Origin of the sequence: Streptomyces xylophagus, from assembly GCF_000716435.1 — a bacterium.
GTDB classification, from domain to species: domain Bacteria; phylum Actinomycetota; class Actinomycetes; order Streptomycetales; family Streptomycetaceae; genus Streptomyces; species Streptomyces xylophagus.
Genome location: NZ_JNWO01000022.1, coordinates 113,186 through 156,924, shown reverse-complemented (window position 1 = coordinate 156,924; position 43,739 = coordinate 113,186). Strand labels below are relative to the sequence as shown.

General features: G+C 70.0%; 39 protein-coding genes and 1 pseudogene. 21 read left to right on the top strand and 19 right to left on the bottom strand.

Annotation, left to right across the window (positions count from 1 at the left end):
• Together OO70_RS38630 and ctaC are read right to left on the bottom strand one after the other, a co-directional pair.
• The coding region (locus OO70_RS38630) for a cbb3-type cytochrome c oxidase subunit I (RefSeq protein WP_043682379.1) at nucleotides 1-399 on the bottom strand (399 nt) is incomplete at its 3' end.
• A complete protein-coding gene (gene ctaC, locus OO70_RS38625; protein ID WP_043682376.1) occupies nucleotides 396-1,355 on the bottom strand; it encodes an aa3-type cytochrome oxidase subunit II in 960 nt (319 codons plus the stop codon). The genes ctaC and OO70_RS38630, both read right to left, overlap by 4 nt.
• A 286-nt stretch (nucleotides 1,356-1,641) precedes the next feature.
• Here ctaC and OO70_RS38620 point away from each other — a divergent pair, with 286 nt between their 5' ends.
• Nucleotides 1,642-3,012: a cysteine desulfurase/sulfurtransferase TusA family protein gene (locus tag OO70_RS38620; RefSeq protein WP_078651721.1), complete on the top strand. Its 1,371-nt coding sequence runs from the start codon at nucleotides 1,642-1,644 to the stop codon at nucleotides 3,010-3,012.
• 87 nt (nucleotides 3,013-3,099) lie between these two features.
• Here OO70_RS38620 and OO70_RS38615 read toward each other — a convergent pair whose 3' ends face one another.
• A complete protein-coding gene (locus OO70_RS38615; protein ID WP_043682370.1) occupies nucleotides 3,100-4,074 on the bottom strand; it encodes a carbohydrate kinase family protein in 975 nt (324 codons plus the stop codon).
• Nucleotides 4,075-4,205: 131 nt separating this feature from the next.
• On the opposite strand from OO70_RS38615, the gene OO70_RS38610 reads away from it, so the two are divergent.
• Both OO70_RS38610 and OO70_RS38605 read left to right on the top strand, forming a co-directional pair.
• Nucleotides 4,206-4,427 carry a hypothetical protein gene (locus OO70_RS38610; protein WP_043682368.1) on the top strand — a complete coding sequence of 74 codons (222 nt, stop codon included), beginning with the start codon at nucleotides 4,206-4,208 and terminating at the stop codon, nucleotides 4,425-4,427.
• A gap of 184 nt (nucleotides 4,428-4,611) precedes the next feature.
• Nucleotides 4,612-6,471, top strand: a complete 1,860-nt coding sequence (locus OO70_RS38605) for a hypothetical protein (RefSeq protein WP_043682365.1) — start codon at nucleotides 4,612-4,614, stop codon at nucleotides 6,469-6,471.
• Nucleotides 6,472-6,561: 90 nt separating this feature from the next.
• Here the strand turns inward: OO70_RS38605 and OO70_RS38600 are convergent, their stop codons facing one another.
• Nucleotides 6,562-6,918 carry an iron-sulfur cluster assembly accessory protein gene (locus OO70_RS38600; RefSeq protein ID WP_019065032.1) on the bottom strand — a complete coding sequence of 119 codons (357 nt, stop codon included), beginning with the start codon at nucleotides 6,916-6,918 and terminating at the stop codon, nucleotides 6,562-6,564.
• Nucleotides 6,919-7,184: 266 nt separating this feature from the next.
• Between OO70_RS38600 and nadA the strand changes: the two genes are divergently transcribed.
• Complete coding sequence (nadA, locus tag OO70_RS38595; protein ID WP_043682361.1) at nucleotides 7,185-8,369, top strand: quinolinate synthase NadA; 1,185 nt, start codon at nucleotides 7,185-7,187, stop codon at nucleotides 8,367-8,369.
• A 10-nt stretch (nucleotides 8,370-8,379) separates the two neighbouring features.
• Here the strand turns inward: nadA and OO70_RS38590 are convergent, their stop codons facing one another.
• From OO70_RS38590 to OO70_RS38575, 4 genes are all read right to left on the bottom strand, one after another.
• Nucleotides 8,380-9,066: a response regulator gene (locus OO70_RS38590; RefSeq protein WP_043682358.1), complete on the bottom strand. Its 687-nt coding sequence runs from the start codon at nucleotides 9,064-9,066 to the stop codon at nucleotides 8,380-8,382.
• Nucleotides 9,063-10,283, bottom strand: coding sequence for a sensor histidine kinase (locus tag OO70_RS38585; protein WP_043682354.1), 1,221 nt, complete (start codon nucleotides 10,281-10,283; stop codon nucleotides 9,063-9,065). The genes OO70_RS38590 and OO70_RS38585 overlap by 4 nt, the downstream gene beginning before the upstream one ends.
• 171 nt (nucleotides 10,284-10,454) lie before the next feature.
• Nucleotides 10,455-10,733 (bottom strand): PspA-associated protein PspAA, encoded by a 279-nt coding sequence (gene pspAA, locus OO70_RS38580; RefSeq protein WP_043682351.1) that lies wholly within the window; start codon nucleotides 10,731-10,733, stop codon nucleotides 10,455-10,457.
• A 34-nt stretch (nucleotides 10,734-10,767) separates the two neighbouring features.
• Entirely contained in the window at nucleotides 10,768-11,577 is an 810-nt protein-coding gene (locus OO70_RS38575) for a PspA/IM30 family protein (RefSeq protein ID WP_043682349.1), read from the bottom strand.
• 322 nt (nucleotides 11,578-11,899) lie between these two features.
• Here OO70_RS38575 and OO70_RS38570 point away from each other — a divergent pair, with 322 nt between their 5' ends.
• The 3 genes from OO70_RS38570 (at nucleotide 11,900) to OO70_RS38560 (ending at nucleotide 14,452) form a co-directional block, all read left to right on the top strand.
• A complete protein-coding gene (locus OO70_RS38570; RefSeq protein ID WP_043682346.1) occupies nucleotides 11,900-12,499 on the top strand; it encodes a DUF3043 domain-containing protein in 600 nt (199 codons plus the stop codon).
• Between the two features lie 83 nt (nucleotides 12,500-12,582).
• The gene (locus OO70_RS38565; protein WP_043682342.1) at nucleotides 12,583-13,284 is read left to right on the top strand and encodes a class I SAM-dependent methyltransferase; all 702 of its coding nucleotides are present in this window, start codon (nucleotides 12,583-12,585) and stop codon (nucleotides 13,282-13,284) included.
• Nucleotides 13,285-13,360: 76 nt separating this feature from the next.
• On the top strand, nucleotides 13,361-14,452 hold the full coding sequence (locus OO70_RS38560) for a S1C family serine protease (RefSeq protein ID WP_043682339.1): 1,092 nt from the start codon (nucleotides 13,361-13,363) through the stop codon (nucleotides 14,450-14,452).
• Nucleotides 14,453-14,524: 72 nt separating this feature from the next.
• Here the strand turns inward: OO70_RS38560 and OO70_RS38555 are convergent, their stop codons facing one another.
• A complete protein-coding gene (locus tag OO70_RS38555) occupies nucleotides 14,525-14,737 on the bottom strand; it encodes a hypothetical protein (protein ID WP_043682336.1) in 213 nt (70 codons plus the stop codon).
• Between the two features lie 182 nt (nucleotides 14,738-14,919).
• Here OO70_RS38555 and OO70_RS38550 point away from each other — a divergent pair, with 182 nt between their 5' ends.
• Nucleotides 14,920-16,122, top strand: coding sequence for a bifunctional adenosylcobinamide kinase/adenosylcobinamide-phosphate guanylyltransferase (locus OO70_RS38550; protein ID WP_043682333.1), 1,203 nt, complete (start codon nucleotides 14,920-14,922; stop codon nucleotides 16,120-16,122).
• Here the strand turns inward: OO70_RS38550 and OO70_RS38545 are convergent.
• The gene (locus tag OO70_RS38545) at nucleotides 16,119-16,658 is read right to left on the bottom strand and encodes a class I SAM-dependent methyltransferase (RefSeq protein WP_043682331.1); all 540 of its coding nucleotides are present in this window, start codon (nucleotides 16,656-16,658) and stop codon (nucleotides 16,119-16,121) included. The genes OO70_RS38550 and OO70_RS38545 overlap by 4 nt on opposite strands.
• Nucleotides 16,659-16,796: 138 nt before the next feature.
• Between OO70_RS38545 and cobT the strand changes: the two are divergent.
• From cobT to OO70_RS54855, 3 genes and pseudogenes are all read left to right on the top strand, one after another.
• Nucleotides 16,797-17,936: pseudogene (cobT, locus tag OO70_RS38540) on the top strand (nicotinate-nucleotide--dimethylbenzimidazole phosphoribosyltransferase); the annotation flags it as partial.
• A gap of 804 nt (nucleotides 17,937-18,740) precedes the next feature.
• Nucleotides 18,741-20,507 carry a phosphatidylglycerol lysyltransferase domain-containing protein gene (locus tag OO70_RS38530; RefSeq protein WP_043682329.1) on the top strand — a complete coding sequence of 589 codons (1,767 nt, stop codon included), beginning with the start codon at nucleotides 18,741-18,743 and terminating at the stop codon, nucleotides 20,505-20,507.
• On the top strand, nucleotides 20,504-21,166 hold the full coding sequence (locus OO70_RS54855; protein WP_043682327.1) for a hypothetical protein: 663 nt from the start codon (nucleotides 20,504-20,506) through the stop codon (nucleotides 21,164-21,166). The genes OO70_RS38530 and OO70_RS54855 overlap by 4 nt, the downstream gene beginning before the upstream one ends.
• Before the next feature lie 68 nt (nucleotides 21,167-21,234).
• On the opposite strand, the gene OO70_RS38520 is transcribed toward OO70_RS54855, so the two are convergent.
• Nucleotides 21,235-22,002 (bottom strand): hypothetical protein, encoded by a 768-nt coding sequence (locus OO70_RS38520; protein ID WP_043682324.1) that lies wholly within the window; start codon nucleotides 22,000-22,002, stop codon nucleotides 21,235-21,237.
• Nucleotides 22,003-22,062: 60 nt separating this feature from the next.
• On the opposite strand from OO70_RS38520, the gene OO70_RS38515 reads away from it, so the two are divergent.
• Nucleotides 22,063-22,848 carry an adenosylcobinamide-GDP ribazoletransferase gene (locus OO70_RS38515; RefSeq protein ID WP_043682321.1) on the top strand — a complete coding sequence of 262 codons (786 nt, stop codon included), beginning with the start codon at nucleotides 22,063-22,065 and terminating at the stop codon, nucleotides 22,846-22,848.
• 85 nt (nucleotides 22,849-22,933) lie between these two features.
• Here OO70_RS38515 and OO70_RS38510 read toward each other — a convergent pair whose 3' ends face one another.
• The 5 genes from OO70_RS38510 to OO70_RS38490 all read right to left on the bottom strand — a co-directional run bounded on the left by OO70_RS38510 (nucleotide 22,934) and on the right by OO70_RS38490 (nucleotide 29,488).
• Nucleotides 22,934-23,716, bottom strand: a complete 783-nt coding sequence (locus OO70_RS38510) for an endo alpha-1,4 polygalactosaminidase (protein WP_043682318.1) — start codon at nucleotides 23,714-23,716, stop codon at nucleotides 22,934-22,936.
• Nucleotides 23,713-24,363: a spherulation-specific family 4 protein gene (locus tag OO70_RS38505; RefSeq protein WP_043682316.1), complete on the bottom strand. Its 651-nt coding sequence runs from the start codon at nucleotides 24,361-24,363 to the stop codon at nucleotides 23,713-23,715. Before OO70_RS38505 ends, OO70_RS38510 begins: the two co-directional genes overlap by 4 nt.
• Complete coding sequence (locus tag OO70_RS38500) at nucleotides 24,360-25,826, bottom strand: hypothetical protein (protein ID WP_043682314.1); 1,467 nt, start codon at nucleotides 25,824-25,826, stop codon at nucleotides 24,360-24,362. The genes OO70_RS38505 and OO70_RS38500 overlap by 4 nt, the downstream gene beginning before the upstream one ends.
• Nucleotides 25,823-27,346: a GT4 family glycosyltransferase PelF gene (gene pelF, locus OO70_RS38495; protein WP_043682311.1), complete on the bottom strand. Its 1,524-nt coding sequence runs from the start codon at nucleotides 27,344-27,346 to the stop codon at nucleotides 25,823-25,825. Before pelF ends, OO70_RS38500 begins: the two co-directional genes overlap by 4 nt.
• Before the next feature lie 117 nt (nucleotides 27,347-27,463).
• Nucleotides 27,464-29,488 (bottom strand): hypothetical protein, encoded by a 2,025-nt coding sequence (locus OO70_RS38490; protein ID WP_043682308.1) that lies wholly within the window; start codon nucleotides 29,486-29,488, stop codon nucleotides 27,464-27,466.
• 330 nt (nucleotides 29,489-29,818) lie between these two features.
• On the opposite strand from OO70_RS38490, the gene OO70_RS38485 reads away from it, so the two are divergent.
• From OO70_RS38485 to sucB, 3 genes are all read left to right on the top strand, one after another.
• Nucleotides 29,819-31,342 carry a leucyl aminopeptidase gene (locus OO70_RS38485; RefSeq protein ID WP_043682305.1) on the top strand — a complete coding sequence of 508 codons (1,524 nt, stop codon included), beginning with the start codon at nucleotides 29,819-29,821 and terminating at the stop codon, nucleotides 31,340-31,342.
• A 394-nt stretch (nucleotides 31,343-31,736) separates the two neighbouring features.
• Nucleotides 31,737-33,125 carry a dihydrolipoyl dehydrogenase gene (gene lpdA, locus OO70_RS38480; RefSeq protein WP_043682302.1) on the top strand — a complete coding sequence of 463 codons (1,389 nt, stop codon included), beginning with the start codon at nucleotides 31,737-31,739 and terminating at the stop codon, nucleotides 33,123-33,125.
• Nucleotides 33,126-33,182: 57 nt separating this feature from the next.
• Nucleotides 33,183-34,985: a 2-oxoglutarate dehydrogenase, E2 component, dihydrolipoamide succinyltransferase gene (sucB, locus tag OO70_RS38475; protein WP_043682299.1), complete on the top strand. Its 1,803-nt coding sequence runs from the start codon at nucleotides 33,183-33,185 to the stop codon at nucleotides 34,983-34,985.
• A 65-nt stretch (nucleotides 34,986-35,050) separates the two neighbouring features.
• Here sucB and OO70_RS38470 read toward each other — a convergent pair whose 3' ends face one another.
• The gene (locus OO70_RS38470) at nucleotides 35,051-35,698 is read right to left on the bottom strand and encodes a hypothetical protein (RefSeq protein WP_043682296.1); all 648 of its coding nucleotides are present in this window, start codon (nucleotides 35,696-35,698) and stop codon (nucleotides 35,051-35,053) included.
• 254 nt (nucleotides 35,699-35,952) lie between these two features.
• Between OO70_RS38470 and OO70_RS38465 the strand changes: the two genes are divergently transcribed.
• The 6 genes from OO70_RS38465 (at nucleotide 35,953) to OO70_RS38440 (ending at nucleotide 42,637) form a co-directional block, all read left to right on the top strand.
• Entirely contained in the window at nucleotides 35,953-36,576 is a 624-nt protein-coding gene (locus OO70_RS38465; RefSeq protein ID WP_043682293.1) for a GntR family transcriptional regulator, read from the top strand.
• A 287-nt stretch (nucleotides 36,577-36,863) separates the two neighbouring features.
• Nucleotides 36,864-39,566 carry a pyruvate dehydrogenase (acetyl-transferring), homodimeric type gene (aceE, locus tag OO70_RS38460; protein ID WP_043682291.1) on the top strand — a complete coding sequence of 901 codons (2,703 nt, stop codon included), beginning with the start codon at nucleotides 36,864-36,866 and terminating at the stop codon, nucleotides 39,564-39,566.
• Nucleotides 39,567-39,833: 267 nt separating this feature from the next.
• Complete coding sequence (locus OO70_RS38455; protein WP_043682289.1) at nucleotides 39,834-40,817, top strand: helix-turn-helix transcriptional regulator; 984 nt, start codon at nucleotides 39,834-39,836, stop codon at nucleotides 40,815-40,817.
• A gap of 78 nt (nucleotides 40,818-40,895) precedes the next feature.
• Complete coding sequence (locus OO70_RS38450; RefSeq protein WP_043682287.1) at nucleotides 40,896-41,417, top strand: DUF4240 domain-containing protein; 522 nt, start codon at nucleotides 40,896-40,898, stop codon at nucleotides 41,415-41,417.
• Between the two features lie 84 nt (nucleotides 41,418-41,501).
• Nucleotides 41,502-42,044: a carboxymuconolactone decarboxylase family protein gene (locus OO70_RS38445; protein WP_043682283.1), complete on the top strand. Its 543-nt coding sequence runs from the start codon at nucleotides 41,502-41,504 to the stop codon at nucleotides 42,042-42,044.
• Between the two features lie 113 nt (nucleotides 42,045-42,157).
• Nucleotides 42,158-42,637, top strand: a complete 480-nt coding sequence (locus OO70_RS38440; protein WP_043682280.1) for a hypothetical protein — start codon at nucleotides 42,158-42,160, stop codon at nucleotides 42,635-42,637.
• Between the two features lie 48 nt (nucleotides 42,638-42,685).
• On the opposite strand, the gene OO70_RS38435 is transcribed toward OO70_RS38440, so the two are convergent.
• Both OO70_RS38435 and OO70_RS38430 read right to left on the bottom strand, forming a co-directional pair.
• Nucleotides 42,686-43,387 (bottom strand): Clp protease N-terminal domain-containing protein, encoded by a 702-nt coding sequence (locus OO70_RS38435; protein ID WP_043682278.1) that lies wholly within the window; start codon nucleotides 43,385-43,387, stop codon nucleotides 42,686-42,688.
• A 56-nt stretch (nucleotides 43,388-43,443) separates the two neighbouring features.
• Nucleotides 43,444-43,674 (bottom strand): hypothetical protein, encoded by a 231-nt coding sequence (locus OO70_RS38430; protein WP_043682276.1) that lies wholly within the window; start codon nucleotides 43,672-43,674, stop codon nucleotides 43,444-43,446.
• Between the last annotated feature and the right edge of the window lie 65 nt (nucleotides 43,675-43,739).

Sequence of the window (43,739 nt, the reverse complement as noted above, 5' to 3'; positions counted from 1 at the left end):
GTAGAGCCAGTAGGCGAACATGTTCAGCCGCGGGAACGCCACGTCGGGCGCGCCGATCTGCAGCGGCATGATCCAGTTCGTGAAGCCGGCGAACAGCGGCGTCGCGAACATCAGCAGCATGATCGTGCCGTGCATCGTGAACGCCTGGTTGAACTGCTCGCTCGACATGATCTGCAGACCGGGTCGTGCCAGCTCGGCGCGCATCAGCAGCGCCATGACGCCGCCGATCAGGAAGAACGCGAACGACGTGACCAGATACAGCGTGCCGATCGTCTTGTGGTCGGTGGTGGTGAGCCACTTGATCACGACGTTGCCGGGTTGCTTGCGCCTTACCGGCAGCTCATCCGCGTAGTGGGACTCTGCTGCCGCGGCACCCTGAGGTTCGTTGAGGATGCTCACAGGTTGTTCGTCTCCCGGTTCTTCTCGTGGCTCGTCTGCGCGATGCCAGCGGGGATGTAACCGGTCTGCCCCTTCTTGGCGAGGTCCTTGAGGTGCTGCTGGTAAAGCTCGGGGGAGACGACCTTCACGTTGAACAGCATCCGGGAGTGGTCGACGCCGCAGAGCTCGGCGCACTTGCCGAGGTAGGTGCCCTCCTTGGTGGGAGTCACCTGGAAGGCGTTGGTGTGACCCGGGACGACGTCCATCTTCATCAGGAACGGCACCACCCAGAAGTCGTGGATGACGTCACGTGAGGTGAGGACGAAGCGGACCGTCTCGCCCTTGGGGAGCCAGAGGGTCGGACCCGGGTTGCCGGTCTGCGGGTTCTTCGTGGCGGGCGTACCGACGTCGTAGACACCGCCGGCGTTCGCCGGGAATTCCTTCTTGAACCGGTCCGGAATGGCGGCCAGGTTCTTGTCGGTCGTCGCGTCACCACTGACACCGTCGACGTTCTCGATGTAGTTGAAGCCCCAGCTCCACTGGAAGCCCACGACGTTGACCGTCACGTCGGGCTTCTTGTCGAGGCTCAGGAGCTTCGTCTCGTCGCGGGCGGTGAAGTAGAACAGCACCGAGACGATGATGAGCGGAACAACCGTGTACAGCGCCTCGATGGGCATGTTGTACCGGGTCTGCGGGGGGATCTCGACCTTGGTGCGGCTGCGCCTGTGGAACACGACGCTCCACATGATCAGGGCCCACACCAGGACGCCGACGGCGAGCGCGGCAGCCCAGGATCCCTGCCACAGGGAGAGGATCCGCGGACCCTCTTCCGTGGTCGGGGTGGGGAAACCAAGGCGAGGGAAGTCCTTGGATGTGCAACCGGTCGCGGTCGCCAGGACCAGGCCCGCAGTCATTGCCTGCAGCAGCTTCCGCCGCATCGGGCGCCGCGGCGAGCGGTCGGAGCCGTTGGGACTCACGTAGCGCCTTCCCGAGAGTCTCGCCCGCGCGGATTGGCTGCGGCCTGCCTTCACGCGGGTCGGTCGCCGCCCTGCGTCGGGCAGGGGTTTGGATGTTTATGCGGACCAAACCCTAGCCGACGCCCTCCGGGGGTTCGCGGGGAGGGTGGCATACGCGCCGCCCGTTACTCCTTGCGCCTAATAGCTCGGGGGTTCAGGTGATTTGGGCGGGTGCGGGTGCGTTGTGGTTGCTCGCGCAGTTCCCCGCGCCCCTAAGGAAAGGCACCGTACGTTTTAACGTTGGCGTGTGTCCTACTTTGATGCTGCCTCTTCCGCTCCGCTCCATCCCGTCGCCCGGCAGGCGCTGTTGGCGTCTTTGGACGAGGGGTGGGCGGACCCTGCCCGGTTGTACAGGGAGGGGCGCAAGGCGCGGTTGCTGTTGGACGCCGCGCGGGAGGCGGCCGCCGAAGCCGTCGGGTGCCGGGCCGACGAGCTCGTCTTCACCTCCTCCGGAACCCGGGCCGTGCACACCGGTATCGCGGGGGCGTTGGCGGGGCGGCGGCGCGTCGGGCGTCACCTGATCGTGTCAGCGGTTGAACACTCTTCCGTGCTCCATTCGGCCGAGGCACTGGTCGCGGAGGGCGGTTCGTCGAGCGAGGTTCCCGTGGACCGTACGGGGGCGGTGAGCGTCGCGGCGTACGCGGATGCCCTCCGGTCGGACACCGCGCTGGCCTGTCTCCAGTCGGCCAACCACGAGGTGGGCACGGTGCAGCCGGTCGCCGAGGTGGCCGAGGCGTGCCGGGCTGTCGGGGTGCCGCTGCTGGTCGACACGGCCCAGTCGCTGGGGTGGGGGCCGGTCGAGGGCGCCTGGTCGCTGCTCACGGCCAGCGCGCACAAGTGGGGCGGACCGGCGGGGGTCGGGCTGCTCGCCGTGCGGAAGGGCGTGCGGTTCGCGGCCCAAGGGCCCGTCGACGAACGGGAGTCGGGACGCTCCCCCGGCTTCGAGAACATCCCGGCCGTCGTGGCCGCGGCGGCTTCACTGCGTGCGGTACGCGCGGAGGCGGCCCAGGAGGCGCTACGGCTACGGGAACTGACGGAGCGGATCCGGGCGCGGGTGCCGCAGTCGGTGCCGGGCGTGTCCGTGGTCGGCGATCCGGTGCGGCGACTGCCCGGGATCGTCACCTTCTCCTGTCTCTATGTCGACGGAGAGACACTCCTCCACGAACTCGACCGCGCCGGCTTCTCCGTCTCCTCCGGCTCCTCCTGCACGAGCAGCACGCTGACGCCCAGCCATGTGCTGAAGGCGATGGGGGTGCTGAGTGAGGGGAATGTGCGGGTGTCGTTGCCACTGGGAGCGACGGAGGAGGATGTCGAGCGCTTCCTCGCCGTACTTCCCGGGGCGGTGGAGAGAGTGCGGGAGAAGCTGGGGGCGTCGGCGCCCGCGGCCGTCGTAAAAGAAGAGTCCTCGCTCATCGTGGACGCCCTCGGCAAGCGCTGCCCGATCCCGGTCATCGAGCTGGCCAAGGTCATCGGCGATGTGCCGGTAGGAGGAACGGTGCGCGTCCTGTCCGACGACGAGGCCGCACGACTGGACATTCCGGCATGGTGCGAGATGCGGGGCCAGGAGTATGTGGGTGAAGAGGAGGGCCCGGCGTACGTGATCCGCCGGACCAGTTGACGCGCCCTTCAGGGGCGCGGGGCTGTATCGATATGCGGCTACCGCCGCGTGTGCGCGACCAGCCCCCACGCACCCGCAGACAACAACTCAGCTCAGATACCCCCGAACCTCACCCGCAGCATCATGCCCGTAAGCCTTGGTGAACCGGTCCAGGAAGTGCGCCCGCCGCAGCTGATACTCCTGCGTACCGACAGTCTCGATAACCAGCGTAGCGAGCATGCACCCGACCTGCGCCGCCCGCTCCAGCGAAACCCCCCACGCCAGCCCCGAGAGGAACCCCGCCCGGAACGCGTCGCCGACACCCGTGGGGTCGGCCTTGCGCTCCTCCTCCGCGCAGCCGACCTCGATCGGGTCCGCACCGACGCGCTCGATACGAACGCCGCGCGAGCCGAGCGTGGTGACGCGGTGGCCGACCCTGGACAGGATCTCCTCGTCGCTCCAGCCGGTCTTGGACTCGATGAGGCCCTTCTCGTACTCGTTCGAGAAGAGGTACGCCGAGCCCTCCAGCAGGATCCGGATGTTGTCGCCGTCCATGCGCGCGATCTGCTGGGAGAAGTCGGCGGCGAAGGGGATGGAACGGGTCCGGCACTCCTCCGTGTGGCGGAGCATCGCCTCGGGGTCGTCGGCGCCGATCAGGACCAGGTCGAGGCCGCCCACGCGGTCGGCGACGGTCTTCAGCTCGATCTGGCGGGCCTCGCTCATGGCGCCGGTGTAGAAGGAGCCGATCTGGTTGTGGTCGGCGTCGGTGGTGCACACGAAACGGGCGGTGTGCAGCGTCTCCGAGATGCGGACCGAGTCCGTGTCGACGCCGTGCCGGTCGAGCCAGTCGCGGTACTCGGCGAAGTCGGAGCCGGCGGCACCGACCAGGATCGGCGCGGTGCCGAGCTGGCCCATGCCGAAGGCGATGTTGGCGCCGACGCCGCCCCGGCGTACGTCGAGGTTGTCGACCAGGAAGGAGAGCGACACCGTGTGCAGCTGGTCCGCGACCAGCTGGTCGGCGAAGCGGCCGGGGAAGGTCATGAGGTGGTCAGTGGCGATGGAGCCGGTGACTGCGATGCGCACGGCGAGGACTCTCCTGAGGGAGGCTGCGTTGACAGTTCACGCTACCCGGTCGGCACGGCGGCTCTGAAGCGGGCAAAACTACCCGATAGTAGATCTTTCTTCGCGAGGTCAAGCGTGCCTACGGTGCCGCTATGACGAACCTCAAGTTCTCCGGCCCCGCTCAGGTCCACCTCGACGGCGAAGGTGAGGCCGATCTGGCGGCGCTGCGCGGTGACTGCGCCCGGATGGCTCCCCACTGGACGGTTCCCGACCGGGTCGCTTCCCTTCCGGTGTCCCCGTCACTCATCCACGGCGTGTCGGTGTCGTCGAAGTCCGCCCGGCTGCTGGACGGGATGTCCGAGTACGGCAACTGAGGAGTACGGCCACTGAAACGGCGCCGGTCGACTTGATCGGCGCGTTCGGGGAACCGTGCGCTCCCCCGCTGCGTCCCATCGCCGTCCCCCGTAAAGGGGATGCGGGATACGACCTTTCCGCCCGGCCCATTGACAGGGCCGGGTCAGGGTCGAGGGACAGTTGCGCAGCTGAAGGAGCGATGCGGTGAACACCGAGCGACCCGACAACAACGACACGACCGGCACATCCGGTGACGTGCGGGGCGTGGGGGACGCCGCGAAGGGCTCCGAGAAGGTGCCCGAGGTCGACGAGACCGGGGTCGGCGGGGACGAGGCTGGTGGGGACGTGACCAGTGACGGTGCGTCCGGTGCCGGGAGCGGTCGTAGCGAAGAGGCCGGTTCTACGGTGTCCGACGCGGAAGCAGGACTGCCGGAGGAGTCGGAGGACTCTGAGGAGCCGGAGGAGATCGGCCTCGCCGCATCCGAGGCCGCATCCGAGGCCGAGGCCGCCCACCCTGAACACCAACACCCCACCCCCATCACGCCCCCCGACACCGATCTCCCCCTGTCCGACCACTCCCCCGCAGCCGACGCCAGGCGCCCCGCGCGACCCCGGTCGCCCCTCGTCATCGCCTCCGTCGCCGCCGCCGTACTCCTCGTCGGAGGCGGAGGGGCATATCTCGCGTCGTCCTCGTCGGCTTCCGGGGGTTCGGGTGAGGGCACGGGGTCCGCGGCCTCCGGTGCTGACGGGACACCGCCGGCGCTCGCGCTCGACGGATATTCGGCAGGGGGTGCGAGCGGGATCGCGTCCGGGGAGCCCAATCCCTACGGCATGACGTACAAGGCCGCCGGCAGCCTGCCCGGTGGGCCGGAGTCCGCGGCCGTCTACTCACCGCAGGGCGATGTCGGCAAGGACGACGTGGTCCGGCTCGCGAAGGCGCTCGGGGTCAGCGGGACACCGGTGGCCGAAGGGCAGTACTGGAAGGTCGGCGGGCAGGACGCGAGCGGGCCGAGTCTGCAGGTGAACAAGGCGGCGCCCGGCATGTGGACGTTCAGTCGCTACGCACCCGGCACCGACAACTGCACCGACACCCTCAAGTGCGCGCAAGATCCCGGTACTTCCGCCACCGACCCGGTGAGTGTCGCCGTCGCGAAGAAGGCCGCCGCCCCGATCCTCAAGGCCGTCGGCCAGGACGACGCGAAGGTCGACGCGAGCCAACTCATGGGCGCGCAGCGGGTGGTGAACGCCGAGCCGGTGATCGGCGGGCTGCCCACGCACGGGTGGACGACCGGGCTCACCGTCAGCGCCCAGGGTGAAGTCGTCGGCGGGAGCGGGCAGTTGGCGGTGCCGGTGAAGGGTGATGTCTATCCGGTGCTGAGCGCGCAGAAGACGCTGGATCTGATGAACGCGGCACCGAAGACCGACCACCGCATGGGCATCGGCGGCTGCGCCAGTCCCGTACCGCTGAAGGACCGGCTGGAAGCGCCCTGCGGATCGTCGACCGGCTCCCCCACGGCGCCGACGGCAACGCCCACGCAGGCTTCGGCGACCGTCGAGCACGCGGTGTTCGGGCTTGCCGTGCACTCCGTGAACGCGCGCCAAGTCCTGGTGCCGTCCTGGTTGTTCGAGGTGCGGGAGGCGAGCGGGCACGACAGCTTCACGGTGACGTATCCGGCGATCGATCCGAAGTATCTGACCTCGGCCACCACGCCCACGCCCACCCCCACTTCGACCTCGTCGGCGGCGCCGCGTGACATCAAGGTGGACGGTTACTCGGCCGACGGGAAGAGCCTCACCGTGGCCTTCACCGGCGGGGTGTGCGCGGACTACAAGGCCTCGGCGGTGGAGGGGTCGGACCAGGTGACGGTCACGGTGACCTCGACGCCCTGGCCGAACAAGATCTGCGTCATGATCGCCAAGATCTACCACCAGACCGTGCAGTTGAAGGCGCCGGTCGGCGACCGGAAGGTCGTGGGGTCGGACGGCAAGGCGATCCCCGTGGAGAAGCCCGTGGACAAGAACGCGCAGCCGACCGTGGGGGCGGGGCCCTCGCTGGCCCGGTAACCGGCTCTCACGGGCACCGGAAAAGCCCGAAGGCGGCGGCCCTGTCGGAGGGGGCCGCCGCCTTCGCCTTGCTCAACCGCCTTGTGGGGTTTAGCTGAACGAGTCGCCGCAGGCGCAGGAGCCCGTCGCGTTCGGGTTGTCGATCGTGAAGCCCTGCTTCTCGATGGTGTCGACGAAGTCGATGGAGGCGCCGCCCAGGTACGGGGCGCTCATGCGGTCGGTGACGACCTTGACACCGCCGAAGTCCTTGACGACATCGCCGTCGAGGGAGCGCTCGTCGAAGAAGAGCTGGTAGCGCAGGCCCGAGCAGCCACCGGGCTGCACGGCGACGCGCAGGGCCAGGTCCTCACGGCCTTCCTGGTCGAGCAGGGCCTTGACCTTCGCCGCGGCGGCGTCGGACAGAAGGATGCCGTCGGTGACGGTGCTGGTCTCGTCCGATACGGACATCTACATCTCTCCCGGGTTGTACGGAGACTGCTTGCCGACGATGTCAACCGCCGGGGCCGTGGATTCATTCCGGGCCGTGCCCGGTGTCTTTCCCCCGGCACCTCTCTCCATGCTCGCACACCCCCGCAAGGTCCCCCGCTGAGCGCGTACCGGGATTGATGTCACATCGACGCTATGGGCATCGTCAAACTGACGTGAAGCAGTTATGATAGATAACGTCAATTCGACGAAAAGGCATGTCTCGTAGAACAGAAAGGGTGCGTGTCGTGACCACCGCCCAGACCCAGGAGCTCGACGTACAGCCGACGCCCCTCGCCCTGCTGCTCCTCGGCCGTGAGGCCGACCCGAAGAGCGAGCGCGGCGTCGAGTGTCCCGGTGACCTGCCCTCGCCGTCCGACCCGGATCTGGTCGAGCGGGCCCGCGCCGCCAAGGAGAAGCTCGGCGACAAGGTCTTCGTGCTCGGCCATCACTACCAGCGCGACGAGGTCATCCAGTTCGCCGACGTCACGGGCGACTCCTTCAAGCTGGCCCGGGACGCGGCCGCGCGTCCCGAGGCCGAGTACATCGTGTTCTGCGGTGTGCACTTCATGGCGGAGTCCGCGGACATCCTGACCGGCGACGACCAGAAGGTCGTCCTGCCCGACCTCGCGGCCGGCTGCTCGATGGCCGACATGGCCACCGCCGAACAGGTCGCCGAGTGCTGGGACGTGCTGACCGAGGCCGGCATAGCCGAGCAGGTCGTGCCCGTCTCGTACATGAACTCGTCCGCGGACATCAAGGCGTTCACGGGCAAGCACGGCGGCACGATCTGCACCTCCTCGAACGCCGAGCGGGCCCTTGAATGGGCCTTCGAGCAGGGCGAGAAGGTCCTGTTCCTGCCCGACCAGCACCTCGGGCGCAACACGGCGGTCCGCGACCTGGGCCTGTCCCTGGAGGACTGCGTCCTCTACAACCCGCACAAGCCGAACGGCGGGCTGACCGTCGACCAGCTGCGCGCCGCCAAGATGATCCTGTGGCGCGGCCACTGCTCGGTGCACGGCCGCTTCTCGCTGGAGTCGGTGGAGGACGTGCGGGCCCGCATCCCCGGGGTCAACGTCCTCGTCCACCCCGAGTGCAAGCACGAGGTCGTGTCCGCGGCGGACTACGTCGGGTCAACGGAGTACATCATCAAGGCACTTGAGGCGGCTCCGGCCGGTTCCAAGTGGGCCATCGGTACGGAGCTGAATCTCGTACGACGGCTCGCCAACCGTTTCGCGCCCGAGGGCAAGGAGATCGTCTTCCTCGACAAGACGGTCTGCTTCTGCTCGACGATGAACCGCATCGACCTACCCCACCTGGTCTGGACCCTGGAGTCCCTCGCCGAGGGCAACCTGGTCAACCGCATCGAGGTGGACAAGGAGACGGAGGCGTTCGCCAAGCTGGCGCTGGAGCGGATGCTGGCGCTGCCGTAGGCCTGCTGGGTCATTCCACTCGCGGCCGGACCAGGCCCGACTCGTAGGCGATGACGACGAGTTGGGCCCGGTCGCGGGCGCCCAGTTTGGACATGGCGCGGTTGACGTGGGTCTTCACCGTCAGCGGGCTGACTTCGAGGCGTTCGGCGATCTCGTCGTTCGAGAGGCCGCCGGCGACCTGGACGAGGACCTCGCGCTCGCGGACGGTGAGAGCTTCGAGGCGTTCGGCGCGGGCGGGGTCGCGGTCGTCGTCCGCCGCGCCGCCCTGGGCGAGGAAGCGGGCGATCAGGCCCTTGGTCGCGACCGGGGACAGCAGTGCTTCCCCCGCCGCCGCGACCCTGATCGCGCTGAGGAGTTCCTCGGGTTCCGAGCCCTTGCCGAGGAAGCCGGAGGCGCCCGCGCGCAGTGACTGCACGACGTAGTCGTCGACCTCGAACGTCGTCAGGATGACCACCCGGACGTGGGCGAGGGACGGGTCGGCGCTGATCATGCGGGTGGCGGCGAAGCCGTCCGTGCCGGGCATCCGGATGTCCATCAGCACGACGTCGGCCCGCTCCTCCTTCGCCAGCCGTACGGCCTCCGCGCCGTCCGAGGCCTCTCCTACGACCTCCATGTCGGGCTCGGAGTCGACGAGCACGCGGAAGGCGCTGCGCAGCAGGGCCTGGTCGTCGGCGAGCAGGACACGGATCGTCGTCATACGGGGTCCCCCGAAGCGCGTGGGCGGGTCTTGACCGGCAGGATCGCATGGACGCGGAAGCCGCCCCCGTACCGGGGACCGGTGGTGAGGGTGCCGCGCAGGGCGGTGACGCGCTCGCGCATGCCGAGCAGGCCGTGGCCGCCGCCGGAGTCGGGGTCCTCGTCCTCGCCGGAGCCGTTGTCGAGGACGGTGACCTCCACGTTCGGTCCCACGCGGACGACACTCACCTCGGCCTTCGCGTCCGTACCGGCGTGCTTCTGCACGTTGGTGAGAGCTTCCTGGATGACGCGGTAGGCGGCGAGGTCGACGGCGGCGGGGAGCGTGGTGCCGTTGTCCGCGCGGGCCACCTCGACGTGCAGGCCCGCGCTGCGGAAGGTGCCGGCGAGTTCTTCGAGGCGGTCCAGGCCCGGGGCCGGTTCGGTGGGGGCCTCGGGGTCGCCGGACTGACGCAACAGGCCGACGGTGGCGCGGAGTTCGTTGAGCGCGGAGCGGCTGGCCTCGCGTACGTGGGCGAGGGCTTCCTTGGCCTGGTCGGGGCGCTTGTCCATGACGTGCGCGGCGACTCCGGCCTGGACGTTGACCAGGGCGATGTGGTGGGCGACGACGTCGTGCAGGTCGCGGGCGATGCGGAGGCGCTCCTCGGCGACGCGGCGGCGGGCCTCCTCCTCGCGGGTGCGCTCCGCCCGCTCGGCGCGCTCGCGGATGGCGTGCACGAATTCCTTGCGGCTGCGTACGGCGTCGCCGGCGGCGGCCGCCATGCCGGTCCAGGCGAAGATGCCGAGGTTCTCCTGGGCGTACCACGGGAGGGGGCCGCCGAGCATCGCGGCGCCGGTCAGCACGGTCATCGTGAGCAGACCGACGCGGAAGGTGGTGGGGCGGTCGGTGGTGACGGCGACGGTGAACAGGGCGACCACGGCACACATCGCGACCGGGGCGCGCGGGTCACTGGTGACGCTCTCGACGAGGGAGGCGGTGCCGGTGACGGCGAGCACCATCATCGGGGCGCGGCGGCGGAAGACGAGCGCGGCGGCGCCGACCGCCATCATGACCAGGCTGAGCGGGTCCGGGGTGCGGATGCCCCAGCTGACGCCGTGCCCTCCGTGCGGGTCCACGAACGACCCGGCCACCATGCACACGAGCACCGCGGCGGCGAGGGCCGCGTCCAGCGCGGAGGGGTGCGCCTTCGCTTGGCAGCGGGCTCGGTCGAGAACGCTCATTCTGGCACCGTACGGCGTCCCTCCCGGGGGCTGCGCCCCCAGACCCCCCTTCGGCCCTGAAGGGGCCTCGTCCTCAAACTCCCCCAGAGGGGGGACCCCCAACGGGCTGAATTATGCGGAGCGGCGTTGAAAAGGTGCCGCCCCGCGCTGAGAGTCACCGGCGTCGAAAGGTCACCCGGGGATCAAGCCGTCGTCGCTCAGCAGGTCCCGGACCTCCTCCAGCGTCGCGTCCTCGGCCGGGAGGATCAGTTCGGACGGCTCCAGGGAGTCGTCCGGCAACGGCTCGCCCAGTTCCCGGACCTTTGCCAGGAGGGCCTGGAGGGTCTGGCGGAAGGCGGGGCCGTCGCCGTTCTGTACTTCTGTCAGGAGTACGTCGTCCAACTTGTTCAGCTCGGTGAGGTGGCTGTCGGCCAGCCTCACCTGCCCCTCCCCCATGATCCGTACGATCATGTCGCCCTCCTCAGGCGTGGGACGTCACATCAGGTCACTGCTTGTCGAAGCGCGGAGTGTCCTGCGGCTGAGCCGACGAATTCGACTGCGACTGGGACTGGTCCTTGCCGCCTTCGATCGCCTGCTGCTGCGCCGACGAACCGCCGGCGAGTTCCGCCTTCATGCGCTGGAGTTCCAGCTCTACATCCGTACCACCCGACAGCCGTTCCAGCTCGGCCTGGATGTCGTCCTTGGCCATGCCGGTCGGGTCGTCGAGGGCGCCGGAGGCGAGCAGTTCGTCGATGGCGCCGGCGCGGGCCTGGAGCTGCTGGGTCTTGTCCTCGGCGCGCTGGATGGCGAGCCCGACGTCGCCCATCTCCTCGGAGATGCCGCTGAAGGCCTCGCCGATCCGGGTCTGTGCCTGGGCCGCGGTGTACGTGGCCTTGATGGTCTCCTTCTTCGTGCGGAAGGCGTCCACCTTGGCCTGGAGGCGCTGGGCCGCGAGGGTGAGCTTCTCCTCCTCGCCCTGGAGGGTGGTGTGCTGCGTCTCCAGGTCCGTCACCTGCTGCTGGAGCGCGGCACGGCGCGAGAGCGCCTCGCGGGCCAGGTCCTCACGGCCGAGGGCGAGCGCCTTGCGGCCCTGGTCCTCCAGCTTCGAGGACTGCGACTGCAGCTGGTTGAGCTGGAGCTCCAGACGCTTGCGGGAGGTGGCGACGTCGGCCACTCCCCGGCGCACCTTCTGAAGCAGCTCCAGCTGCTTCTGGTACGAGTAATCGAGGGTTTCGCGCGGGTCCTCGGCCCGGTCAAGGGCCTTGTTCGCCTTCGCGCGGAAGATCATCCCCATACGCTTCATGACACCGCTCATGGGCTTCGCGCGCCCCCTTCTGACGGACTCCAGCTCCAGCGACTGCAACAGAACCCACAGTACGGGCCCTGCATCCATTACCGCACTGTTCGGGGACGGATGCGGTCATCCCCAAGGACGACTGCCTACGGTCCCGCTCCGGCGTAAGGAGTAGGTGTTCCCCGGGTAACACCCCGGGTACCTCTCCGGACAACCACCCGGATCAACGCCCGGGCCGACCGTCTGCAGCGTCCCCCTTGTCCCCCTACAGACGACTGGTGTTGCCGGATCGTTCCCCAGGGGACTGGGGTCCAACCCCATCCACCCCGTAAGCTTGGCTTTTGTGTTCCGTAGCCGTTCCAAGGAAGAGAAGGCCGCGAGCGCCGACAAGGCCTCGCCGACCGACTCCAAGCAGCCCCGAGACCCTCAGGCACCGAAGGGTCGGCCCACGCCCAAGCGCAGTGAGTCGCAGACCCAGCGCCGGAGCGTCGCCAACACCACGATGACGCGCAAGGACGCCTCCAAGCGTCAGCGCGACGAGCGGCGTGCCGCGATGGAGAGGCAGCGCAGCGCGCTCACCACCGGTGACGAGCGGTATCTGCCCGCGCGTGACAAGGGCCCGGTCCGCAAGTTCGGGCGGGACTACGTCGACTCGCGCATCAACATCGCCGAGTTCTTCCTGCCGATGGCCGTGGTGATCCTCGTGCTCAGCGTGGTCCGGGTGCCGGCGCTGCAGAACATCGCGCTGCTGCTGTGGCTCGTGATCATCGTGCTGATCGTGGTCGACTCCTTCTGGAGTGTGTTCCGGCTGCGCAAGCTGCTCGCCGAGCGCTTCCCGGGCCAGAACACCAAGGGCACGGTCCGCTACGCACTCATGCGCTCCCTCCAGATGCGTCGACTCCGGCTGCCGAAGCCGCTGGTCAAGCGCGGAGAGAAGCCCTGAGCGCGGACTCCTTCTCCGGGGGCGCGGCGGACGCCTGGCTGAGCAGGCTGGGCGGGCTGCGGGATGTCGTACGACAGGAGCTGGTGGCCCGGCAGCTCGACGAGCAGATAGCCGGCCGGTATCCGGTCGGGCAGCGGCTGCGGGTGCTCGACGTCGGGATGGGCCAGGGCACGCAGGCACTGCGGCTGGCCCGGGCCGGACACCAGGTGACCGGGCTCGAACAGGAACCGAAGATGATCGCCGCGGCCCGCGAGGCGCTGTCCGGCGAGCCCGAGGGCATCCGGGAGCGGGTGCGGATCATCGAGGGCGACGGCCGGGACACGGGCGTGCACTTCCTGCCGGGCAGCTTCGACGTCGTGCTCTGTCATGGCGTACTCATGTACGTGTCCGAGCCCGACCCGCTGCTCGCGGGTCTCGCGCGGATGCTGGCGCCGGGCGGGCTGCTGTCGCTGCTCGTACGGAACGCCGACGCGCTGGCGATGCGGCCCGGACTGTCCTGGGACTGGGCGGGCGCGCTGGCCGCGTTCGACTCGACGGCGTACCGCAATCGGCTGGGCCTCGATGTGCGGGCCGATCGGCTGGGCACCCTCACCGCCACGCTGGCGGGGATCGGGGCGCCGTTGCAGTCCTGGTACGGCGTGCGGGTCTTCACCGACACCGCTCCGGAGGGCGTCGAGATCCCGGCGGACGTAGAGCCGCTGCTGGCCGCCGAGGAGCGGGCCGGGCGGACGGATCCGTATCGGGCGGTGGCCGCGCTGCTGCATCTGTGCGGGGTGCGGGGCTGAGCGCACCCCCGCGCCGAGGGGCTCGTTCGGGCCAGCAACACAAGCCGGACATTCACCCCAAAGAGACACTCGCGGTATGGACTCCTCCCGTACCCGTGCTCGTGTTCGTGCCCTGCGGCCGGTCGCCCTCCTCGCCTCTCTCGCCTGTTCGCTCGCGCTGGTCGCCGGATGTTCCGGCTCCGGGACCGGCTCGAAGAAGGACACCTCGACCGCGCAGGCCGCGCAGGCCGCCGTACCGATGTCGAGTGGCGACCTGCAGAGCGACTACCTGAAGGTGATCAAGGAGGTTCTGCCGTCGGTCGTGCAGATCCAGGCCAGCAGTGATCTGGGGTCGGGGGTCGTGTACGACGGCCAGGGGCACATCGTCACCAACGCGCACGTGGTCGGGAACGAGAAGACCTTCAAGGTGACCACCGCGAACAGCGAGGACGTGCTCACCGCAAAGCTCGTCTACTCGTATCCCGAGCAGGACCTCGCCGTCGTCAAGCTGGACAAGATGCCCGACGGGCTGAAGGCGGCGACCTTCGCGGACTCCTCCAAGGTCGAGGTGGGGCAGATCGTCCTCGCGATGGGCTCGCCGCTCGGGCTGTCGTCCAGCGTGACGCAGGGCATCGTGTCGGCGACCGGACGGACCGTCAGCGAGGGCAGCAGCGGGGGCGGTACGGGGGCGACCATCGCCAACATGGTGCAGACCTCGGCCGCGATCAACCCCGGCAACAGTGGGGGTGCGCTGGTGAATCTGGACGGGCAGGTCATCGGTATCCCGACCCTTGCCGCCATCGATCCCGACCTCGGGGGCGGGGCCGCGCCCGGTATCGGGTTCGCGATCCCCTCGTCGATGGTGAAGACGGTCGCCGACCAGATCGTCAAGGACGGCAAGGTCACCGACTCGGGGCGGGCGGCCCTCGGCATCACCGGACGTACGGTCGTCGACGACAGTTATCAGGCCGCGGGGGTCGCCGTGGTCGAGGTGAAGAGCGGCGGGGCGGCCGACAAGGCGGGCATCCGGGCCGGGGACATCATCACGCGGCTCGGTGACACGGGTATCACCACGATCACCTCGCTCTCCGAGGCGCTGGCGTCCGACAAACCGGGGCAGAAGACGACGGTGACCTACACGCGCAACGGCGCGTCCAAGAAGGTCGATGTGACGCTGGGCGAGCAGTAGCCCTCCGGGGAACGAGGTCGGGGGCGGCCGGTGTTTCTCCGGCCGCCCCCAACCTCTTTGGCCTACGCCGTGTTACGCGTTCTCGGCGTGCAGGCTCATCGGCCCGTAGATCTGCGTGCCGTCCTCGAAGAGGAACACCTGGTCCGCGCCGCCCGCGACGAGGTCCTTCCACACCTCGCCGAGCCAGGACTCCGCGTCCCCCTGTGTGGTCCACTCCTCCGGCGGGACCGCGGGTTCGACCTCGGTCCCGTCGGACTTCTCGAACCGCCACGTCCATGCCGCCATGTACGCCTCCAAGGTCTCAGCGCATGCAGAGCAGAAGCCTATGCGCTCCGCTGGGTTAGCCGTGATCAAGTTACGCAAGATTCGTTGTCTGCGGGCCGGTGGGGGCTTGTCGCGCAGTTCCCCGCGCCCCTTAGGTGGGTCCAGGTAGCGCGTGTCTACAAGTCAACGGAGAAAATCGGCCTGTGGAACTCACTCTGCTTGGTACCGGTGCTCCTGCTGGACTCCCGCGGCTCGACTGTCCCTGTGCGGCCTGTGCCGTTTCGCTCGGGGTGGATGCTCGGGCTGCTACCGCCGTGCTCGTGGACGGGACTCTGTTGCTCGATCTGACGCCGGGGGCGGCCTTTGCTGCCGCTCGGGCCGGGCATTCGCTCGGGGGTGTGCGGCAGGTGTTGTTGTCGCATCCGCATGACGGGCCGGCGGTGGAGGTGCCGGCGGGGTTGCCGCAGCCGGGGCGGGTGCCGGACGGGCGGGAGCTGGCGTTGTTGACGGGGCACCGGGTGCGGGCGGTGGCGATGGACGCGCCCGGCACCGGGTACGCCGTCACCGGGCCCGACGGGCAGCGGGTGCTGTATCTGCCGCCGGGGGGCGCGCCGGCCGGGTTGGAGGAGGGGAACGGCGGCTCGTACGACATGGTGCTCGCCGATGTCGTGGGGCGGCCGGACGCTCTTGCCAAGCTGCGGGCGGTGGGTGCGATGGGGCCGACCACCGATGTCGTCGCCGTCCATCTCGATCACGACGTGCCGCCGGGGGCCGAGTTGGCGCGGCGGCTGGCGGCCGTGGGGGCGCGGGCCGTGCCGGACGGGACGACGTTGACCGTGGGGGTGTACGAGGACGTGCCCGATGTGCCGCGGCGGACGCTGGTGCTGGGCGGGGCGCGGTCCGGGAAGTCCGTCGAGGCCGAGCGGCGGTTGGAGGCCTTCCCGGACGTGCTGTACGTCGCCACCGGCGGCTCGCGCAACGGGGACACCGAGTGGGCCTCCCGGGTCTCCGCGCACCGGGAACGGCGGCCGGGGTCGTGGCGTACGGCGGAGACGTGCGATCTGGTGCCGTTGCTGGCCGAGGACGGGTCGCCGTTGCTCGTCGACTGTCTGTCGCTGTGGCTGACGGACGCCATGGACTCCGTGGGGGCGTGGGACGACACGGAGTGGGGGGACGGCGGGGAGAAGCAACTCCGGGAGCGGGTAAAGGAGTTGACCGCCGCCGTGCGTGCCACGCGGCGGACCCTTGTCGCCGTGTCGAACGAGGTCGGTTCGGGGATCGTGCCGGCGACCGCTTCCGGGCGCCGGTACCGGGACGAGCTGGGGCGGTTGAACGCCGCGATCGCCGGTGAGTGCGAGCACGTGTTGTTGGTGGTGGCGGGGCAGGCGCTCAAGCTGCGCGGCTAGGGCGACGGCTGGTGGTTTTTGCGGGCGATGATCCGTTGCGGGGCGGGGAGCCGGTCCTGGAAGCCTCGGTGTTCGGTGACGATCTCGCAGTCGTGGGGGGCGAGTTGGGTGCGCAGGTCGTCCGGGGGGCCTTCCAGGAGGAGGAGGCCGCCGGGGCGCAGGACCGTCAGGGCCGCCTGGAGTTCGGCCTCGGGGTCGGGGGCGGGTGAGCGGTCGCGGAGGAGGCTGACGATGTCGTAGCGGGCCTGGAGGGTCGTTGTGATGTGCGGGTCGGTGAGGTGGCCGGCGTAGGCCTCCTCGATGCGTTCGGCCGCGCGGGCCCGGACGACTCGGGGGGTGGGGTCGAGGCCGTCGAAGGAGGTGTACGGGAAGAGTTCCTTCGCCGTCTCGGGGAAGTGGCCGTCGCCCGTGCCGACGTCCAGCCAGCTCTCCGGTTCGGGGAGGAGCCGCAGGATCGCACGGGCCAGTGCCCGGTGGCGGCGGTGCGCGTCGAGGGTGCTGACGCGCGTGCTGACGCGGGTGCGCAGGCTGTTCATGGGCGGCTCCCGGAGGCGTACGACAAAACGGTGCAAAGTGATACGTACGGGATCCGGATCTTGAGGGCAAGGACGTCCGGGGCGCGTGGTGGCCATGTGGCGCTGTCGCGTTCGATCGCTGCCGGTACTGTTCGGCGAATGAGCTCGCTTAATCTCGACGACTTCACCGATCTGATCGAGCGCCCCGACGGCGGTGTGCGCCGTGACGCGGAGGCCCGCCGCGAACGTCAGATCGTGCCGCCCGGGTCACTGGGCCGACTCGACGACCTGGGTGAGTGGTTGGCGGCGGCGCAGGGCGCCGTACCGGTGCGGCCGGTCGAACGGCCGCGTGTCGTGCTGTTCGCGGGAGACCACGGAGTCGCCGCACTCGGCGTGTCGGCCCGACAGCCGGGCACCGCCGACCAGTTGGTGCGCTCGGTCCTGGAGGGCGGCAGCCCGGCGGCGGTGCTCGCCCGGCGGCTCGGGGTCCCGGTGCGGATCGTGGACATGGCCCTGGACTGCGAGCCCGGCTCACTGCCGGACGAGGTCGTGAAGCATCGCGTACGGCGGGGCAGCGGGCGGATCGACATCGAGGACGCGCTGACGTTGGAGGAGGCGACGGCCGCGTTCGAGGCCGGCGTCGCCGTCGCGAACGACGAAGCCGACTCCGGTACGGATCTGGTGGTCCTCGGCGATGTGAGCGTCGGCGGTACGACGCCGGCGTCCGTGCTGATCGCCGCGCTGTGCGGCACCGACGCGTCCGTGGTCACCGGGCGGGGTGGCCTCGCGATCGACGACCTCGCGTGGATGCGCAAGTGCGCGGCGATCCGGGACGCGCTGCGGCGGGCCCGGCCGGTGCTGGGCGACCAGTTGCAGCTGCTGGCGACGGTGGGCGGGGCCGACCTCGCCGCGATGACCGGGTTCCTGTTGCAGAGTGCCGTACGGAAGCTGCCGGTGATCCTGGACGGGGTCGTGGCCGCGGCCTGTGCGCTGGTGGGTCAGCGGGTCGCGTTCCGGGCGCCGGACTGGTGGCTGGCCGGGCAGAACAGTGGGGAGCCGGGGCAGGCGAAGGCGCTGGACCGGATGGCCCTGGAGCCGCTCCTCGACCACGGCGTAACCGTCGGCGAGGGCGCGGGCGCGCTGCTCGCACTGCCACTGGTGCAGGCCGCGGCGGCACTGGCGGCTGAACTCCCGCTCAAGCGGGATGAGTTGGCGGGGCCGGAGGGGTTGGCGGAGCCGGAGGAGTCGGCGAAGCCGGAGGAGTCGGCGGAACCGGAGGAGTCGGCGGAACCGGAGGGGTTGGCGGAACCGGAGAAGTCGGCGGAACCGGAGAAGTCGGCGAAGCCGGAGGGGTTGGCGGAACCGGAGAAGTCGGCGGAACCGGCGGGGTCGGCGGGGTCGGCGGAGCCTGAGAAGTTGGCGGAGCCCGAGGAGTCGGCGGAGCCCGAGGGGTCGGCGGAGCCCGAGGAGTCGGCGGAGCCGGAGAAGTCGGCGGAGCCCGAGGAGCCGGTGGAGCCGGAGAAGTCGGTGGAGCCGGAGAAGTCGGTGGAGCCTTCCTCTTCCGTGGCGGCCGTTGCGGCTGCGGAGCCCGTGGCTGCCGCGGAGCCGCCCGTCTCTGCTGCGGAGCCGGAGAGCGCCGCCCGGCCGGAGCGGGCCGCAGAGCCGGAGAGTGCCGCGAGGTCGGAACAGGCTGCGCGGCCGGAGGCGGCTGTCGGCCCGGAGAGGGCCGCAGGCCAGGAACCAGCCGCAGACCCGGAGAAGACCGAGGACCCGGTCAAGCCCGAGGCGCCGGCCGATGCGGAGACGCTGGCCGACGCTCAGAAGCCTGCCGACGCGGGCACGCCGATCGACGTGGAGACGCCGGTCGGCATCGGGACATCAGTCGACGCGCAGAAGCCTGCCGACATCAACGAGTCCGCCGAAGCCGAGAAGCCCGCCGACGTCGAGAAGCCGGCCGGTGTGGAAAAGCCGGCCGGTGCGGAGAAGCCCGCCGGTGTGGAGAAGTCCGCCGGTCCGGAGAAGTCCGAGGCGTGACCCGGGTGTGATCGTTGCGGCGGCGGATAAGAACCGTTCGCCGCAACAACGCCCATATGATCCTCCTTCATGGGAGATGTCCGGGTCGGGCCCGTTCAGGAACGTCATAGCTCAGGCGCCTCGCGGCGGGCCGCGGCCTTCGCCGTCTGGTATCTGCGGGCCGTCGCGTTCATCAACTTCCTCAGCGCGGCGTGGGTTTCGCTGGGGCAGGACGTACGACGGCACAACCAGGAGAACTTCTTCACGCCGTACCTGCTGACGGCCGGTTTCGCGTCCGGGGTGTTCACGGCGTTCCTCGCGATCACCATGCGGCGCCGCAAACGGGCCGCGTGGATTCTGAACCTGGTGGTCAGCGGGCTGTTTCTGCTGCTGTTCGGGTTCGCCATGTCGTTCCAGGAGATCCGCCAGTACGCGCAGAACTGGGTCTCCCTGGGGCTGACCGCCGCGTTCGTCGCCGCGCTGGTGGTGGGGCGACGGGAGTTCTACGCGAAGGGCGACCGGTCCAACCCCCGGCTGGCCGCCGTCGTCGCCGTCGGCGGCACGCTGGCCGCCTCGCTGCTTGCCGGACTGCTGGTGACGGTCACCAACCAGGCGCACGACGCGTCCCGTTCGACGTTCGTGGAGCGCTGGCACTACGGCGCGTTCCGGCTGGTGTCCATCGCCGCCCCGGAGAACCGCTTCCCCGGCATCTGGACCCCGAACTGGGTCAACGTCGCCATCAACGTCCTCAGCACGGTCCTGGTCCTCGCGGTCTTCTACGCCGCGTTCCGCTCCCGGCGTGCCGTCGATCCGCTCACCGAGGACGACGAGAAGAAGCTGCGGGCGCTGCTGGAGCGGCAGGGCGAGCGGGACTCGCTCGGGTACTTCGCGCTGCGCCGGGAGAAGAGCGTGGTGTGGTCGCCGACCGGCAAGGCGGCCGTCGCGTACCGGGTCGTGGGCGGGGTGTCGCTGGCCTCCGGCGACCCGATCGGCGACCCGGAGGCGTGGCCCGGCGCGATCGAGCCCTGGCTGGCGGAAGCCCGCGTTCACGGATGGATTCCGGCCGTCATGGGCGCGAGCGAGGAGGCGGGCACCGTCTACGCGCGGCACGGGCTCGACGCCCTCGAACTCGGGGACGAAGCCCTCGTCGAGGTCGCCGACTTCACGCTGGAGGGGCGTGCCATGCGGACCGTACGGCAGGCCTACAACCGGGTAAAACGCGCCGGGTACACCGTGCGGATCCGGCGGCACGAGGACATTCCGGTGGACGAGATGGCGTATCTGCTGAAGCGCGCCGACGACTGGCGCGACGGGGCCACCGAGCGCGGGTTCAGCATGGCGCTGGGGCGGCTCGGGGATCCGGACGACGGGCGGTGCGTGATGCTCGAATGCACCGACGGGGAGGGTGAGTTGAGGGCGGTGCTGTCCTTCGTGCCGTGGGGTCCGCACGGGCTGTCCCTCGACCTGATGCGGCGCGACCGCGACTCCGACAACGGGCTGATGGAGTTCATGGTGATCGAACTCCTCCGCCGTGCCCAGGAAATCGGAATCACCCAGGTTTCGCTCAACTTCGCCATGTTCCGTTCGGTCTTCGAAAGGGGGGCGCGAATCGGCGCCGGGCCGGTGCTGCGGCTGTGGAGGTCACTCCTCAGCTTCTTCTCCCGGTGGTGGCAGATCGAGTCGCTGTACCGCGCCAACGCCAAGTACCGGCCCATCTGGGAACCCCGGTTCCTGCTCTTCGAGAAGAGCGCGGACCTGTTGCGCATCGGCCTCGCGGCGGCGCGCGCGGAGGGGTTCCTGGAGGCGCCGGGACTGCCGAAGTGGCTGCACCGCAAGCACCTGGAGACGCACAGATGAACCGCCTCGCCCGCTGGGCCCGCGCCGAATGGGGACTGCTCTACGTCACCGTGCGCGAGCCGCTGCTGAAGCGGCGTTGGCGGGCGATCCCGATGACGATCGGGGCGGTGGCTCTCACTGCGGCACTTCAATTCGTGCAGAACCAGTCGTGGGGCTATCAGTTCGTGCAGGACACGGGCGCGGTGCGGGCCGAGGACCCGCTGTGGCTGGCCCTCCTCCGTACCCCGCTCTCGCTCTTCGTCCCGGCGCTCGACCTCCCCGTGTGGGGCGCGCTGGCCCAGATCCTCTTCGTGTTCGGCGTCGCGGAGATCTGCATCGGCCGCTGGCGCACGCTCGTCATCGCCTACGCCGCGACACTCGCCGGGACCTTGTACGCGCGCCTCGGCATCTGGCTCGGGTTCGACAACCCGTTCGGGCTGCCCAGCTCGGACAGGTGGGTCGTCGACACGGGCCCCTCGGCGGCGGTGGTCGGCCTCGCGGTGTTCGTGGCGTGGCGCTACGGCGCGTATGCGACGGCGCTGGCGGTGACCGGGGCGATGGCGATCGAGGTGATGCTGAAGGGGAACCTCGCCGGGAAGGAGCATCTGGCGGCGATCATCGCGGTGGGGGTGCTGTGTCTGGTGTCGGCGGTACGGCATCGGAGGCGAGGGATCAGGTAGACGGGGGCAGGTGGCGAGGGGGCAGGTAGGCGTGGCCTGGTGTGTCTACCGGCGGCCCGGCTCCCTCGTCACGGGCGCCCCGGAATCCGTACCGGCTCCGGATCCGGTTTCCCCCCGATCCAGTCCTGGAAGGCCCGGCTCGGGCCCGCCCAGCGGCGGTCGTGGTGGTAGGCGCGGAGGGTGGAGCGGGCTCGGGCCCGATGGCGGCGCTTGCGGTAGAAGCGCTTGGCCCAGGGGGAACCCGGGCGGGCCAGGCGGATCGCCCCGACGACGGCGACCAGCGGAACCAGGACCCCGAAGACCGCCGTGCGGGCCTTGCCCTTGCTCAGGGCGATGAGGGAGAAGACGAAGTTCACGGCGACGCTCACGATCACGCCGGCGCGGTCGTGGAGTTCGGAGGCGGTGAGGTCGTTGACGCCGAAGGGTGAGAAGCCGGCGAGGACGAAGCCGACCAGGGCCGCCGTCAGCACCACCGCCTCCACGCTCTTGCGGCCCGCCTCGGTCCAGTACACGTCGTCGAGGTAGAGGATCAGCGCGAACTCGTCCAGCACCAGGCCCGCGCCGATGCCGAAGACGATCGCGAAGAGCGCCGATCCGACGCCGTAGCGCGTGCTGGCCACGGCTCCGAAGCCGCCGAGCACGGTGAGTACGACCCCCGGGACGACGTGGTGGATGTGCACGTCACCGGCCTTGATGTTGCCGAAGGGGCCCTTGCCCGCGCGGATCAGGCGGGTGATGACCCGGGTGATGACGAACGTCAGGACGAAGGCGGTGAGCGCGAGGAGCAGGGGTAGTTTGCCCGGCTCGACGATGTTGCGGTGCAGCCAATGTCCCATATGGGCACTTTAGCCACGGCCGCCGGGGGCGCCCTCCTGACCGCCGGGTAATCTGCGCCGGTGTCCAAGACCTCGTCCCTCGACGGCCTCCGTTTCGCGTTCGGCACGCTGACTGTTCTCCCGGTCAGGGTGACTCGCTGGGACCGGGAGGCCGCGCGCCGCGGAATGATGGCGGCTCCGGCCGTCGGGGTGATCGTCGGTGGGTGTGCGGCGGGGCTGGGGTTGTCGCTCCTGTTTCTTGGCGCGGGCCCGCTGCTCGCCGCCGTCGGCACCGTCGCCGTGCCCGCTGTTCTCACCCGGGGTCTGCATCTGGATGGGCTTGCGGACACTGCCGACGGGCTTGGCAGCGGGAAGCCTGCGGAGGACGCGCTGCGGATCATGAAGCAGTCGGACATCGGGCCGTTCGGGGTGCTCACTCTCGTTTTCGTGCTGCTGGCGCAGGTGGCCGCGCTGGCTCAGCTCTACGGCGACTCGTGGGGCCGGGGTGCCGCCGCGGCGATCGTTTCCGGGATCGTGGGCCGGCTGGCGCTGACGTGGGGGGCGCGGGCGGGGGTGCCTGCGGCTCGGCCGGAGGGGTTGGGGGCGGCGGTTGCGGGGGTTGTGCCGGTGGGAGGTGCGGTTGCCGTGACCTTGTCCAACCTGGTGATCTCTGCGGCGCTCGGGCCTTTCTTCGGGGGGCAGGGCAGGGTGCGGGCGGTTGTTGCCGTTGTCGTGGCGCTGGTTGTCGCCGAGCTTCTGCTGCGGCACTGTCGGCGGCGGTTTGGTGGGGTTACCGGGGACGTGTTCGGGGGGCTGGCGGAGACTGCGGCTACGGCTGTGCTTGTGGTGCTTTCGGTGGGTGGGTGAGTGCGGGTGCGTGGGGGCTGGGCGCGCAGTTCCCCGCGCCCCTAGGTTGGCTGCCCCCGGGCATGTTCATTGGGGCCCGGCGTGTTCAGCAGGAACGGCGCCATGCGCCCAGGTCGTACTTCTTCTGTAGTGAACTCAGCTTCAGGTGGCGGGAGTTCGCGCAGAATTTGGTGGTCGGGAGTTCGTACTCGACGTGGAAGACCGCCTTGTTGGCCTTGATGAACGGGGTCAAGGAGTCGCATTCGCCGTACTGGGCGCACTGTTCGTTGACCGCGAAGTCGAAGTCGGTTACCAGGGCGGGGATTTGGGCGAGGTCGTTCTTCAGGCCGACTGCCATTCCCCGGGCGTGGGCCAGCTTGGCGATGAGGCGGTTGTAGCGGAGTTGGTCGGCTGCCTTGAGGGGGAAGCCGGTGTCGTTCTCGTAGCCGTCCATGTTGTCGGGCTCCACCGCGTCGAAGCCCTTCTTGCGGCACATGTCGAGGCGGGCTGCCATCAAGGGTTCGAGGACGTCGGTGCGGCGGATGTCGAGCCAGCGTTCGCCCTTCCAGCCGTTGCCCTTGCCCAGGACCGACTTGGGGAACTTCTTCGCGTCCGGGCGGAAGTCCTCCCAGGCGCCGGTGGAGAGGTAGCAGATGACCTTGCGGCCCTTGTCGTGCAGTGCGGTCACCGTTGCCTTGGAGTGGTCGAAGCCGTCGATGTCGTAGACCGGGACGTCGACGGAGGTGTCCAGGCGCCCGCTGAGTTGCCACTGCCAGGCCACACCCGGGCGGGGCTGCCAGCGCTTCCCGGTGTCCGGCTTGTCGTCGGGGGTGGAGGTGCAGCCCGCGAGGAGCAGGAGGAGCGCGACTAGCAGGGTGGGGCGTCTCATTGGACCGGCTCCAGGGTGTGGGGCAACGTACCCCACGGATGATCTCCCACGCCCGGTACCGCGCAGTGCACCGAGGCCCCTCGCGCATGGGCCTCCGCCGCGAGGTCGATGTCGGGCGGGACGCCATAGACGAGGTGGCCGAGGTGGACTCCGGGGGTGCCGCGCCAGGGTTGTGGGGGGAGTTGGCGGTACGTCGTCCAGGGGCCCTCGAAGGTGATCAGGACGTCGGCGATGCGGGCGTATGACGGGTGGGGTGTCGTGCCGTGGTTCAGGACGAGGGTGCCGCAGCCTGCGCCCCAAGCCGCGGTCGCCAGGTGTTGGTAGTGCCTGAAGTTCTCGTGTTCGGCGGTTACTTGGTCCAGGAACGCGCCGTCCGTGCCGTACCAGTCGCGGTGGCGGGTGAGATCCTGGACGACGTCCGCGTACGGGCGGCGGCCGTAGTCGGTGTCCGTGTAGCCGAGCAAACGCACGCCCGCGTCCCGTAGTTGGGCGGCGGTCTCGGCGAAGGCCGGGTCGGGGGCTTCGCCGGGGCCGCTGGCCGGGTTCAGGACCACGCCGTAGAGGCGGGGGGCCGCCGCCACGATCGCGGCCCACTCGGCGGGGCGGACGGTCGGGTGTTCGTAGTACGGGACCAGCAGTTGGCTCATCGGTGCGCCGTTGCCCTGCCCAACAGGCCGCAGACCAGGGCCGCTTGGGCCCCGGCCGCCGTGCCGTACACGTACAGGGCGATCCAGTGCGGGCTGCCCGCGTGGGTCAGGAGGGCGAGGGTCTGGGCCATGGCCGCCGTACAGCAGATCGCCGCGGCGGCGAGGACGGCGCCGAAGGACTGCAGGAGCAGGGCCGTCCACAGGACCATGCCGAGGAGGAGCAGGCCGGTGAGGCTTACTCCGCTCATGGCGGGGGTGTGCGGCCACAGGATGGTGGCGAGGAGGGTGAGGGCGAGGAGGGCTGCCAGGTAGGCGGTCAGGCACAGGGTGAGGGTTTGGCCTGTTGTGCGCCAGAAGGCTTTGGGGGTGCGGCTGTTGCGTAGGCCGGTGAGGCTGCCGCTGCGGAAGCGGTACAGGAGCCACTCGGCGGGGCCCATGCTCAGGGTGAGGGCGACTGCGGCGACGGCGCTGCCGCGCAGGGCGGCGTTGAGGACGAGGGCGCCGCTGCTCAGGCCGAACAGGGCGTAGGGGAGGCTGGCGGTGAGTCGGGGGGCCATTGTTGTTCGTTGTCTGCGGGCCGGTGGGGGCTGGTCGCGCAGTTCCCCGCGCCCCTTGAAGGCAATGCTGTTGGGCTGTACTTCGAGCAGGGCCAGTGTCGTTACCGCCAGTAGGGAGCCCAGCAGCAGGAGCAGTCTCGCGGCGTCCGGGATCGGGTGGAGCATGGCGAATACCGCGCCCGCCGTCATCGGCAACAGGGTTGCCAGTAGGGCTCGTTCGCGGCCCATGACCAGGAGGACCGTGGCCGCGCCCAGGTACACCGACTGGCCTGCGGCGAAGGTCGCGGTGGTCGGGTGGGTGGTGCCTGCCGCCGCCAGGGCCACCAGGGCGCCGAGGAGCATGCCCAGTGGTGCTCCGACCAGGAGGCTGTGGCGGGCTGCCGGGCTGTCGCCCAGGCCGAGCCAGGAGTAGGCCCGGTGGGCCAGGCCCTGGTTCCAGGTCCAGCCGGCCAGGGCGCCGGACAAGAGGGGGAGGGTGCCTGCCGGGAGGCCGAAGGACTCGGGGTGGCCGGCGAGGAGGGGTGCGCCGAGGACGTAGCCGAAGCCGGGGAGGGCGAAGACCACGCCTCGCAGCAGGCAGCCGAGCAGGCCGATCTGCCAGGGGTCGTGGGCGGGGCCTTCGGGTTCCGGGAAGCGGCGGGCGACTCGGTCGTACAACTCCTCCGCCAGGGCGAAGGAGTTCTTGACGCCGTACCGCTCGCGTATCTGGTCGTCCGACATGCCGTCGGACTCCAGGAGCGCGGCGATCTCGTCGGGGTGCACCGCCGCGCCGACGAACTCGTCGAGGCGCTCGGCGAGTTCGTCGATGGGGTCGGGTTCGGCCCAGCTCGGTGCGGGGCGTTGCTTGGGGACGCCGGGGAGGGTGTCCGAACTCGCCCCGGGTGGCAGCCAGATGGAACCGGTCACCAGTCGGTTCCGTCCGTCGCGACCGCCTTGTACCACGGATCGCGGAGTTCGGCGGTCCAGTCGGCGACGGTCTCGACCGTGGGCTCGTAGACCTCGGGGCGGCCCGCGAGCTCTTGGTAAATAGTCCGGAAATTGTCCACGGAGCGACGCAACGTGAACCGCTCGATAACCCTCTGGCGGGACAACTCGCCCAATTTCAGGCGGCGTTCGTCGTCGCGGAGGAGGGTGAGGGCGGCGGCGGCCATCTTCTCCGGTTCACGCGGCGGGACCACGAGGCCGGTGTCGCCGACGGCCTCGCTGACTCCGCCGACGTCGGTCGAGACGGTCGTACGGCCGCAGGACATGGCCTCGATGATGGAGAACGGGAAGCCTTCGGAGATGGAGGAGAGCATGACTACGTGACCTGCCGCGTAGGCCCGCCACACCTCGCTGATGCGGCCCTCGAAGGTCACGCCGTCGGTGACGCCCAACTCGGCGGCCAGCTTCTCCAGGCGGGTGCGGTAGGCCTCTCCGCCGGGCGGAACCGGGCCGAACAACCGCAGCCTGGTCTCGGGGAGTTCGGCCCGTACGGACGCATACGCGCGTAGAAGTGTTTCAAGATCCTTGATGGGGTCGACGCGGCCGCACCAGGAGAGGGTGGGGATCTCCGGTTCGGGGCCCGCGTGCGGGAAGGCGGCCGGGTCGACGCCGTTGTAGACCGTGCGGATGCTGTCGGCGTCGGCGCCGCCGCGCTCCTCCCAGCGGCGGTTGTACTGGTTGCACGGGGTGATCAGGTCGGCGGCCTTGTAGCCGTGCGAGTTCAGTTCGCGGTAGAAGCCGAGCATGAACGCCTTCACGGGCCAGCGCTGGCCGTCGCGGCGGTAGCCGAGGTAGCGCTCGCGCAGGTAGATGCCGTGCTCGGTGAGGAGGAAGGGCACGCCGTCGAAGTGATGGGCGGCCAGCGCGGGCAGGGTCGCCAGGCCGCTGCTGACGGCGTGCGCGACGCAGTCCTCGGGGATGCGGACCCCGAGGGGGCGAAGTGCGTGCTCCAGCAGGTCCGTTGCAGTCAGCGCGTCGTGAACTGTGGGGCGGGCGGCGGCCGTTGCCAGGTGCGGCATCGTCCAGATCCACATCAGCGAGCGCAGTGCCGTCTCGGTGCGCAGGGCCGCCGACAGGCGTCCGTCGCGGGCCAGTTGGGCCAGGTCGTACAGGCTCTCGCCGAAGTCGCAGTGGGCCTCGGGGTCGAGGAAGGAGAGCAGGAACCGCTCGTAGGAGTCGACGAAGCGGCGGCGGGCGGCGCCGTACAGGCCGTGCCTGCGGCGGCCGGGGCGCGGGCCCCAGGTCGGCACGGAGGTGTGCAGGTAGGCGTTGGGCGGCAGCTCCCAGGTCACGGGTTCGCGACCGCTGCCGGTGAGGGACAGGATGTGGAAGTCCACCTCCGGCATGCCCTTGACGAGTTGGTCGCACCAGGTGCTGACCCCGCCGTGGACGTGCGGATACGTGCCTTCGGTGAGCATGGTGACATGACGGCCTGTACGCATGGCTGTGCCACTTCCCCCCAGTTGGCGGATGGTGTGGGGGGAACTGCGGACCGGACCCCGACCGCGGGCTCGTCGTGGCTGGTCGCGCAGTTCCCCGCGCCCCTTCAGGGCGTTGTCCTACGGGAGATTGAGCGTGAGAGCGGTCTGCGTAAGCTCCGGCGTGGTCCAGGCCGAGCGCTCTCCCGCGTACGGCGTCCCGAACGCGGCGGTGCCGAGCGGCAGTTGCTGGGTGGTCCCTTCGGGTGCGGTCAACGGGATCTGAATCCCTGTGGGGGCGTTGACGGTGACGGTGGTGCCGACGCGGTACGCCTCGACGGTGCCGTTCGTGACGGCGGTCTGCCAGGCGGTGCGGTTCTGCAGTTCGGTGCCGATCGCGCTCTCCCGCAGGTTCTCCAGCGGGGTGTTGTCGGCGAACAGCGCCTGGTAGTCGGCGAGCACCTTGTCCAGGACCGGGTAGAGGACGCGGTCCTCGGCCAGGTTGGACTGGTGCGCGTAGTGCGGGAGCGGGTCGTTGCTGATGGCGTGGCCGAGGTCGGTGGCCGCCTCCTGCGGGACGATGTAGTCGTCGTAGCCGGTGGCGGTGTCCAACGGGGCGGACAGGCAGGTGGAGTTGGGGTTGTTCTCGCAGACGCCGCTGCCGCCGTCGGCCGTGGAGGTGTAGATCCAGTTGTACTCGTCGGCCATCTCGGCCTTGGTGCCCGCGTTGTAGTACACGTTCATCGGGTAGCGCGGCACGGTGAGGGCGTCGCCGACGGCCCGCTGGTCGGTCTCGCGGGAGTGGTCGGAGCCGGTCCACCTGATGCCGTTGTCGGCGAGGGCGCCGGCCAGGTTCGGGTTGTCGTTGGGCTGCTGCGGAAGCGTCTTGAGGCCCGAGTGCTCGCCGGTGACCAGCTCGTCCCGTTCGACCGGAAGGCCGTTCGCCACAGCCCAGTTGTAGTTGTTGGCGATCTCCGCCGAGATGTCGGCCCGGCTCAGGTACTGGGTCGTGCCGTCCGCGTTCTTCGCGCAGGTCCAGGGCACGGTCGTCAAGTCCTGGACGCAGCCGAGGAATTCGTGGGTGTACGTGTGGTTGATCCAGCGGAAGTCGGCCTTGTCGGCGAGGAGTTGGTCGGTGAGGGCGTCCGTGCCGCCGTTCTCGCTCTTCCAGTCCTCGCCCAGGCCCGCGTTGAAGGCCAGGTCGAGGGTGAAGCCGTGGTCCTGCTCCCACTGGGCCGCGTACACCGCGTCGGCCGCGGTCATCCGGATCGGCACGGTCTCCGAGCCGTCGCCCGACGTGCAGTCGTAGTCGCCGGGCGTGCAGTTGAGGGTGGTGTCCCAGCGGTCGTCGGGTGCGAAGACGTCGTCGACATGCACCGAGAAGTAGTTGCGCGCCTGTCCCAGGTGCACGCCCTGAGTGAGCCATTCGACGATGCCGCGCGCCAACACCCGGAACTGCTCCTGGTATTGGTTGTAGGCGAAGGTCAGCACCAGTTCGCGGCGCCCGTCGTGCGCGTACTCGCCGACCAGGCTGCCGCGCCCGGTACCGCCGGGCACGGCGGTGTCGACGTAGCTGGTGAAGCCGGTCCGGGGTGTGGCCACGAAGCCGTAACTCTCCTGCACGGACGAGGAGTTGTCCTCGAATGTGAGCGGCCCGTCGAGATAGCCGAAGTAACCCGCCCTGCCGTCGGTCGTGACATCCGCCTCATGTCCGTCGAGTGCCCCGGAGTAGGCGGCGTAGTCGAGACCGACCTCCGGGTGCGCCCAGGTGTAGGCGTCGACCTGCGGGATGCCGTACGTCGTCTCGTAGGCGTCCAGCGCGGTCTGTTCCGCCGAACCCGTCCCGAACGGCGCCTCGTTGGGCAGGACGACGCCCTGGTACTTGGCGCGGGGCGTGCCGTCGACCGTGTCACTGAGGAAGGCCGCGTCGATCGTGGGGCGGCCGGAGTCGTTCAGATTCACAGTCGTGTACGGAATGCCCTCGCTCTTCAGCTGGGCGGCGACGGCCTCGACGGGACTGTCGCCGTTGTCCACCACCAGCACCCTGAGATCGATGCGAGGCTCGTCGGCGGCCGATGCGCCGGGCGCCTCCAGACCCAGCACCAACAGTCCTGCGGCCGCCAGGACGGCGGCCCCGGTTCTCCATCCGTGCGTTCTGTGCGCCATGTCGTCCCTCCCCCAAGCGATCCTCCCTGTGGTCGACTCGCGGAGGATCGATGGAAATCATGCAAATCGATGAGCATGTCGCCCACATGAACCTCACGAGTGTGGCGCAGGACATCGAGGGTGAGGATCGAGAAGTGGCCACGCCGTCACGCTGAGTGAACCCCCGCGGGAATGAGCCACCGCGCACACGCGCGTAGGCTCGTCCTGGGCCTTCGCCAGCCCCCCATGCCTACCGCCGCCGCAGGTCGGAAATAGGGTCGGCTGTCGGGCCCGGTCGACCCACCCCGCTCGACCACCGCAACTTCACATCGGAAGCGAGAATTCACCACTGTGACTGCTCTCACTCTCAGCACCGCCGCGGCGCCCGGCCTGCGGGCCGACGCGATCGTGATCGGTGTCGGCAAGGGCGGCAAGGGCCCGGTCGTCGCACCGGGCGCCGACGCCGTGGACAAGGCGTACGACGGCAGGCTCGCCGGCATCCTGGAGACCCTGGGCGCCTCCGGTGCCGAGGGCGAGATCACGAAGCTGCCCGCCCCGGCCGGCTTCAAGGCACCCCTCGTTCTCGCGGTGGGCCTCGGCACGGAGCCCGCGGACGACGAGGCCTACGGCGCCGAGGCGCTGCGCCGGGCCGCCGGCGTCGCCGCCCGCGCCCTCACCGGCGCCAAGAAGGCCGCCTTCGCGCTCCCCCTCACCGACGCCGCCGACGCCGGCGCGATCGCCGAGGGCGCGCTGCTCGGCGCGTACTCCTTCGACGCGTACAAGGACAACGGCAAGGACGCGAAGAGCGGCGGCAAGGGCCCGCTCGGCGAGGTCGCCCTGCTCGGTGGCAAGCCGCGCGACAAGGAGTACAAGGCGGCCGTAGAGCGCGCGTTGGCGGTCACCGAGGAGCTGAACCGCGCCCGCGACCTGATCAACACCCCGCCGAACGACCTCGACCCCGAGGCCTTCGCCGCCGTCGCGCAGACCGCGGCCAAGGAGCACGGCATCAAGGTCGAGGTGCTCGACGAGAAGGCCCTGGAGAAGGGCGGCTACGGCGGCATCCTCGGCGTCGGCGCCGGTTCCGCGGCCGGTCCGCGCCTGGTGAAGCTGTCGTACACGCACGCCGAAGCCACCAAGCACCTCGCGTTCGTCGGCAAGGGCATCACGTACGACTCGGGCGGCATCTCGCTCAAGCCGGCCGGGCACAACGAGACGATGAAGTGCGACATGAGCGGTGCGGCCGCCGTGTTCGCGGCCGTCGTCGCCGCCGCGCGTCTGGGCCTCGCGGTCAACGTGACCGGCTGGCTCGCGCTCGCCGAGAACATGCCGTCCGGCTCCGCGACCCGGCCCGGTGACGTGCTGCGCATGTACAGCGGCAAGACCGTCGAGGTCCTCAACACGGACGCGGAGGGCCGGCTGGTGCTCGCGGACGCGCTGTGGGCGGCGTCGGCGGAGAAGCCGGACGCGATCGTGGACGTGGCGACGCTGACGGGGGCGATGGTTCTGGCTCTGGGGAGCCGCACGTTCGGCGTGATGGCCAACGATGATGCCTTCCGTGCGGCGATCGTGGACGCGGCCGAGGAGGTCGGGGAGCCGTCGTGGCCGATGCCGTTGCCGGAGCATCTGCGTAAGGGGATGGACTCCCCCACCGCCGACATCGCGAACATGGGTGAGCGGATGGGCGGTGGGCTCGTCGCCGGGCTGTTCCTGCGGGAGTTCGTGGGCGAGGGGATCACCTGGGCCCACGTCGACATCGCTGGGCCGGCGTTCAACGAGGGCGGGCCGTTCGGCTACACCCCCAAGGGTGGGACGGGGTCTGCTGTGCGTACGTTGGTGCGGCTGGCGGAGCTGACTGCTGCGGGTGACCTGGGCTGACGTTCGCCTAATAGCTCGATGCCTGAGGGGCGTGGGCGGCTGCGGGCCGGTTGTGGCTGGTCGCGCAGTTCCCCGCGCCCCTAGGCCCCTAGGGGGTCACACCCAGGGCTGCGGCGACTGCGGGTCCGGTCGCGCCCCGCAGCGGAGCTGCATATCGATACAGCCCCGCGCCTCTGGGGGGTCGCGCCCAGGTGTCTCAACAATTCACCGTCTCTCATGTGAGCGTGTGGCGTCTCACACCCAGGCCCGGCGTCTCGTTGGGCCTCGACAAGTGCGAAGATGGGCTCGGCAGGACAGGGCCCCCACCACAGGGCCGGAGAAAGAGCGGCCGGACACCAGCCGCCGCGCGGTCACTGACGACCGGCGTACGGCGCACATGCATGGAGGACGTGACGTGGCGAACGACGCCAGCACCGTTTTCGACCTAGTGATCCTCGGCGGTGGCAGTGGCGGTTACGCCGCGGCGCTGCGCGGGGCCCAGCTGGGACTGGACGTCGCCCTGATCGAGAAGGACAAGGTCGGCGGCACCTGCCTGCACCGGGGATGCATCCCCACCAAGGCTCTGCTCCACGCGGGCGAGATCGCCGACCAGGCCCGCGAGAGCGAGCAGTTCGGCGTCAAGGCCACCTTCGAGGGCATCGACGTACCGGCCGTCCACAAGTACAAGGACGGCGTCATCTCGGGCCTCTACAAGGGCCTGCAGGGTCTGATCGCATCCCGCAAGGTGCACTACATCGAGGGTGAGGGCAAGCTCACCTCCCCCACCTCCGTCGACGTCAACGGCCAGCGCATCCAGGGCCGCCACGTCCTGCTGGCGACCGGCTCCGTGCCGAAGTCGCTGCCGGGCCTGGAGATCGACGGCAACCGGATCATCTCCTCGGACCACGCCCTCGTCCTGGACCGCGTGCCGCAGTCTGCGATCATCCTGGGCGGCGGTGTCATCGGCGTGGAGTTCGCCTCCGCGTGGAAGTCCTTCGGCGCCGACGTGACGATCGTCGAGGGCCTGAAGCACCTCGCTCCCCTTGAGGACGAGAACTCCTCCAAGCTTCTTGAGCGCGCGTTCCGCAAGCGCGGCATCAAGTTCAACCTGGGCACCTTCTTCTCGAAGGCCGAGTACACCGAGTCCGGTGTCAAGGTCACCCTCGCCGACGGCAAGGAGTTCGAGGCCGAGCTGCTGCTCGTCGCCGTCGGCCGCGGGCCCGTCTCCGCCGGTCTCGGCTACGAGGAGCAGGGCGTCGCCATGGACCGCGGCTACGTCCTGGTCGACGAGTACATGCGGACGAACGTCCCGACCATCTCCGCCGTCGGTGACCTGGTCCCGACCCTCCAGCTCGCGCACGTCGGCTTCGCCGAGGGCATCCTGGTGGCGGAGCGTCTGGCCGGTCTGAAGACCGTTCCGATCGACTACGACGGTGTCCCCAGGGTGACGTACTGCCACCCCGAGGTCGCCTCCGTGGGCATCACCGAGGCCAAGGCCAAGGAGATCTACGGCGCGGACAAGGTCGTCGCTCTGAAGTACAACCTCGCGGGCAACGGCAAGAGCAAGATCCTCAACACCTCGGGCGAGATCAAGCTCGTCCAGGTGAAGGACGGTGCCGTGGTCGGCGTCCACATGGTCGGCGACCGCATGGGCGAGCAGGTCGGCGAAGCCCAGCTGATCTACAACTGGGAGGCGCTGCCCGCCGAGGTCGCCCAGCTGATCCACGCCCACCCGACGCAGAACGAGGCGCTCGGCGAGGCCCACCTGGCACTGGCGGGCAAGCCTCTCCACTCCCACGACTGACCCCCTCGGTCGGACGACGACACAGACTTCCGCAATTCGTAAGGAGCAACCGAAACCATGGCGGTTTCCGTAACCCTTCCGGCGCTCGGTGAAAGCGTCACCGAGGGCACTGTCACCCGCTGGCTGAAGGCCGAGGGCGAGCGAGTAGAGGCCGACGAGCCGCTGCTCGAGGTGTCGACCGACAAGGTCGACACCGAGATCCCCTCGCCCGTCGCCGGTGTGCTGGCCTCCATCAAGGTGGCCGAGGACGAGACCGTCGAGGTCGGCGCCGAGCTGGCCGTGATCGACGACGGCACCGGCGCTCCCGCCGCTGCCCCGGCCCCGGCCGCCGAGCCCGTGGCGGCTCCGGCCCCCGTGGCTGCTCCGGCTCCGGTCGCCGAGGCCCCCGCGGCTCCGGCGCCCGCCCCGGCCGCACCCGCCCCCGCTGCCGCCGCTCCGGCCGCCGGCGCCTCCGGTACCGACGTGGTCCTGCCCGCACTGGGCGAGTCCGTCACCGAGGGCACCGTCACCCGCTGGCTGAAGGCGGTCGGCGAAGAGGTCGCCGAGGACGAGCCCCTCCTCGAGGTCTCCACCGACAAGGTCGACACCGAGATCCCCTCGCCGGTCGCCGGCGTCCTGCTGGAGATCCTGGTCGGCGAGGACGAGACCGCCGAGGTCGGCGCCAAGCTCGCCGTCGTCGGCGCCCCGGGTGCCGCTCCGGCGGCTGCCCCGGCTCCGGCCGCTCCGGCCCCCGCGCCGGTCGCAGCCGCGCCGGTGGCCCCCGCGGCTCCGGTCGCGCCGCCCGCCCCCGTCGCCCCGCCGGCTCCGGCGCCCGCCCCGGTCGCCGCGGCTCCGGTCGCCCCGGCTCCCGCGCCGGTCGCTGCTCCGGCTCCGGTGGCCCCGGCCGCTCCGGCGCCCGCCGCCGCGCAGGCCACGGACGACGGCGCCTACGTGACCCCGCTGGTGCGCAAGCTCGCCGCCGAGAACGGCGTCGACCTGTCCACCGTCAAGGGCACCGGCGTCGGCGGCCGTATCCGCAAGCAGGACGTCCTCGCCGCCGCCGAGGCCGCGAAGGCCGCCGCAGCTGCTCCGGCTCCCGTAGCCGCCGCCGCTCCGGCCGCCGTGACTGCCAAGAAGACCCCGACCCTGGAGGCCTCTCCCCTCCGCGGCCAGACCGTCAAGATGCCCCGCATCCGCAAGGTCATCGGCGACAACATGGTCAAGGCGCTGCACGAGCAGGCGCAGCTGTCCTCGGTCGTCGAGGTCGACGTCACGCGGCTCATGCGGCTCCGCGCCCAGGCCAAGGACTCCTTCGCCGCGCGCGAGGGCGTCAAGCTCTCCCCGATGCCGTTCTACGTGAAGGCGGCGGCCCAGGCACTGAAGGCCCACCCGGCCATCAACGCCCGGATCAACGTCGAAGAGGGCACGATCACCTACTTCGACACCGAGAGCGTCGGTATCGCGGTGGACTCCGAGAAGGGCCTGATGACCCCGGTCATCAAGCACGCGGGCGACCTGAACATCGCCGGTATCGCCAAGGCCACCGCCGAGCTCGCGGGCAAGGTCCGGGCGAACAAGATCACCCCGGACGAGCTGTCCGGCGCGACCTTCACCATCTCCAACACCGGTTCGCGCGGCGCGCTCTTCGACACGATCATCGTGCCGCCGAACCAGGTCGCGATCCTCGGCATCGGCGCCACGGTCAAGCGCCCGGCCGTCATCGAGACGGAGGAGGGCACGGTCATCGGCGTCCGCGACATGACGTACCTGACCCTCTCCTACGACCACCGCCTGGTGGACGGCGCCGACGCGGCCCGTTACCTGACGGCCGTCAAGGCGATCCTGGAGGCGGGCGAGTTCGAGGTCGAGCTCGGCCTGTAAGGCACCCGGTCCGTTTGTACGGCGCCCCCGTCCGGAGCTCTCCGGGCGGGGGCGCCGCGCGTTTCCTACAACGTCCGGTCGCTCCACAGCACCAGCGTCTCCACCCACACGTTCGGGATGTACAGCTTCGGCGCGGGCGTCAGATGCCGGGTGCGGTACGCGCGCAGCACGTCGTACGTCGCGTCCAGGCAGTCCCGTGAGGTGAGCTTCCCGGTCCTCGGGTCGACGCCGACGAGGAAGCCGCGCCGCTCGACCTGCCGGACCATGTCCTGGGCGGTGCCCACGTCACTCGTCGACGAACCGGTGCAGCGGTAGCGGCTGTAGGGGTGGGTCGAGTGGCCCGGGTAGTGCGCATCCCGGGACATGTCGCTCAGCATCCGGGCGTACGATCCCGTCGTGTGCCAGGCGCCGATGTCGCCGCCGGGCGGGGTGTACAGCTTGTTGGTGGGGTTCTCGACGGCGCCGTACTCCCAGGTGTTCGTGCCGGTGATCCGGAAGCCCCAGCCGACGTGGCCGAGCTTCTGGGCGCCGTCCGGTTTCACGAAGACGCAGGCGCCGCCGCCGGCCGCCGTGCCGGACATGTTCCGCAGGGGCGTACCGGTCGTCGCCGACGCCGCGTGCGAGGGCGTCGGCCTGCACCCGGCCACCCCCAGGGTCAGCGCCGCCACGGTCACCAGTCCGAGTCCCGCGCTCCGAAGAAGTCCACTGTTCATGCCGTCCCCCGATGTGCCGAGGGGCACCTCTCGCGGCACCCCTACGGACGGCGACACCGTCCGGGGCCGGGGAGGTTCTGCCGGTGACACGGTGGTGACGGCTCCGGGCCGGGGCCGGTACGGGTCTTTACGGAGCCGGTTGCCCTGACAGCGTGTAAGTCTCGTCTCACCTGCATGAAAGCGCCCCCGTGCGCCCCTCCCGAGCGGGTGTGCGGCCTTATTGTCTAAACGTCAAACGCCCTTAAGGAGCTCTCATGACCGCGCCCGTCGTCCACTCGCTGCGCGAACAGATCCGCGAGCACATCGTGGAGGGGATCGTCAGCGGGCGCTGGAAGCCGGGCGAGCGGATCGTGGAGCGTCGGATCGCGACCGAGCTTGAGGTCAGCCAGACGCCGGTGCGGGAGGCGTTGCGCGAGCTGGAGTCGCTGCGGCTGATCGAGTCGGCACCGAACAAGGGCGTGCGGGTCCGGAATCTGACGGCGGCCGACCTGGAGGAGAGCTACCCGGTGCGGGCCGGTCTTGAGGCGATCGCGGCGGAGCTGGCGGCGGAGAAGCTGGCCCAGGACTGCTCGACGCTCGAACCGCATGTGGCCGCCCTGTACGAGGCGGACCGCGACGCGGACGGGACGGGCCAGGTGCGGCACACGGTCGGTTTCCACCGGGAGCTGGTCCGGGCGGCCGGGAACTCGGTGCTGCTGCACACCTGGGAGGGCCTCGGCATCGAGGTGTTCACGGCGCTGTCGATCCGTTGGCTGGGGACGGTGCAGCAGTCGTACGCGGAGGAGCACGAGGAGTTGGTGGCCGCGTTCCGGCGCCGGGATCCGCGGATCGCGGAGCTGGTGAAGGCGCACGTTCTGGGCTGCGCCCCGCGCCCTTGAAGCGATGGGGTTCGCAGTCGAGCGCAGCCATGCTCACCTGCGAAAACTCCCCGGAAAACGGCGAAAAACACGGCACCCGGTGCCCCCGCAAAAGGCACGCCGTGCCGACTTTCTCGTAATCAAGATATTTTGCCCGGGAACCTTTGATCGATCATCGATCAGGGAGTTACAGTCACCGACGGGCTCCCACCAGAGCCCGCCGCCCTGTCCTGCCAAAGACCAAGGGCACCCCCGAAAACACCCCTTGCCGACGAGGGCACCCCCCTTCGACTGAGGAAGGCGGCGACATGACCGACCCCTACGCCATCCAGCCGAGCGAGCTCGACCAGCTCCCGGACCGTGATCCCGAGGAGACCGCCGAATGGCAGGCCTCCCTGGACGCCGTCACGAAGGCTGCGGGCCCGCACCGTGCCGCGTACCTGATGCGCCGCACGCTGGAACGCGCGGAGGGCAACGGCGTCGCGCTGCCCAAGCTGCTCGAGACGGACTACGTCAACACCATCCCGACCGCCGCCGAGCCGGCCGCGCCCGGTGACGAGGCGCTGGAGCGCCGGATCACCGCGTGGAACCGCTGGAACGCGGCGGCGATGGTGACCCGAGGCGCGAAACACGGCGTCGGCGGCCACATCGCGACCTTCGCCTCGGCGGCCTGGCTGTACGAGACCGGCTTCAACCACTTCTTCAAGGGCAAGGAAGCGGACGGCTCCGGCGACCAGCTCTACATCCAGGGCCACGCCTCCCCCGGCATCTACGCCCGCGCCTTCCTCGACGGCCGCCTGACCGAGGCGCACCTCGACAACTTCCGCCAGGAGGCGGGCGGCAACGGCCTCCCGTCGTATCCGCACCCCCGGCGTCTGCCCTGGCTGTGGGAGTTCCCGACGGTGTCGATGGGCCTCGGCCCGCTGTCGGCGATCTACCAGGCGCGCTTCAACCGCTACCTCACCGCGCGCGGCATCAAGGACGTCTCCGAGTCGCACGTCTGGGCGTTCCTCGGCGACGGCGAGATGGACGAGCCCGAGTCGACGGCGGCCCTCGCACTGGCGAGCCGTGAGGGTCTGGACAACCTGACCTTCGTCATCAACTGCAACCTCCAGCGCCTCGACGGCCCGGTCCGCGCGAACTTCAAGATCGTGCAGGAGCTGGAGGCCCAGTTCCGGGGCGCCGGCTGGAAGGTCATCAAGTCGCTGTGGGGCAACGCCTGGGACGAGCTGTTCCAGCTCGACACCACGGGCGCGCTCGTACGACGCCTGCGCGAGGTACCGGACGCCCAGGTGCAGACGTACCAGACGCGTGGCGCCGCCTACATCCGCGAGGACTTCTTCGGCAAGGACCCGGCGCTCGTCGAGCTGGCGAAGCTGCTCAGCGACGACAAGATCCTCGAGTGTTTCCACCTCTCGCGCGGTGGTCATGAGGCGAACAAGGTCTACGCCGCGTACAAGGCGGCCGTAGAGCACAAGGGCGGCCCGACGGTCATCCTGGCGCAGACGGTCAAGGGCCACACGCTCGGCGAGGGCTTCGCGTCGAAGAACGCCAACCACCAGATGAAGAAGCTGTCGACGGACGAGTTCAAGCAGATGCGTGACCTGCTCGAACTCCCCATCAAGGACAGCGACTTCATCGACGGGGTCGTGCCCTACGGCCACCCCGGCGCCGACTCCCCCGAGGTCCGTTACCTCCAGGAGCGGCGGGCTGCGCTGGGCGGTCCGGCTCCGGCCCGTCGTACGCACGCGATCGCTCCGCTGCCCTCTGCTTCGGAGAAGGCGTTCGCGGCCTTCGACAAGGGTTCCGGCACGCAGAACGTGGCGACGACGATGGCGTTCGTCCGTCTCGTGAAGGACCTGGTCCGCGACAAGGAGACCGGTAAGCGCTGGGTGCCGATCGTGCCGGATGAGGCGCGCACGTTCGGCATGGAGAGCCTGTTCCCCTCGCTGGGGATCTACTCCCCGAAGGGCCAGACGTACGAGCCCGTCGACCGCGACCAGCTCATGTACTACAAGGAGGCCAAGAACGGCCAGATCCTCAACGAGGGGATCACCGAGGCCGGTTCGATGGCGGACTTCATCGCCGCGTCGACGTCGTACGCGACGCACGGCGAAGCGATGATCCCCTTCTACATCTTCTACTCGATGTTCGGCTGGCAGCGCACGGCCGACCAGATGTGGCAGCTCGGCGACCAGCTCGGCCGCGGCTTCCTGGTCGGTGCGACGGCGGGCCGTACGACGCTGACGGGCGAGGGTCTCCAGCACGCGGACGGTCACTCGCCGGTGATCGCGGCGACGAACCCGGCGGCGCTGTCGTACGACCCGGCGTTCGCGTACGAGGTCGCGGCGATCGTGCGCGACGGCATCCGCCGGATGTACGGCGAGGCGGCGCCGGGTGAGGACTCGAACGTCTTCTACTACCTCACCGTCTACAACGAGCCGATCCCGCAGCCCGCGAAGCCCTCCGGGTTGGGCATCGACGAGGGCATCGTCAAGGGGCTGTACCGCTTCAACACGGCGGAGTCGGCGGGGCTTTCGCCCGCTGCCAACGCGGCGCGGATTCAGTTGCTCGGTTCCGGTACGGCGATCCACTGGGCGTTGAAGGCGCAGCAGTTGCTCGCCGAGGACTGGGGTGTCGCGGCCGATGTCTGGTCGGCGACCTCCTGGACCGAGCTGCGGCGCGACGCGCTGGAGGCGGATGCGGCGCTGCTGCGTGGCGAGGAGCGGGTGCCGTACGTGCGGCAGGCGCTGCACGGGGCCGAGGGGCCGGTGCTCGCGGTCTCCGACTACATGCGGCAGGTTCCCGACCAGATCGCGCAGTGGGTCGAGCAGGACTACTCGTCGCTGGGCGCGGACGGCTTCGGTCTGTCGGACACCCGTGACGCGGCGCGGCGTTACTTCGGCGTCGACGCGGAGTCGATCGTCGTGGCGGCGTTGGCGCAGTTGGCGCGGCGCGGGGAAGTCAAGGCGACGGCGGTGAAGGAGGCGCGGGAGCGCTACGGGCTGTAGGGGTAGTTTTTTCGCCCCCGCCGCCCCTACCCGTCCCGTCCCTGGGGGCTGCCGCCCCCAGACCCCCGCTTCGGCCCCGAAAGGGCCTCGTCCTCAAACGCCGGACGGGCTGAAAAACCAAGCCCCGGCCGGCAATAACTCAGCCCCTCCGGCGTTTGAGGAGCGGGGGTCCAGGGGGCAGAGCCCCCTGGCGGGGTCGAAGGGGCGGAGCCCCTGGAGGATGGGACGGGTAGGGGCGGCGGGGGCGAGATCCCTCATCATGAAGCCATGCGCGCTGCCCGTCTCATCAAAATGGTGCTGCTGCTCCAGTCCCGCGCCACCATGACCGCCGCCGAGCTGGCCCGCGAGCTGGAGGTCTCCGAGCGGACCGTCACCCGGGACGCGCAGGCACTGTCCGAGGCGGGGGTCCCGGTGTACGCGGACCGGGGGCGGGCCGGTGGATACCGGCTCGTCGGCGGATACCGGACCCGGCTCACTGGGCTGGCCCGCAGCGAGGCCGAGGCGCTGTTCCTGAGCGGGGTACCGGGGGCGTTGCGCGAGATGGGGCTGGAGGACGCCGCGTCGGCAGCCCGGCTGAAGGTGTCCGCGGCTCTTCTCCCGTCCCTGTCGGACGCCTCGCGGGCGGCGGCGCAACGGTTCCACCTCGACGCGCCCAGCTGGTTCACGGCACCCAAGACCCCCGAGCTGCTCCCCTCCGTCGCGGACGCGGTGTGGGACGACCGCCGGGTGGTCGCGCGGTACCGGCGCGGGGACGCCGAGGTGGAGCGGGAGTTGGAACCGTACGGGCTCGTGCTGAAAGCGGGCGTCTGGTACCTGTGCGCGCGGGTCGCCGGCCGTGATTCCTTCCGGGTGTACCGGGTCGACCGGTTCACGGCGATCGATCCCGCGGGGGTCGACGAGCGCTTCCTACGGCAGGAGGACTTCGACCTTCCGGCCTTCTGGGAGGAACGGGCGGAGCAGTTCGCCCGGTCGATCCTGCGGGCCGAGGTGGTGGTACGGCTGTCACCCGACGGCGCGCGGAGACTGCCGTACGCCGTCGATCCGGCCGCGGCGAGGGAAGCGCTGGAGCTCGCGGGCGCACCGGAGGACGACGACGGCTGGGTGACGGTCACCGTCCCCGTGGAGTCCGAGGAGGTGGCCCACAGCCAGCTCGCGGGTCTTGGGCCGGACGTGGAGGTGCTCGCGCCGGAGAGTCTGCGGGCGCGGTTCGCGAGCGACACGCTACGGATGACGGCGTTGTACCGCCCATAACGATCTGCCCCGCTCCAGGTGACAATCCGCTCCACTCCACGTGCGCACCACCCGTCCAGGACCGATGCTTGTCCCGTGATGGACGAGACGGAGTTCTGGGAGCTGGTGGACGCCACCCGCGAGGCCGCCGAGGGCGACCCCGAGGAGCAGGCGGACCTGCTCGTGGACCGGCTGCTGCTGCTGGACCCGGAGCTGGTCCTGGACTTCGCCCGGCATTTCGAGGCCCGTTACAACCGCGCCTACACCTGGGACCTGTGGGGTGCCGCGTGGGTGCTGCTCGACGGGGCGAGCGACGACGCGTTCGACTTCTTCCGGTGCTGGCTGATCGGTCAGGGCCGCGAGGTGTACGAGGGTGCCGTGCACGACGCCGACTCGCTGGCCGACCTCATCGACGACTTCGACGACGAGATCGACGGCGACGGGGAGGAGTTGGGGTTCGCGGCGGACGAGGCGTACGAGCAGCTCACCGGCGCCGTAGCCCCCGACCTGGGGATTCCGCCCGCGCCCGCCGAGCCGCTCGGGGCACCGCTCGACCTGGAGAACGAGGCCGTGCTGGCGGAACGGTTCCCGAAGCTGCGGGAGAGGTTCCGGCAGGAGTGAGGGGGGTACGGCGACTGGTGCGCACCCCCGATCGAGCGGACCGACTCGATCGGACCTGATCGACCGGATCCCAGTGAGGTCACCGTGGCTCGAATCCCGTACCCGGAGCGTTCCGCCGAAGCCGTGGACGCGCTCCCCACCCAGTTGAACGCGTTCCGCATGCTGTCCCACGCCCCGGATCTGACGGGCCCCGCGATAGACCTGGGCATGGCCGTGCTCGGGTCGTCGCTGCCGGTGCGGTTGCGCGAGGTGGTGGTGATGGCGGTGGCGGCGCGTACGGACTGTGCGTACGGGGCCGTCCAACACCGCCCGATCGCGCTGGACGCGGGGGTGACGGCCGATCAGCTGGCCGCGATCGCCGAACTCCAGGCGGAGGAGGGCGAGTTCGACGAGGTCGAGTCGACGCTGCTGACCGCGACGGAGGAGTTGATGGCCCAACACACTCTCACGGACGCCACGTTGGGCGTGTTGCGCAAGCACTTCACGGACCGTCAGGTGGTCGAGGTGATCACGACGGTCGGGTACTACACGATGCTGGCCGGCCTCTTGAACGGCCTGGACGTGGACATCGATCCGGTGGGCGAGCAGTACCTGGGACTGGGCCCGGGCCGTCGCCAGAACCCGTAACGGTCCGTCAACTCACGTGTCACAGTGGCGTCTTGAAGCCACTCCGGCCGCAACTTCCGCCCGGCCGCGGCTCTCCTATGAAGCGACGACACCGCTTCCCCGGAGGGCCGCCCATGTTCCCGATCGTTCGCCCGCGCTCGATGGTTCTGCTCGGCGCGGCCATCATCGTCGTGGGGGTCACCGCGTTGGGCGGCGCCCTCCTGCTGGCCGGGCAGGAAGCCGAGGGCACGGACCTCGGCGACCCGGATCCGCAGGCCGTCAGCACGGTCTCCGTCTGCTCGGACGTGAAGGTCCACGCATGGGTCACGATGAACGTCGGGACGGTGGCCGAACCCGAGTACAAGAAGGTCGACTACGACGTCGACGCCAGCGCCCACGACCACGATCCCTTCGGCCGCACCTCGGCCAAGGGCTGCGACATGGCCGCCGGAGCCTTCGGTTCGCGCGTGGAGTTCAAGGCACCCGGCCTGAACAAGGGCCGGCCGTTCTATGTGACCGCGCCGGCCGACCGGCAGCACGTGCTGGTGCTCCGGCTCACCCAGCACGCCGACGGAACGGTCACCAGTGCACAGGAGTTGGTCGCCGCGCGCTGACGGCCACACCCCCGACCACCTGTCGACCACTGGCCGACCACTGGTCGGCTACTTGTCGAGTTCGGCGAGCCGTCGGTCGATCTCGGCCCTGACCGTCTCGCGCAACTCGTCCGGCGTGAAGCCGAGTTGGCGCAGGATCCGCGCGGCCGGGCTCTCCTCGACGCGGATCAGCCCCAGCAGCGTGTGTTCCGTACCGACCCAGTCGTGGCCGAGGTCGGCGGCGGCACGGCGGGCCTGCTCGATGGCTTCCTTGCTCTCCGGCCGGAACGCGATGTGACCGCGCAGCGCCTTCTCGCCGGCCGGTGGCAGCGCTTCCTCGATCGCGTCGCGGACGCGCTGCTCGGACCCGGTCTTCGCGACCAGCACCTGGTACGCCAGGCCTCGCGGTTCGCCGAGCAGGCCGAGCAGGAGGTGTTCGGTGCCGATGGAGTCGTGCTTGTGCGTGCGGGCGGCTTCCTGCGCGAGCACGATGCTGTGCCGGTTCAGGTTGGTGTACCGCTCGAAGGGGCCGGGTGCGTGGCGCTGCTGGGCGGCCTGCTTGGACACCCCGATGGCGTCGCCGATCTCGGTCCAGGAGGCGCCGGTCCGCTTGGCCTTGCTGACGTAGTGGTCGATGAGCTGGTCACCCAGGTCGGACAGGGTCTGGGCGCGGAGTCGGGCCTCGGTGATACGGGCCAGTTCGTCGGCTTCCGGGAGTTCCTCGTCGAGACGGGAGATCAGGTCCGCGAGGCTGATGTCGAGTGGACTCATGCGTCAATCTTAAGTTGACGATCCCGGGTCGTCAACTTGCACTTGACGCTCTTTCGCTACGCGGCGGTACGGCGGCGGCTCGTGTCCGTCGGGATGTAGGCCTGCGTCTGGTCGGCCCGCACCGCGTGGTGCATCGGGGCCGCGTTGGCCTGGTCGAGCGCGGAGGCCGTGACGGCGGCCGGGCCGAGGATCACGGTCGCGACCGCGCAGACCACCGCCCAGGGGCCGCGGGCGGACTTGGCCCAACCGGCCGACTTCTCCGTGGTGTTGGTGTGACTGCTGTTCATTTTCCCCACCTCCAGTCAGTGCGTGTGCATGACGATAGGGAGGTTGCCTCGGGGGACTCGGTGAG

Bases quoted from the DNA above. Each gene is read 5' to 3' on its own strand.
- OO70_RS38440 (WP_043682280.1), top strand. From the start codon at position 42,158: ATGTTCCCGATCGTTCGCCCGCGCTCGATGGTTCTGCTCGGCGCGGCC.
- OO70_RS38575 (WP_043682349.1), bottom strand. From the start codon at position 11,577: ATGAGCGGTGTCATGAAGCGTATGGGGATGATCTTCCGCGCGAAGGCG.
- sucB (WP_043682299.1), top strand. From the start codon at position 33,183: ATGGCGGTTTCCGTAACCCTTCCGGCGCTCGGTGAAAGCGTCACCGAG.
- OO70_RS38470 (WP_043682296.1), bottom strand. From the start codon at position 35,698: ATGAACAGTGGACTTCTTCGGAGCGCGGGACTCGGACTGGTGACCGTG.
- OO70_RS54855 (WP_043682327.1), top strand. From the start codon at position 20,504: ATGAACCGCCTCGCCCGCTGGGCCCGCGCCGAATGGGGACTGCTCTAC.
- pspAA (WP_043682351.1), bottom strand. From the start codon at position 10,733: ATGATCGTACGGATCATGGGGGAGGGGCAGGTGAGGCTGGCCGACAGC.
- pelF (WP_043682311.1), bottom strand. From the start codon at position 27,346: ATGCGTACAGGCCGTCATGTCACCATGCTCACCGAAGGCACGTATCCG.
- OO70_RS38430 (WP_043682276.1), bottom strand. From the start codon at position 43,674: ATGAACAGCAGTCACACCAACACCACGGAGAAGTCGGCCGGTTGGGCC.
- OO70_RS38555 (WP_043682336.1), bottom strand. From the start codon at position 14,737: ATGGCGGCATGGACGTGGCGGTTCGAGAAGTCCGACGGGACCGAGGTC.
- OO70_RS38450 (WP_043682287.1), top strand. From the start codon at position 40,896: ATGGACGAGACGGAGTTCTGGGAGCTGGTGGACGCCACCCGCGAGGCC.
- OO70_RS38585 (WP_043682354.1), bottom strand. From the start codon at position 10,283: ATGAGCGTTCTCGACCGAGCCCGCTGCCAAGCGAAGGCGCACCCCTCC.
- OO70_RS38465 (WP_043682293.1), top strand. From the start codon at position 35,953: ATGACCGCGCCCGTCGTCCACTCGCTGCGCGAACAGATCCGCGAGCAC.
- OO70_RS38435 (WP_043682278.1), bottom strand. From the start codon at position 43,387: ATGAGTCCACTCGACATCAGCCTCGCGGACCTGATCTCCCGTCTCGAC.
- OO70_RS38490 (WP_043682308.1), bottom strand. From the start codon at position 29,488: ATGGCGCACAGAACGCACGGATGGAGAACCGGGGCCGCCGTCCTGGCG.
- OO70_RS38545 (WP_043682331.1), bottom strand. From the start codon at position 16,658: ATGAACAGCCTGCGCACCCGCGTCAGCACGCGCGTCAGCACCCTCGAC.
- OO70_RS38455 (WP_043682289.1), top strand. From the start codon at position 39,834: ATGCGCGCTGCCCGTCTCATCAAAATGGTGCTGCTGCTCCAGTCCCGC.
- OO70_RS38590 (WP_043682358.1), bottom strand. From the start codon at position 9,066: ATGACGACGATCCGTGTCCTGCTCGCCGACGACCAGGCCCTGCTGCGC.
- OO70_RS38505 (WP_043682316.1), bottom strand. From the start codon at position 24,363: ATGAGCCAACTGCTGGTCCCGTACTACGAACACCCGACCGTCCGCCCC.
- OO70_RS38600 (WP_019065032.1), bottom strand. From the start codon at position 6,918: ATGTCCGTATCGGACGAGACCAGCACCGTCACCGACGGCATCCTTCTG.
- OO70_RS38530 (WP_043682329.1), top strand. From the start codon at position 18,741: ATGGGAGATGTCCGGGTCGGGCCCGTTCAGGAACGTCATAGCTCAGGC.
- OO70_RS38510 (WP_043682318.1), bottom strand. From the start codon at position 23,716: ATGAGACGCCCCACCCTGCTAGTCGCGCTCCTCCTGCTCCTCGCGGGC.
- aceE (WP_043682291.1), top strand. From the start codon at position 36,864: ATGACCGACCCCTACGCCATCCAGCCGAGCGAGCTCGACCAGCTCCCG.
- OO70_RS38610 (WP_043682368.1), top strand. From the start codon at position 4,206: ATGACGAACCTCAAGTTCTCCGGCCCCGCTCAGGTCCACCTCGACGGC.
- OO70_RS38520 (WP_043682324.1), bottom strand. From the start codon at position 22,002: ATGGGACATTGGCTGCACCGCAACATCGTCGAGCCGGGCAAACTACCC.
- OO70_RS38560 (WP_043682339.1), top strand. From the start codon at position 13,361: ATGGACTCCTCCCGTACCCGTGCTCGTGTTCGTGCCCTGCGGCCGGTC.